The sequence below is a fragment of the Streptomyces sp. NPDC058469 genome (genome assembly GCF_042721125.1).
Lineage (GTDB): Bacteria > Actinomycetota > Actinomycetes > Streptomycetales > Streptomycetaceae > Streptomyces.
Genome location: NZ_JBHXME010000009.1, coordinates 57,672 through 112,570, shown reverse-complemented (window position 1 = coordinate 112,570; position 54,899 = coordinate 57,672). Strand labels below are relative to the sequence as shown.

General features: G+C 70.0%; 58 protein-coding genes and 1 pseudogene (2 of these 59 cut by a window edge). 27 read left to right on the top strand and 32 right to left on the bottom strand.

Annotated features, from left to right (window positions below; genetic code table 11):
• Positions 1-820: the 5' end (the start) of a D-alanyl-D-alanine carboxypeptidase/D-alanyl-D-alanine-endopeptidase gene (gene dacB, locus ACFWP5_RS07980; RefSeq protein ID WP_384151963.1), read on the bottom strand. 842 nt of this gene lie to the left of the window's left edge; the window shows 820 of its 1,662 coding nt (coding positions 1-820); its start codon is at positions 818-820; the stop codon falls past the left edge of the window.
• Between the two features lie 79 nt (positions 821-899).
• Between dacB and ACFWP5_RS07975 the strand changes: the two genes are divergently transcribed.
• Positions 900-1,391, top strand: coding sequence for an inorganic diphosphatase (locus ACFWP5_RS07975; protein WP_019070224.1), 492 nt, complete (start codon positions 900-902; stop codon positions 1,389-1,391).
• A gap of 103 nt (positions 1,392-1,494) precedes the next feature.
• Positions 1,495-3,150, top strand: a complete 1,656-nt coding sequence (locus ACFWP5_RS07970; RefSeq protein ID WP_384151960.1) for a threonine/serine exporter ThrE family protein — start codon at positions 1,495-1,497, stop codon at positions 3,148-3,150.
• 15 nt (positions 3,151-3,165) lie between these two features.
• On the opposite strand, the gene ACFWP5_RS07965 is transcribed toward ACFWP5_RS07970, so the two are convergent.
• Complete coding sequence (locus ACFWP5_RS07965; protein ID WP_384152005.1) at positions 3,166-4,116, bottom strand: DedA family protein; 951 nt, start codon at positions 4,114-4,116, stop codon at positions 3,166-3,168.
• Positions 4,117-4,260: 144 nt separating this feature from the next.
• Here ACFWP5_RS07965 and ACFWP5_RS07960 point away from each other — a divergent pair, with 144 nt between their 5' ends.
• Entirely contained in the window at positions 4,261-4,626 is a 366-nt protein-coding gene (locus ACFWP5_RS07960; protein WP_363101818.1) for a YbjQ family protein, read from the top strand.
• Between the two features lie 22 nt (positions 4,627-4,648).
• Here ACFWP5_RS07960 and ACFWP5_RS07955 read toward each other — a convergent pair.
• A pseudogene (locus tag ACFWP5_RS07955) lies at positions 4,649-5,411 on the bottom strand (MerR family transcriptional regulator).
• A gap of 119 nt (positions 5,412-5,530) precedes the next feature.
• Here ACFWP5_RS07955 and ACFWP5_RS07950 point away from each other — a divergent pair.
• Together ACFWP5_RS07950 and ACFWP5_RS07945 are read left to right on the top strand one after the other, a co-directional pair.
• Positions 5,531-6,814 (top strand): ion channel protein, encoded by a 1,284-nt coding sequence (locus ACFWP5_RS07950; protein WP_384151956.1) that lies wholly within the window; start codon positions 5,531-5,533, stop codon positions 6,812-6,814.
• Positions 6,815-6,852: 38 nt separating this feature from the next.
• Complete coding sequence (locus tag ACFWP5_RS07945; RefSeq protein ID WP_384151953.1) at positions 6,853-8,259, top strand: glutamate decarboxylase; 1,407 nt, start codon at positions 6,853-6,855, stop codon at positions 8,257-8,259.
• Positions 8,260-8,563: 304 nt separating this feature from the next.
• On the opposite strand, the gene ACFWP5_RS07940 is transcribed toward ACFWP5_RS07945, so the two are convergent.
• The 6 genes from ACFWP5_RS07940 to ACFWP5_RS07915 all read right to left on the bottom strand — a co-directional run bounded on the left by ACFWP5_RS07940 (position 8,564) and on the right by ACFWP5_RS07915 (position 14,143).
• Positions 8,564-9,325, bottom strand: a complete 762-nt coding sequence (locus ACFWP5_RS07940; RefSeq protein WP_384151950.1) for an ABC transporter permease — start codon at positions 9,323-9,325, stop codon at positions 8,564-8,566.
• Entirely contained in the window at positions 9,322-10,356 is a 1,035-nt protein-coding gene (locus tag ACFWP5_RS07935; protein WP_384151947.1) for an ATP-binding cassette domain-containing protein, read from the bottom strand. The genes ACFWP5_RS07940 and ACFWP5_RS07935 overlap by 4 nt, the downstream gene beginning before the upstream one ends.
• Before the next feature lie 74 nt (positions 10,357-10,430).
• On the bottom strand, positions 10,431-11,072 hold the full coding sequence (locus tag ACFWP5_RS07930) for a PadR family transcriptional regulator (RefSeq protein ID WP_384151944.1): 642 nt from the start codon (positions 11,070-11,072) through the stop codon (positions 10,431-10,433).
• 24 nt (positions 11,073-11,096) lie between these two features.
• The gene (locus ACFWP5_RS07925; RefSeq protein WP_384151941.1) at positions 11,097-11,645 is read right to left on the bottom strand and encodes a DinB family protein; all 549 of its coding nucleotides are present in this window, start codon (positions 11,643-11,645) and stop codon (positions 11,097-11,099) included.
• Between the two features lie 131 nt (positions 11,646-11,776).
• On the bottom strand, positions 11,777-13,237 hold the full coding sequence (locus tag ACFWP5_RS07920; RefSeq protein WP_384151938.1) for an aldehyde dehydrogenase family protein: 1,461 nt from the start codon (positions 13,235-13,237) through the stop codon (positions 11,777-11,779).
• An 81-nt stretch (positions 13,238-13,318) separates the two neighbouring features.
• Positions 13,319-14,143, bottom strand: a complete 825-nt coding sequence (locus tag ACFWP5_RS07915; RefSeq protein ID WP_384152002.1) for a helix-turn-helix domain-containing protein — start codon at positions 14,141-14,143, stop codon at positions 13,319-13,321.
• 374 nt (positions 14,144-14,517) lie between these two features.
• On the opposite strand from ACFWP5_RS07915, the gene ACFWP5_RS07910 reads away from it, so the two are divergent.
• On the top strand, positions 14,518-15,009 hold the full coding sequence (locus ACFWP5_RS07910; RefSeq protein WP_384151935.1) for an ATP-binding protein: 492 nt from the start codon (positions 14,518-14,520) through the stop codon (positions 15,007-15,009).
• A 66-nt stretch (positions 15,010-15,075) separates the two neighbouring features.
• On the opposite strand, the gene ACFWP5_RS07905 is transcribed toward ACFWP5_RS07910, so the two are convergent.
• The 5 genes from ACFWP5_RS07905 to rpmG form a co-directional block, all read right to left on the bottom strand.
• Positions 15,076-15,294, bottom strand: coding sequence for a DUF397 domain-containing protein (locus ACFWP5_RS07905; protein ID WP_384151999.1), 219 nt, complete (start codon positions 15,292-15,294; stop codon positions 15,076-15,078).
• 308 nt (positions 15,295-15,602) lie between these two features.
• Positions 15,603-15,836: a 30S ribosomal protein S18 gene (rpsR, locus tag ACFWP5_RS07900; protein ID WP_384151932.1), complete on the bottom strand. Its 234-nt coding sequence runs from the start codon at positions 15,834-15,836 to the stop codon at positions 15,603-15,605.
• Between the two features lie 2 nt (positions 15,837-15,838).
• Positions 15,839-17,002: a GTP-binding protein gene (locus ACFWP5_RS07895; RefSeq protein ID WP_384151929.1), complete on the bottom strand. Its 1,164-nt coding sequence runs from the start codon at positions 17,000-17,002 to the stop codon at positions 15,839-15,841.
• 2 nt (positions 17,003-17,004) lie between these two features.
• Positions 17,005-17,253 (bottom strand): type B 50S ribosomal protein L31, encoded by a 249-nt coding sequence (locus tag ACFWP5_RS07890; RefSeq protein ID WP_384151926.1) that lies wholly within the window; start codon positions 17,251-17,253, stop codon positions 17,005-17,007.
• 5 nt (positions 17,254-17,258) lie between these two features.
• On the bottom strand, positions 17,259-17,423 hold the full coding sequence (gene rpmG, locus ACFWP5_RS07885; protein ID WP_200691314.1) for a 50S ribosomal protein L33: 165 nt from the start codon (positions 17,421-17,423) through the stop codon (positions 17,259-17,261).
• A gap of 75 nt (positions 17,424-17,498) precedes the next feature.
• Between rpmG and rpmB the strand changes: the two genes are divergently transcribed.
• The 4 genes from rpmB to ACFWP5_RS07865 all read left to right on the top strand — a co-directional run bounded on the left by rpmB (position 17,499) and on the right by ACFWP5_RS07865 (position 19,637).
• Positions 17,499-17,735 carry a 50S ribosomal protein L28 gene (gene rpmB, locus ACFWP5_RS07880; protein ID WP_384151923.1) on the top strand — a complete coding sequence of 79 codons (237 nt, stop codon included), beginning with the start codon at positions 17,499-17,501 and terminating at the stop codon, positions 17,733-17,735.
• Positions 17,735-18,040 carry a 30S ribosomal protein S14 gene (gene rpsN, locus ACFWP5_RS07875; RefSeq protein WP_384151920.1) on the top strand — a complete coding sequence of 102 codons (306 nt, stop codon included), beginning with the start codon at positions 17,735-17,737 and terminating at the stop codon, positions 18,038-18,040. The genes rpmB and rpsN overlap by 1 nt, the downstream gene beginning before the upstream one ends.
• A 210-nt stretch (positions 18,041-18,250) precedes the next feature.
• Complete coding sequence (locus tag ACFWP5_RS07870) at positions 18,251-18,778, top strand: hypothetical protein (protein WP_384151996.1); 528 nt, start codon at positions 18,251-18,253, stop codon at positions 18,776-18,778.
• A 337-nt stretch (positions 18,779-19,115) separates the two neighbouring features.
• Entirely contained in the window at positions 19,116-19,637 is a 522-nt protein-coding gene (locus tag ACFWP5_RS07865; protein WP_384151917.1) for a DUF4232 domain-containing protein, read from the top strand.
• A gap of 39 nt (positions 19,638-19,676) precedes the next feature.
• On the opposite strand, the gene ACFWP5_RS07860 is transcribed toward ACFWP5_RS07865, so the two are convergent.
• On the bottom strand, positions 19,677-20,795 hold the full coding sequence (locus tag ACFWP5_RS07860) for a DUF2786 domain-containing protein (protein ID WP_384151914.1): 1,119 nt from the start codon (positions 20,793-20,795) through the stop codon (positions 19,677-19,679).
• Positions 20,796-21,157: 362 nt separating this feature from the next.
• Here ACFWP5_RS07860 and ACFWP5_RS07855 point away from each other — a divergent pair, with 362 nt between their 5' ends.
• Positions 21,158-21,346: a hypothetical protein gene (locus ACFWP5_RS07855; RefSeq protein ID WP_384151911.1), complete on the top strand. Its 189-nt coding sequence runs from the start codon at positions 21,158-21,160 to the stop codon at positions 21,344-21,346.
• 279 nt (positions 21,347-21,625) lie between these two features.
• The gene (locus tag ACFWP5_RS07850; RefSeq protein WP_384151908.1) at positions 21,626-21,781 is read left to right on the top strand and encodes a hypothetical protein; all 156 of its coding nucleotides are present in this window, start codon (positions 21,626-21,628) and stop codon (positions 21,779-21,781) included.
• Positions 21,782-22,179: 398 nt separating this feature from the next.
• Here ACFWP5_RS07850 and ACFWP5_RS07845 read toward each other — a convergent pair whose 3' ends face one another.
• Positions 22,180-22,950, bottom strand: a complete 771-nt coding sequence (locus ACFWP5_RS07845) for a hypothetical protein (RefSeq protein WP_384151905.1) — start codon at positions 22,948-22,950, stop codon at positions 22,180-22,182.
• Positions 22,951-23,106: 156 nt separating this feature from the next.
• Here ACFWP5_RS07845 and ACFWP5_RS07840 point away from each other — a divergent pair, with 156 nt between their 5' ends.
• Both ACFWP5_RS07840 and ACFWP5_RS07835 read left to right on the top strand, forming a co-directional pair.
• On the top strand, positions 23,107-23,823 hold the full coding sequence (locus ACFWP5_RS07840; RefSeq protein ID WP_384151902.1) for a Clp protease N-terminal domain-containing protein: 717 nt from the start codon (positions 23,107-23,109) through the stop codon (positions 23,821-23,823).
• Between the two features lie 113 nt (positions 23,824-23,936).
• Positions 23,937-25,625: a bifunctional 3'-5' exonuclease/DNA polymerase gene (locus tag ACFWP5_RS07835; protein WP_384151900.1), complete on the top strand. Its 1,689-nt coding sequence runs from the start codon at positions 23,937-23,939 to the stop codon at positions 25,623-25,625.
• 18 nt (positions 25,626-25,643) lie between these two features.
• Here the strand turns inward: ACFWP5_RS07835 and ACFWP5_RS07830 are convergent, their stop codons facing one another.
• The 3 genes from ACFWP5_RS07830 to ACFWP5_RS07820 form a co-directional block, all read right to left on the bottom strand.
• On the bottom strand, positions 25,644-29,870 hold the full coding sequence (locus ACFWP5_RS07830) for a BTAD domain-containing putative transcriptional regulator (RefSeq protein ID WP_384151897.1): 4,227 nt from the start codon (positions 29,868-29,870) through the stop codon (positions 25,644-25,646).
• Positions 29,871-30,338: 468 nt separating this feature from the next.
• Complete coding sequence (locus tag ACFWP5_RS07825; protein ID WP_384151894.1) at positions 30,339-31,232, bottom strand: glycosyltransferase family 2 protein; 894 nt, start codon at positions 31,230-31,232, stop codon at positions 30,339-30,341.
• A gap of 127 nt (positions 31,233-31,359) precedes the next feature.
• The gene (locus tag ACFWP5_RS07820) at positions 31,360-31,812 is read right to left on the bottom strand and encodes a DUF3052 domain-containing protein (RefSeq protein WP_384151891.1); all 453 of its coding nucleotides are present in this window, start codon (positions 31,810-31,812) and stop codon (positions 31,360-31,362) included.
• Positions 31,813-32,078: 266 nt separating this feature from the next.
• Between ACFWP5_RS07820 and ACFWP5_RS07815 the strand changes: the two genes are divergently transcribed.
• A complete protein-coding gene (locus tag ACFWP5_RS07815; RefSeq protein ID WP_384151888.1) occupies positions 32,079-35,213 on the top strand; it encodes an FG-GAP-like repeat-containing protein in 3,135 nt (1,044 codons plus the stop codon).
• 120 nt (positions 35,214-35,333) lie between these two features.
• Here ACFWP5_RS07815 and ACFWP5_RS07810 read toward each other — a convergent pair whose 3' ends face one another.
• Positions 35,334-35,789, bottom strand: coding sequence for a DUF5707 domain-containing protein (locus ACFWP5_RS07810; protein WP_384151993.1), 456 nt, complete (start codon positions 35,787-35,789; stop codon positions 35,334-35,336).
• Between the two features lie 212 nt (positions 35,790-36,001).
• Here ACFWP5_RS07810 and ACFWP5_RS07805 point away from each other — a divergent pair, with 212 nt between their 5' ends.
• From ACFWP5_RS07805 to ACFWP5_RS07795, 3 genes are read left to right on the top strand one after another with little or no spacing between them, the layout of a single operon-like run.
• A complete protein-coding gene (locus ACFWP5_RS07805; RefSeq protein ID WP_384151885.1) occupies positions 36,002-38,341 on the top strand; it encodes a histidine kinase in 2,340 nt (779 codons plus the stop codon).
• Entirely contained in the window at positions 38,338-39,030 is a 693-nt protein-coding gene (locus ACFWP5_RS07800) for a response regulator (protein ID WP_384151882.1), read from the top strand. The genes ACFWP5_RS07805 and ACFWP5_RS07800 overlap by 4 nt, the downstream gene beginning before the upstream one ends.
• A 42-nt stretch (positions 39,031-39,072) precedes the next feature.
• Positions 39,073-39,405: an SCO4225 family membrane protein gene (locus ACFWP5_RS07795; protein WP_384151879.1), complete on the top strand. Its 333-nt coding sequence runs from the start codon at positions 39,073-39,075 to the stop codon at positions 39,403-39,405.
• A 106-nt stretch (positions 39,406-39,511) separates the two neighbouring features.
• On the opposite strand, the gene ACFWP5_RS07790 is transcribed toward ACFWP5_RS07795, so the two are convergent.
• The 3 genes from ACFWP5_RS07790 to ACFWP5_RS07780 form a co-directional block, all read right to left on the bottom strand.
• Positions 39,512-40,042, bottom strand: a complete 531-nt coding sequence (locus ACFWP5_RS07790) for a DUF5994 family protein (RefSeq protein WP_384151876.1) — start codon at positions 40,040-40,042, stop codon at positions 39,512-39,514.
• A gap of 146 nt (positions 40,043-40,188) precedes the next feature.
• The gene (locus ACFWP5_RS07785; protein ID WP_384151873.1) at positions 40,189-40,413 is read right to left on the bottom strand and encodes a hypothetical protein; all 225 of its coding nucleotides are present in this window, start codon (positions 40,411-40,413) and stop codon (positions 40,189-40,191) included.
• Between the two features lie 140 nt (positions 40,414-40,553).
• Positions 40,554-41,780 carry an MFS transporter gene (locus ACFWP5_RS07780; protein ID WP_384151870.1) on the bottom strand — a complete coding sequence of 409 codons (1,227 nt, stop codon included), beginning with the start codon at positions 41,778-41,780 and terminating at the stop codon, positions 40,554-40,556.
• Positions 41,781-41,922: 142 nt separating this feature from the next.
• Between ACFWP5_RS07780 and ACFWP5_RS07775 the strand changes: the two genes are divergently transcribed.
• Together ACFWP5_RS07775 and ACFWP5_RS07770 are read left to right on the top strand one after the other, a co-directional pair.
• Positions 41,923-42,300 (top strand): ArsR/SmtB family transcription factor, encoded by a 378-nt coding sequence (locus ACFWP5_RS07775; protein ID WP_384151868.1) that lies wholly within the window; start codon positions 41,923-41,925, stop codon positions 42,298-42,300.
• Positions 42,301-42,495: 195 nt separating this feature from the next.
• A complete protein-coding gene (locus tag ACFWP5_RS07770; RefSeq protein WP_384151865.1) occupies positions 42,496-42,834 on the top strand; it encodes a DUF4333 domain-containing protein in 339 nt (112 codons plus the stop codon).
• A gap of 15 nt (positions 42,835-42,849) precedes the next feature.
• On the opposite strand, the gene ACFWP5_RS07765 is transcribed toward ACFWP5_RS07770, so the two are convergent.
• The 4 genes from ACFWP5_RS07765 to ACFWP5_RS07750 form a co-directional block, all read right to left on the bottom strand.
• Positions 42,850-43,563 carry a response regulator gene (locus ACFWP5_RS07765; protein ID WP_384151862.1) on the bottom strand — a complete coding sequence of 238 codons (714 nt, stop codon included), beginning with the start codon at positions 43,561-43,563 and terminating at the stop codon, positions 42,850-42,852.
• Positions 43,560-44,807: a sensor histidine kinase gene (locus tag ACFWP5_RS07760; RefSeq protein WP_384151859.1), complete on the bottom strand. Its 1,248-nt coding sequence runs from the start codon at positions 44,805-44,807 to the stop codon at positions 43,560-43,562. Before ACFWP5_RS07760 ends, ACFWP5_RS07765 begins: the two co-directional genes overlap by 4 nt.
• A gap of 316 nt (positions 44,808-45,123) precedes the next feature.
• Positions 45,124-45,585 carry a hypothetical protein gene (locus tag ACFWP5_RS07755; RefSeq protein WP_384151856.1) on the bottom strand — a complete coding sequence of 154 codons (462 nt, stop codon included), beginning with the start codon at positions 45,583-45,585 and terminating at the stop codon, positions 45,124-45,126.
• A gap of 38 nt (positions 45,586-45,623) precedes the next feature.
• Entirely contained in the window at positions 45,624-46,529 is a 906-nt protein-coding gene (locus tag ACFWP5_RS07750; protein WP_384151853.1) for a helix-turn-helix domain-containing protein, read from the bottom strand.
• Between the two features lie 158 nt (positions 46,530-46,687).
• Here ACFWP5_RS07750 and ACFWP5_RS07745 point away from each other — a divergent pair, with 158 nt between their 5' ends.
• From ACFWP5_RS07745 to ACFWP5_RS07735, 3 genes are read left to right on the top strand one after another with little or no spacing between them, the layout of a single operon-like run.
• Positions 46,688-47,479 (top strand): SDR family oxidoreductase, encoded by a 792-nt coding sequence (locus ACFWP5_RS07745; protein WP_384151850.1) that lies wholly within the window; start codon positions 46,688-46,690, stop codon positions 47,477-47,479.
• 42 nt (positions 47,480-47,521) lie between these two features.
• A complete protein-coding gene (locus tag ACFWP5_RS07740) occupies positions 47,522-48,433 on the top strand; it encodes an SDR family oxidoreductase (RefSeq protein ID WP_384151847.1) in 912 nt (303 codons plus the stop codon).
• Between the two features lie 38 nt (positions 48,434-48,471).
• Entirely contained in the window at positions 48,472-48,705 is a 234-nt protein-coding gene (locus tag ACFWP5_RS07735) for a tautomerase family protein (protein WP_384151845.1), read from the top strand.
• A 113-nt stretch (positions 48,706-48,818) separates the two neighbouring features.
• Here ACFWP5_RS07735 and ACFWP5_RS07730 read toward each other — a convergent pair whose 3' ends face one another.
• The 4 genes from ACFWP5_RS07730 to ACFWP5_RS07715 all read right to left on the bottom strand — a co-directional run bounded on the left by ACFWP5_RS07730 (position 48,819) and on the right by ACFWP5_RS07715 (position 50,902).
• A complete protein-coding gene (locus tag ACFWP5_RS07730) occupies positions 48,819-49,169 on the bottom strand; it encodes a hypothetical protein (RefSeq protein WP_384151842.1) in 351 nt (116 codons plus the stop codon).
• Positions 49,170-49,239: 70 nt separating this feature from the next.
• A complete protein-coding gene (locus ACFWP5_RS07725; protein ID WP_384151839.1) occupies positions 49,240-49,476 on the bottom strand; it encodes an LPP leucine zipper domain-containing protein in 237 nt (78 codons plus the stop codon).
• A 629-nt stretch (positions 49,477-50,105) separates the two neighbouring features.
• Positions 50,106-50,309 carry a cold-shock protein gene (locus tag ACFWP5_RS07720; RefSeq protein WP_008735947.1) on the bottom strand — a complete coding sequence of 68 codons (204 nt, stop codon included), beginning with the start codon at positions 50,307-50,309 and terminating at the stop codon, positions 50,106-50,108.
• A gap of 254 nt (positions 50,310-50,563) precedes the next feature.
• Entirely contained in the window at positions 50,564-50,902 is a 339-nt protein-coding gene (locus tag ACFWP5_RS07715) for a MerR family transcriptional regulator (protein ID WP_384151836.1), read from the bottom strand.
• Positions 50,903-51,803: 901 nt separating this feature from the next.
• On the opposite strand from ACFWP5_RS07715, the gene ACFWP5_RS07710 reads away from it, so the two are divergent.
• Positions 51,804-52,193: an ATP-binding protein gene (locus tag ACFWP5_RS07710; RefSeq protein WP_384151833.1), complete on the top strand. Its 390-nt coding sequence runs from the start codon at positions 51,804-51,806 to the stop codon at positions 52,191-52,193.
• A 301-nt stretch (positions 52,194-52,494) separates the two neighbouring features.
• Here ACFWP5_RS07710 and ACFWP5_RS07705 read toward each other — a convergent pair whose 3' ends face one another.
• Positions 52,495-52,671, bottom strand: coding sequence for a CsbD family protein (locus ACFWP5_RS07705; protein WP_384151830.1), 177 nt, complete (start codon positions 52,669-52,671; stop codon positions 52,495-52,497).
• A gap of 180 nt (positions 52,672-52,851) precedes the next feature.
• Here ACFWP5_RS07705 and ACFWP5_RS07700 point away from each other — a divergent pair, with 180 nt between their 5' ends.
• From ACFWP5_RS07700 to ACFWP5_RS07690, 3 genes are all read left to right on the top strand, one after another.
• Positions 52,852-53,022, top strand: a complete 171-nt coding sequence (locus ACFWP5_RS07700) for a hydrophobic protein (protein WP_164369086.1) — start codon at positions 52,852-52,854, stop codon at positions 53,020-53,022.
• Positions 53,023-53,372: 350 nt separating this feature from the next.
• Complete coding sequence (locus ACFWP5_RS07695; protein WP_384151827.1) at positions 53,373-53,726, top strand: PRC-barrel domain-containing protein; 354 nt, start codon at positions 53,373-53,375, stop codon at positions 53,724-53,726.
• A gap of 426 nt (positions 53,727-54,152) precedes the next feature.
• On the top strand, positions 54,153-54,899 hold the 5' portion of the coding sequence (locus ACFWP5_RS07690) for an RNA polymerase sigma factor SigF (RefSeq protein WP_384151824.1). It continues 93 nt past the right edge of the window; only the first 747 of its 840 coding nucleotides appear in the window; the start codon lies at positions 54,153-54,155; its stop codon lies off the right edge, out of view.

Below are 54,899 nucleotides of genomic sequence, written 5' to 3'. Positions count from 1 at the left end.
TGCTGTCGGCGAGGGTGCGCAGGCTGGCCCAGCCCTCGGCGTCCTGGTGGGCCGTCAGGGTGGGGTCACCGCCGCCGACCAGGACGAGTTCCTTGGTGTCGGGCTCCAGGGCGGCGCGGGTGGTGAGGCGGTGGTCGGCGCCCAGGGCGGAGAGGGCGGCCACCGCTGTGGCGATCTTCGTCGTGGAGGCCGGGGTCAGCGCGTCCTCGGCGCCGACGCCGTAGAGACGCTTGCCGGTCGAGACGTCGACCACGGTGGCCGTGTGGCGGGTGCCGAGCGCCGCGTTGCCCAGGAGGGGCGTGAGGACGTCCGCGAGGGCCGTGCCGGTCGGGGCCGACTTCACGGTGCTGGCGGCGCCGCCGAGGCCGACGAGGACGGATGCGGCGCTGGGGGCGGGGCGGGGTGCCTTGGCGGACGTATCGGAATTACGGCCGTGATCTACGCCACCTGAACGTTCCTGTGCGGCTGCGTAGTCCCGCTCGGCCGTACGCTGACCCGAGGAGTCCCAGGGACCGGCGGCGGTCACCACACCGGCGGCCAGCGCCATTCCGGCGGTGGCGGCGACGGCGGTGAACTGCCAGGTCCTGTTCGGCCGCGGCAACTTCGCGACCTGCGGTGACACGGATGCGACGAGCCGGGCGACCTTCGGTGACACGGCTTCGGTGAGCCGCGTGACCTGTGGTTTCACGGCTTGGTTGAGCCGTGTGACCTGCGGTTTCACGGACTGTGCGGCCCGCTCGAGACGGGGCCGGACGGCTCGCGCGACCCGCGTCACATGCGGTCTCGCGGCCCGCCAAGGCCTCAGCTCCGGCACGACCACCAGCCCCTTTCGCGATCACACACCTGCGTGAGGGACACTTAACCACCAGAACTATGTGCTGATCATGGAGGAGCCACCGGTGGAGTTCGACGTCACGATCGAGATCCCGAAGGGTTCGCGGAACAAGTACGAGGTGGACCACGAGACCGGTCGGATCCGCTTGGACCGTCGACTCTTCACCTCGACCAGTTACCCGGCCGACTACGGCTTCGTCGAGAACACTCTCGGCGAGGACGGCGACCCGCTCGACGCGTTGGTCATCCTGGAGGAGCCGACTTTCCCCGGCTGCCTCATCAAGTGCCGTGCGATCGGCATGTTCCGGATGACCGACGAGGCCGGCGGCGACGACAAGCTGCTGTGCGTCCCGGCGTCCGACCCGCGTGTGGAGCACCTGCGTGACATCCACCACGTGTCGGAGTTCGACCGCCTGGAGATCCAGCACTTCTTCGAGGTCTACAAGGACCTGGAGCCCGGCAAGTCGGTCGAGGGTGCCAACTGGGTGGGCCGTACGGACGCCGAGGCGGAGATCGAGCGCTCGTACAAGCGACTGAAGGAGCAGGGCGGCCACTGAGCCCCCTGCGACTGACGGGCCGCACGCACACGCGTGCGGCCCGTTTCCATGTCTGTGCGCATACTGAGGATCACCGGAGGTGTCGTACAGGGAGTGCTACGGAGTGACGGAAGCCGAGGACCGCAAACCGCAGTCGGACGAGGCCAGGAGTGCCTTCACAGCTCCGGCAGGCGTCGAGGCGGCGGTCGTGGCCGCAGCCGACGGGGAGTCGTCCACGACGTCAGAGTTCGCCGTTCCGAGCGGGCTCGACGTGACGCCCGCACCGGCCGTCGAGGACTCCGAGGGGTCGGCGTTCAGTCCGCCCAGCCTCTACAGCGCGCGCAAGGCGCCGCCCGCCTTCACGCCGCCGACCGGGATTCCCGTCGTCAGCCTCACCAAGGACGTGCCCTGGCAGGACCGGATGCGCACGATGCTGCGGATGCCGGTGGCCGAGCGGCCCGCGCCGGAGCCGGTGCAGAAGCCGGACGACAGCGGCCCCGCCGTGCCGCGCGTGCTCGATCTGACGCTCCGCATCGGCGAGTTGCTGCTCGCGGGCGGCGAGGGCGCCGAGGACGTCGAGGCGGCGATGTTCGCCGTCTGCCGCTCCTACGGCCTCGACCGCTGCGAGCCGACCGTCACCTTCACCCTGCTGTCGATCTCGTATCAGCCCTCCCTGGTGGACGATCCGGTGACCGCGTCCCGGACCGTACGGCGCCGGGGCACCGACTACACGCGGCTCGCGTCCGTGTTCCGGCTGGTGCAGGACCTCAGCGATCCGGAGACGGCGCTCTCCCTGGAGGACGCCTACCGGCGGCTCGCGGAGATGCGGCGCAACCGGCACCCGTATCCCGGCTGGGTGCTGACCTCCGCCAGCGGGCTGCTCGCGGGTGCCGCCTCCGTGCTCGTCGGCGGTGACGTCATCGTGTTCTTCGCCGCCGCGCTCGGGGCGATGCTCGGGGACCGGCTGGCGTGGCTGTGTGCGGGGCGTGGGCTGCCGGAGTTCTACCAGTTCACGGTCGCCGCGATGCCGCCGGCCGCGATAGGGGTCGCGCTCACCGTCGCCAACGTCGATGTGAAGGCCTCCGCGGTCATCACCGGTGGGTTGTTCGCTCTGCTGCCCGGGCGGGCGCTGGTGGCGGGCGTGCAGGACGGATTGACCGGCTTCTACATCACCGCGGCGGCGCGGCTCCTCGAAGTCATGTACTTCTTCGTCGGCATCGTGGCCGGCGTCCTGATCGTCCTGTACTTCGGCGTGAAGCTCGGCGCGCAGCTCAATCCGGACGTGGCCCTTGGCAACTCCGACCGGCCGTTGTGGCAGATCGGGGCGTCCGTGCTGCTGTCGCTGACCTTTGCCGTCCTGCTCCAGCAGGAACGGTCAACTGTGCTGCTCGTGTCCCTCAACGGGGGTGTCGCCTGGTCTGTGTACGGGGCGATGCACTTCGTCGCGAAGATCTCGCCGGTTGCGTCCACGGCCGTTGCGGCGGGGTTGGTCGGGTTGTTCGGGCAGTTGCTGTCGCGGTATCGGTTCGCGTCGGCGTTGCCCTACACGACTGCGGCGATCGGGCCTCTGTTGCCTGGTTCCGCTACGTATTTCGGGCTGTTGGCGACCGCGCAGAACGAGGTCGACCGGGGGTTGGTGTCGTTGGCCACGGCGGCTTCTCTCGCCATGGCCATCGCCATCGGGGTCAATCTGGGGTCGGAGATCTCGCGGTTGTTCCTGCGGATTCCGGGGGCTTCTGCCGGTGCCCGGCGGGCTGCCAAGCGGACTCGGGGGTTCTGACCTCCGCCCGAGAATTCAGCCCTGGGGATAGCCGCCGTTCTGTGAATACCCCTGTCCCTGGCCCTGGTTGTCGTACGGCGGGTACTGCTGGTTGCCGTACTGGTCGTTCCCGTACGGCTGTTGCTGCTGCGGCTGGTACGTCTGCTCGGGGTACTGCTGCTGTTGGGGCTGGGCGTAGTACTGGTCGTAGCCGTTGTTCTGCTGGGGCTGCTGCTGAGGTTGCTGCTGGGGCTGCTGCTGGGGCTCGTCCACGCGGCGGAGTTGGGTCGTCGAGTCGTCCATGATCACGGGGAACGGCTGGGTCGCGGCCGGGTCGCCGGGCTGCTCCTGGGGCTCCTGGGGGTGCTTCTTGGCCTTGGAGCGGGCGCGGAGGAACTCGATGATGATCGGGACCACCGAGATCAGGACGATCAGGATCAGGATCGCTTCGATGTTCTTGTTGACGAAGCCGATGTTGCCGAGCCAGGAGCCCAGCAGGGTCACGCCCGCGCCCCACAGGACGCCGCCGATGATGTTGAACGTGAGGAACGAGCGGTATTTCATGCCGCTGACGCCGGCGACGATCGGCGTGAACGTGCGCACGATCGGCACGAAGCGGGCCAGGACCAGGGACTTGGGGCCGTACTTCTCGAAGAACTCGTGCGCCTTGACCACGTTCTCCTGTTTGAAGAGGCGTGAGTCCGGGCGATTGAAGAGCGAGGGGCCGACCTTCTTGCCGAAGAGGTAGCCCGCCTGGTCGCCGAGGATCGCGGCGACGCAGATCAGCGCGACGGCCGCCCACAGCGGGAAGTCGAGCGTGCCCGCGGTGATCAGCAGGCCGCAGGTGAAGAGCAGGGAGTCACCCGGCAGGAAGAACCCGATGAGCAGGCCGGACTCCGCGAATACCACGAGCAGAAGGCCCCAGATACCGAACCGGTCGAGCATGGTGTTCGGATCGAGCCAGCTCGGGCCGAGGGCGAGCGTCATCACGGTTCCGGGCTCCTGAGGGGTGGAGGGAGGTGCCAGCGTCCAGGTACAGCCGCACAAAGCTATCAACGCGATGTGTCCGTCCCAGGTTCCACCGGTGACTCCAGGATGCACTGTGCACCCCATAGGACAAAGCTGTGAGCCATGGGTATCGACGAATACGGCGGCGGCCAGGGGCCGCAGGCCGATGTACTGGTCGTGACGACGAACGACATCCCCGGGTACCGGGTCGAGCAGGTGATCGGCGAGGTCTTCGGGCTGACCGTGCGCTCACGGCATCTCGGCAGCCAGATCGGCGCCGGTCTGAAGTCGATGGTCGGCGGTGAGCTCAAGGGGCTCACCAAGACCCTCGTGCAGACCCGCAACCAGGCCATGGAGCGGCTCATCGAGCAGGCACGCGCGCGTGGGGCCAACGGCGTCCTGGCGTTCCGCTTCGACGTGACCGAGGCGGCGGACGTGGGCACCGAGGTGTGCGCCTACGGGACGGCGGTGGTCCTGGCCCGGGAGTAGCGCGTACGCCCGGGCCGGGTCCCTAGGAGGCGTGCCGGGACGCGTTCGCCAGGATCGCGTCCCTGAGGTGCTCGGCCAGGCCCGGGGCCATGGCGTCGTAGAACGCCTTGAAGCGCTCGTCGGAGATGTACATCTCGGCAAGGCAGCCGTGCATCTCGTACGAGCACGGATAGAACCAGCGGTCGATGTGCAGGCGGTGTTCCTCGGCGAGGTCCATCGCCGCGTCGGCGGTGGGGGGGTTCGCCGGTGGTCACCAGGGTGGCGTAGCGCTCGCTCCAGGCGTCGACCTCGGCCTGGAGGCGCTTCCAGTCGGCCTTGGTGTAGCGGGCGGCGCGGCGCTGCGACTCGGCGTAGGACTCGGTGCCGCCCCAGCGTTGTTCGGCCTCTTCGGCGTACTGCTCGGGGTCCTTGTCACCGAAGACCTCGAAGCGTTCCTCGGGGGTGAGGTTGATGCCCATCGTGCGTGCCTCCATGGCGTGCTCCACGGCCTCGGCCATCTTCTGCAGCTTCTCGATCCGGGCGGTCAGCAGGTCGTGCTGGCGGCGCAGATGCGCGCGCGGGTCCGTCTCCGGGTCGTCGAGCAGGGCCGCGACCTCGTCGAGCGGGAAGCCGAGTTCCCGGTAGAACAGGATCTGTTGCAGCCGGTCGAGGTCGGCGTCGTTGTAGCGCCGGTGGCCCGCGTGGCTGCGCTCGCTGGGGGCGAGCAGGCCGATGTCGTCGTAGTGGTGCAGCGTGCGCACGGTGACCCCGGCGAATCGGGCGACCTGTCCTACGGAGTAGCTCACTTCCGCTCCCTTCTTGTGTCCGCGCTCCACGCTGAGGCCTCACGTCACGTGAGGTGCAAGCCCCGTAGGCTTCACTTTTTCAAGATGTTCGGTCCGTTTTGCCCGCTTATGGTGAGCCCGTGGCCCAGGACAGCGCGCAACAGGCACCCGCCGCCCCTACGACCCCGGCGCGCACCCTGCTGCCGTTGATCGTCCCCGCTCTGGTCGTGGGCGTGCTCGCGAGTCTGCTCTTCATCGCGGTGAGCGAGGTGGCCGAACAGCTCCAGCACGTGCTCTGGAAGAACCTGCCCGACGCCCTGGGCATCGGCCGGTACTCGGTCCTCTGGATGCTCGTCATGCTGACGGCCACCGGCATCGTGGTCGGGCTCGTGGTGTGGAAGGTGCCCGGGCACGCCGGTCCCGATCCCGCGACCACTGGACTGGAGGCCGTGGCGCTGCCGCCCCTGGTGCTGCCGGGGCTCGTGCTGGCGACCGCGCTGATGCTCGCGGGCGGGCCGAGTCTCGGGCCGGAGAACCCGATCATCGCCGTGAACGTGGGTCTCGCGCTGTGGGCGGGGCGCAGGCTGGCGCCGCGGGTGCCGGGCGGGGTGTGGGGGGCGCTGGCCGAGTCGGCGACGATCGGCGCGCTGTTCGGGACGCCGGTCGCGGCGGCGCTGCTCATCTCCGAGGCGCTGGCCGCGCGGCAGACCAAGGGCGCCCTGTGGGACAACGTGTTCGCGCCGCTCGCGGCGGCCGGGGCGGGCGCCATGACGACCACCCTGGTGGCCCATCCGACCTTCGACCTGCATCTGCCCGCGTTCGACCGGCCCGGCTGGGGCGATCTGCTGGCGGTCCTGGTGCTGGCGCCGCTGGCCGAGCTGCTCGGGATGACCGTGGTCTACCTCTTCCCGTACGTCCATGGCGCGTTCTCCCGGCTCGGGCACCCCTTGCTGGCGCTTCCGGCCGGTGGGCTCGTGCTGGGCCTGCTGGCGGCGCTGGGCGGCCATCTGACGCTCTTCAAGGGCCTGGACGAGGTCGGGGCGCTGGCGGCCGATCCCGAGGGCTGGTCGGCGGGGCAGTTCGCGACGATGACGGTGGTGAAGCTGGCGGCGCTGCTGGTCGCCGCGTCCTGCGGCTTCCGGGGCGGGCGGATCTTCCCTTCGGTGTTCATCGGCGTCGCCTTCGGCCTGTTCGCCCACGCGGTCGTGCCCGCGGTGGATCCGGCTCTGGGGATCGCCGCGGGTGTCCTGGGCATGCTGCTCGCGATCACCCGGCAGGGGTGGGTGAGCCTGTTCACGGCCGCGATCCTGGTGGCCTCGCCGGCGATCCTCGCCCTGCTGTGCATCGGCTCGCTGCCGGCCTGGCTGCTGGTGACCGGGAGGCCGCAGATGCAGTTGCGCGCGGACGGAACTCCGGTTCGCTAGTACCCGTTGGTTCTTTTGATCCTTATCGGAGGCACGCCATGCCGTTGCACCAAGGTCCCGACCAGCCCGCCGAGCGCCCCATGTCCGTGAACCCCTTCTACGGGGAGGCCAATCCGGTCGGCGGCATGACCGAGGCCCCGCCCAAGCACCGGCTCCCGGACGCGCCGTTGCCCCCGATGACGGCGGCCCAGCTCGTGCACGACGAGCTGATGCTGGACGGCAACTCCCGCCTGAACCTGGCGACGTTCGTCACCACCTGGATGGAGCCGGAAGCCGGCGTCCTGATGGCGGAGTGCCGGGACAAGAACATGATCGACAAGGACGAGTACCCGCGCACCGCAGAGCTGGAGAAGCGCTGCGTGGCGATGCTCGCCGACCTGTGGAACGCGCCGGATCCCTCAGCGGCGGTGGGCTGTTCGACGACCGGTTCCAGCGAGGCCTGCATGCTCGCCGGGATGGCCCTGAAGCGCCGCTGGACACAGCGCAACAAGGACCGCTATCCGGCCGCCCGCCCGAACCTGGTGATGGGGGTCAACGTCCAGGTCTGCTGGGACAAGTTCTGCAACTTCTGGGAGGTCGAGGCACGCCAAGTCCCCATGGAGGGCGACCGGTTCCACCTCGACCCGCAGGCCGCAGCCGAGCTGTGCGACGAGAACACGATCGGCGTCGTCGGCATCCTCGGCTCCACCTTCGACGGTTCCTACGAGCCGATCGCCGACCTCTGCGCCGCCCTCGACGCACTCCAGGAGCGCACCGGCCTCGACATCCCGGTCCACGTGGACGGCGCGTCCGGCGCCATGGTCGCGCCCTTCCTGGACCCGGACCTGGTCTGGGACTTCCGCCTCCCGCGCGTGGCCTCGATCAACACCTCGGGGCACAAGTACGGCCTGGTCTACCCGGGCGTCGGCTGGGCCCTGTGGCGCGACAAGGAGGCCCTCCCCGAGGAACTCGTCTTCCGGGTCAACTACTTGGGCGGCGACATGCCCACCTTCGCCCTCAACTTCTCCCGCCCCGGCGCCCAAGTAGTAGCCCAGTACTACACATTCCTACGCCTGGGCCGCGAGGGCTACCGCGCCGTACAACAGTCCACCCGGGACGTAGCCCAAGGCCTGGCGCAACGCATCGAGGCCCTCGGCGACTTCAAACTCCTCACCCGGGGCGACGAGTTGCCGGTCTTCGCCTTCACCACCGCCCCCGGTGTCGAGAACTACGACGTGTTCGACGTCTCCCGCCGCCTGCGCGAACACGGCTGGCTGGTCCCGGCGTACACCTTCCCGGCGAACCGCGAGGACCTCTCGGTCCTCCGGATCGTATGCCGCAACGGCTTCTCGGCAGACCTGGCGGAACTGTTCCTGGACGACCTGACCCGCCTCCTCCCCGAGCTGCGCCGCCAGCCCCACCCGTTCACCCGCGACAAGGGAGCGGCGACAGGCTTCCACCACTGATCCACGAGGGCGCAGGGGCCGTACCGCTCACCGCTCGGGCGACACGGCCCGCCACCCGCGTACGGCGCGAAGGTGACGCGTCGGGGGGTGTCCGCCCGCAGCGGTTGGCGCGTCAACACGGGTGAGTTGGTGAGCGACCGATTCCGCGCCAATCCGAGGACGGATACCCCCCGGCGCGGCGCCGCCCCCCAACGACGCCCCGGCGAACCACCACGCACCCGCACCCAGACACAAAGCCGCACCCCCACAACCCAGGGGCGCGAGGAACTGCGCGACCAGCCCCAGACAACCCGCACCCGACGACTCAGCCCCCAAGCCCCCGAAACCGCCGTACCGCCAGCGGAAAGAACACAACCAGCAAGCCCAACGGCCAGACCACAGCGGCCCAGACGTGCCCCGACTCACCCCCGGGCCCACCAAAAAGCTCGCGTACGGCAGTCGCGGTCTGAGACATCGGGTTCCACTGAACGACCGCGCCCAGCCAGTCGGGCATCGCAGCCGGGGTAGCCAGCGCGTTGGACAGAAACCCGACCGGCCACACCAGAATCTGCACGGCCTGCACCATCTCGGGCCGCCCCGCCACCAGCGCCAGATGGATACCGACCCAGAGCATGGCGAACCGGAAAAGAAGCAACAGCCCCACAGCGCCCAGGAATTGCCCGGGCCCGGCATGCGGCCGCCAGCCGAGCCCGAGTCCGACGACGATCAGCACGACCAGCCCGATCGCCGACTGCAGCATGTCGGCGGCCGAACGCCCCACCAGGACCGCCCCGTCGGCCATCGGCATCGACCGGAAGCGGTCGATCACACCCTTGTTGAGGTCCTGCGTGACGGCGAGCATCGTGCCCTCCAGGCCGAAGGCCATGGTCAGCGCGAGCATCCCGGGGACCAGGTAGTCGACGTAGGCACCCTCGACCGCACGGCCACCGCCGATCAGATAGCCGAACATCAGCAGCAGCATCACCGGAAAGACCAGACTCACCACGACCTGCACGGGCTGCCGTGCCCAGTGGGCGAGTTCGCGCCGGGTCATGGTCCAGGAATCGGTCAGGGCGTAGACACTCACACGGCCTCCTTCACGTTGGTACGGTCGTCCGCGCCCGTACCGTCACCGTGTCCCGTCAGGTGCAGGAACACCTCGTCCAGGGTCGGGCGGCGCAGCGCCACGTCCTCGGCGTCGATCCCGGCCTCTTCCAGGGCCCGTACGACTCCGGAGAGCGCCGTCATCCGGTCGGCGACCGGGGCGCTGAGCAGCCGGCGGTAGGCGTCGACCCGGACGTCGGCAGCAGGCAACGGCAACAGAGCGACAGCGGCCCCCAGTTGACCCGCGTCACGCAGGACGACGTCGATACGGTCGCCGCCCGTGCGGGACTTCAGCCCGTCCGGGGTGCCGTCGGCGATGACCCGGCCCTGGTCGACGACCGAGATGCGGTGGGCGAGCTGGTCGGCCTCCTCCAGGTACTGGGTGGTGAGCAGGACCGTCGTACCGCCGCCGACCAGGGAGCGGACCGCCGACCACACCTCGGCGCGGCCACGCGGATCGAGGCCGGTCGTCGGCTCGTCCAGGAAGAGGATCTCCGGTGCGGTGACCAGCGAGGCGGCGAGGTCCAGGCGGCGGCGCATGCCTCCGCTGTAGGCGCGGACGGGCTTGCGGCCGGTGTCGGCGAGGTCGAAGCGGTCCAGGAGTTCGTCGGCGCGCACGCGCGCGTGGCGGGCGCCGAGGTGGTGGAGGCGGCCGAACATCTCCAGGTTCTGCCGGCCGCCCAACTCCTCGTCGAGCGCCGCGTGCTGGCCGAGCAGGCCGATACGGAAGCGGACCGCGCGGGCCTCGGTCAGCACGTCGTGCCCGGCGACCTCGACGCGGCCGGAGTCGGGTCGCAGCAGGGTGGACAGGATGCGGACGAGCGTGGTCTTGCCCGCACCGTTGGGCCCGAGCACACCGTGCACGGTGCCGCGCGCGACATGGAGGTCGAGCCCGTCCAGTGCCTTCTTGACCCCCTTGATGCCCTCAACTCCCTTGGCACCCTTGGAGTTCTTGGCCTTCTTGTCGCCGTATGTCTTGTGTGCGTCCTCGACGGTGATCGCCGTGTCAGCCACTGAGCACCCCTTCGCTAGTCAAACTTGACTACGCGCTCGAAAGTAACGCCGTGAGGCTCGTTAGTAAAACTTGATTAGCTGGCGTCCCCGGGGTGCCGCTCCCCCGTCGCGTACGGATTCTCCTCACCGTCAGTGAGGATGCCGACGAACGGTTCGCCCTCCCCCGCGAAGGTGTACGCCCCGCCCTCGATGCGCTCGATCAGCCCCTGGGTCCACGCGGCCTCGGCGTCGGCCGTGTGGATCCAGAGGTTCATGATCTCGCCGATGTGGCCCAGCTGTTCGGGGCCGTCCTCGGGGATGTAGTGCTCGGTGACCGAGGCCCGCCACTGGGCGATGCCCCGGGTGCGCTCCTTCAGCAGCGCCACCGCCTCCGCCCTCGGCAGGTCGACGACGAAGCCGATGGCGGCGGACTTGACGTCCATCTGCTGGTCGTAGGACGTCAGCGCCTCGCGCAGCAGCCGGAAGTACTCCTCGTTGCCCCAGTCGGTGATCTCGTACTCCGTGCGCGGCGGGCCCCCGACAGTGGACGGCGCGACCTCATGGGCGTGCAGCAGGCCCTGCTTGGCCAGCTGCTTGAGGGCGTGGTAGATCGAGCCGGGCTTGGCGTTGGACCACTCGTGCGCGCCCCAGTATTCGAGGTCGTTGCGCACCTGGTAGCCGTGGGCCCGCCCGTGCTGGCGCACCGCGCCGAGCACGAGGAGACGGATCGCTGACATGGGGCCAGCGTAGGACCCGGCAGGTCAGCCCCAGGTCGTGCCCCGCTCCTTCGCGACCAGTTCGAAGGCGGTGGCGCCGTCGAGGGACTCGCGGATGATGTCGGCGTGGCCGGCGTGCCGGGCGGTCTCGCGGATCAGGTGCAGGCAGAGCCAGCGCATGGAGACACTGCCCTCCGGCGGGAACCAGGGGTCGTTCGGGAGCGGGAAGGTGTCGTCGAGACTCGGCACCGAGCGGACGTAGGCCTCGGTCTCGGCGGCGACCTTCTCCCAGTACGCGAGCTGCGACTCGACGGTCTCACCGTCGACCAGCTGGAACGTCTCGTGCCAGTTGGTCTGGTCCCGCTGGACGGCCGGCGGCTCCTGCTTCGCCCGGGCGATCCAGCTCTGCTCGACCTCGGCGGCGTGCTTGAGCAGCCCGGAGAGGGAGAGTTCGCTCGCGCTGGGCTTGCTCGCGGCCTGCTCCTCGGTCAGCCCGAGCAGCGCCCTGCGGATACCACCCCGCTGCTCCTCGATGAACGCGAGCAGCGCCCCGCGCTCATCGCCCTGCGTCTCTGCGGGTACGTGCGTGACCATGGCCTTCGCCTTTCGTCGGCGCCGGCAGGGGAGCCTGTCCCCCTGCCCGACATCAACGAAGCTACGGGCCATTGAGGTCAGGTTCTGTCCTCAACGGCCCGGCTCACGGAGACGTACTCAGGAAAGTGGAATCAGAACGGGAACCCGCTCCGGCCGTGCTGCACCGAGATCCACTTCAGGCTGGTGAACGCGTCGAGCATCGTGTCGCCGTTGAGGCGGCCCAGGCCCGAGGCCTTCTCGCCGCCGAAGGGGACGATCGGCTCGTCGTGGACGGTGCCGTCGTTGACGTGGAACATGCCCGTGTCGATCTGCTTGGCGAAGTTCACGCCGCGCTCGATGTCGGCCGTGTGGACGGCGCCGCTCAGGCCGTACGGCGTGTCGTTGACGATGCTCACGGCCTCCTCCTCGCCGTCGAACGGGATGAGGAAGGCGACCGGGCCGAAGACCTCCTGGCGGAGCAGGTCCGAGCCGGCGGGGAGGTCGGTGAGGACCGAGGGCGCGACCAGGTTGTCGGTGGTCGTGCCGTGGACCAGTGCCGTCGCACCTTCCGCGATCGCCTGCTCGACGACACCCGAAAGGGCGTCCGCCTGCGAGGAGTTGATGACCGGGCCGATGACCGTCTGCGGGTCGCGCGGGTCGCCGACCTTGAGGGACTTGACCTTGGCGACGAACTTCTCGGTGAACTCGTCCCGGATCGACCGGTCGACCAGCACCCGGTTCGCGGCCATGCAGACCTGGCCCTGGTGGACGTAGCGGCTGAAGACCGCCGCGTCGACCGCGTAGTCGATGTCGGCGTCGTCGAGGACCACGATCGCGCTGTTGCCGCCGAGTTCGAGCACCGTGCGCTTGAACTGCCCGGCGCAGACGGTCGCGACGTGGCGGCCGACCTTGTCGGAGCCGGTGAAGGAGATGACCTTCGGGATCGGGTGCTCGATGAAGGCGTCGCCGATCTCCGCGATGTCCGTGATGACGACGTTGAGGAGGCCGCCCGGCAGGCCCGCGTCCTCGAAGATCTTCGCGACCAGGGAGCCGCCGACGATCGGGGTGTTCTGGTGCGGCTTGAGGACCACTCCGTTGCCCAACGCCAGTGCGGGGGCTACCGACTTGAGGGACAGCAGGAACGGGAAGTTGAAGGGGCTGATCACGCCGACCACGCCCACCGGGACGCTGTAGACGCGGTTCTCCTTGCCGTCGACCGGCGAGGGGATGATCTTGCCCTGGGGGCGCAGCGCCAGGTGGATCGCCTCGCGCAGGAACTCCTTGGCGAGGTGCAGTTCGAAGCCGGCCTTCAGGTGCGTGCCGCCGAGTTCGGCGATGATCACCTCGGCTATCTCCTGCTCGCGGTCCTCGATGAGCCGCAGGGCCTTCTCGAACACGGCACGGCGGGCGTAGGGGTTGGTCGCGCCCCACGTCTTCTGGGCGCGGGCGGCCGCCTGGTACGCCTCGTCGACCTCGTCGACCGTGGCTATGGTGATCGACGCGAGCTTCTCGCCGTCGTACGGGTTGAAGTCGATGATGTCCCAGGAGCCGGTGCCCGGGCGCCACTCACCGTCGATGTACTGCTGAGCCAGGTCGGTGAAGTAGGACGACATGTGATCCCTCAATCGCTAGCAGACACGATCAACAGCAGACACGATCATCACGGTCTGATCACACGTCATCGTACTTGTGTTTCAAGAGAGTTGGAGCAGCCCCCGAAGAAGATCCCGGCTCTCGTCCGGGCCCGGGCTGTCCTGCTGGAGCTCCTTCAGCGCCTTCTCGTACTGGGCCACGTCCTCGGACTTGTCCAAGTAGAGCGCGCTGGTGAGCTGTTCGAGGTAGACGACGTCCGAGAGGTCGGACTCGGGGAACGACAGGATCGTGAAGGCGCCGGACTCGCCGGCGTGACCGCCGAAGCCGAACGGCATGACCTGCAGCCGGACGTTGGAGTGCTCGGAGACCTCGATCAGATGCTGCAACTGACCGCGCATCACCTCGCGGTCGCCGTACGGGCGGCGCAGGGCGGCCTCGTCCAGGACGATGTGGAAGTCCGGCGCGTTCTCGTTCACCAGGTACTTCTGCCGCTCCAGGCGCAGCGCCACACGCCGTTCCACGTCGGCCTCGCTCGCACCCTTCATGCCGCGCCGGACGACCGCGCGGGCGTAGGCCTCGGTCTGCAGCAGTCCGTGCACGAACTGCACCTCGTAGACGCGGATGAGGGAGGCCGCGCCCTCCAGGCCCACATAGGTGGGGAACCAACTGGGCAGGACGTCCGAGTAACTGTGCCACCAGCCCGCTACGTTGGCTTCCTTCGCGAGGGAGAGGAGTGAGATGCGCTCCGCCTCGTCCGTGATGCCGTACAGCGTCAACAGGTCCTCTACGTCCCGGGTCTTGAAGCTCACTCGCCCCAGCTCCATGCGACTGATCTTGGATTCGGAAGCGCGGATCGAGTACCCCGCGGCCTCCCGGGTGATCCCGCGTGCTTCCCGCAGTCGCCTGAGTTGCGAGCCGAGCAGCATCCGCCGCACCACCGATCCGGGCTCTCCCGCGCTCACGTTCGCCAGCCTCCCCAACCGTCTTCAGGGGCCGCAGTCTGCCACTAAAACACTTCGAGCAGTACTCGTTCGATTACAGAAATGGAAAGAAGAGACGCCGGTTCACAGGAAGTCGTCAGGAAAACGTCAGGAAGAAGCAAGGCCGGAGGGCGAGAACGGCGTGAAGTTGGCGGAAAAAATGGCCAACAAGCGGTACGGGAGGGTCCAATTCGGTCAGCTGCACGTGCATCTGCCCTTGCATCTGCTGTACGCATCCGAAACCATGGTCTCGCGCCACCGCTGCATCGCAACGACCGCGAATTCCGGGAGTGCCTCGCATGGGGACGAATGGATCGACCATGCTCGAGCCGTTACGGCAGGGCCTTCCGCCGCTGGACCCCTCGGCCGTGTCCAGCGCCGCGTCGTGCGCTCTGGCCGCCCGCTACGAAGCGGTGCGCGAGGCACGGCAGTTCACCCGCCGCACGCTCGACCAGTGGGACATAGGCGACCGCTTCGACGACGTCTGCCTGGTCGTCTCCGAACTGGTCACCAACGCGCTGCGGCACGCCCTGCCGGCCAACACCCCCCGCGTCCCGGAGCAGAACCCGCCCGTGCGGCTGCATCTGATGCGCTGGACCGAGCGGCTCGTGTGCGCGGTGCGCGACCCCAGTCACGACAGTCCCGTCGCCCGCGAGTCGGAGGACTTCTCGGCGGAGTCGGGCCGCGGCCTGTTCCTCGTCGACTCGTTCAGCGACGGCTGGGGCTGGCACCCGCTGGCGGGCACGCTCAGCGGCAAGGTGGTCTGGGCGCTGTTCCGACTGCAGGACGAGGCGGCGCAGCACAACGCGTGAGGAACCGCGGTCTTTTTTGGGGCCGCGGTTCTACGCGCGTTGCCGCCGTCTTCGCAGGTCGGCCCGCTACCCCGCTATCAGGTGGTCGAACTCGCCGTCCTTGATGCCCAGGAGCATCGCCTCGATCTCGGCGCGGGTGTAGACGAGCGCCGGACCGTCGGGGAAGCGCGAGTTGCGCACCGCGACGTCTCCGCCGGGCAGCCGCGCGAACTCCACGCAGGATCCTTGAGAGTTGCTGTGCCGGCTCTTCTGCCAGGCCACTCCGTCCAGCTGCTCGGCAGCCATGCCGTTGTACACGTCGTACCCCAAGTACACGCTGTCAACGCGGTGGTCCACAGGTCGCTCCCGGTTGTGCACTGGCTGGTGTGGCCATTGATGCAGTGGTCAACTGTTCCGGATCATAGCCCTGTTCATGTGCAGATGCATGGGCAGATGCACGTGCACGGGGGGTGGTCCTCCGGTTACAGCTTTGACGACTGCTTTACCGATGCCGTTCCAGCGTCTGCCCCGGTCTTTGCAGGACATGTACTTCCTCACAGGACATGCACCAGTGAAGACGCGTACCGGGGCGCTCGTGTTCCGTGGGCGAGCGGCTATCGGGTCGAGTACGGCAACAATGCCATCTCCCGGGCGTTCTTGATCGCAGCCGCCAACTGCCGCTGCTGCTGGGCGGATACGCCCGTGACCCGGCGGCCGCGGATCCTGCCGCGGTCGGAGACGAACCTCCGCAGCAGGTCGGTGTCCTTGTAGTCGATGTACGTCACTCCGGCCGCATCCAGCGGATTACCGCGGGACTTGGTCGGCCTGCGCTCGGGCTTGCGGGCCACGGTCAGGTCTCCAGGAAGGCGTCGAAGGCGGACGGGAGCCGTTTCCAGGCGGCGCGTCCGGCGGCGTACTCGGTGTCGGTCAACAGGCAGGACTCCAGGAGCAGTTCGAGTCCGTCGCGGTCGAGGCCGGGGGACGTGAAGACGAGGTGCTGGCAGCAGTCGCCGTGCTCCGGGTGCCAGTCGAGCGCGGCGGCGGCCCGGCGTACCGGCGGCACCAACTCCCAGGCCGCGTCGGGCAATGAGGCAAGCCACGGGCCAGCGCTCTCCACGCACAGGGCACCGCCGGCCGCGTCCCAGTGGAGCAACGAGTCGGGCTTGTCGGCGAGCCAGAACCGCCCCCGGCTGCGGGCCGCGGCGCAGGTCAGGTCCTCCAGCGCCGCGTACAACCGCTCCGAGTGGAAGGGCCTGCACCGGTGCCAGACGAGGGTGGTCACCCCGTACGCGTCGGCATCGACGGGGAGGAGGGCGCAGGCGGGGTGCTGGGCGGCGGCAGCGGCTTCCACGTCGAAACCGGCGAGGGCGGCACGCGCCAGGTCACCGTGCCCGGGCCGGACGGAGCCAGCCAAGTCACCCTGTGCAATCGGTACTTGGCGGGCCATGGGGTGCAACTGGCCCAGCAGCTCGCGGTCTTCGTCGTCGGCCTCCTCCGAATCCAGAACGGCGAGGACCGGGGCGTACTCCAACTGCCGGGCGAAGGTGTCCGCGACGGTCCGCCGGTCCGTGGCCGCCGCCGCGAGGCCGGTCGCGGCGAGGTCGTCGCCGTTGCCGAGGTACGGCAGGAGCAGGGCCGGGTCCACGGCCGTGATGACGCCGGTGACCGTGAGGCCGCCGGACGTGATCACCTCGGCCATCGCCTTGGGTTCAACGGAGTCCCACAACTCGACGACGGCGAGCCGGACTTGACCGGCCGCGGCGAGCCGGCGCAGTTCCGGGACCAGGTCCTCCCGCAGCGCGCAGCACGCGCAGTCGTCGACGAGGGGGGTCTCACCGGCGGAGAGGATGCCGTCGGCGTCCCTGATCGTGCGAACGACCGTGCCGGCAGCGGCCGTAGCGAGGTCGTGGTGGAGTACGACGCTGCCGGGGACGTCGGACAGGAGGCGGGCGACGGTCGCTCTGCGGGCGTCGGCGTGCAGGCCGGCGACGATCGCGACGGAGAGGTCGGGCACCGTCAGGCCTGCTTCCCGTACCGGCGCTCGAAGCGCTCCACGCGGCCGGCCGTGTCCAGGACGCGGGCCGTGCCGGTGTAGAAGGGGTGGCTGACGTTCGAGGTCTCGACGTCGACGACGGGGTAGGTGTGGCCGTCCTCCCACTCGATCGTCTTCGCACTCGTCATCGTCGAGCGGGTGAGGAAGGCGTGGTCGGCGGCGCGGTCCCGGAAGACGACGGGGCCGTAGGGCGGGTGGGTGTTCTCGCGCATCGCGGTCAGCGCTCCTCTCGGAAGTCGACGTGGCGGCCGGCGGCCGGGTCGTACTTGCGCAGGGTCAGGCGGTCGGGGTCGTTGCGGCGGTTCTTGCGGGTCACGTAGGTGTAGCCGGTGCCGGCGGTGGACCGGAGCTTGATGACCGGGCGGAGTTCGTTGCGAGCCATGCCTGATACCTTACTGAAAATGAATTCCATTAGCAGCACTGGCTACGGCCCCGATCGAGGAGAGGTACGTCACTCGTGTCCGCCCACTGCATGCTGACCGGCGCCCGGCCCGGTTTCGGCAACCGCATCTCCCACTCCCACCGGCGCACGTCGCGCCGCTTCGACCCGAACATCCAGTCCAAGCGCTACTGGCTGCCCGGCGAGGGCCGGTACGTACGGCTGCGGCTGAGCGTGAAGGGGATCAAGACCGTCGACGCGATCGGCGTCGAGGCGGCCGTGGCCAGGATTCGCGAGCGCGGGGTGAGGATCTGATGGCGAAGAAGAGCAAGATCGCGGCCAACGAACGGCGGCGGGAGGTCGTCGCGCGGTACGCGGCGCGGCGGGCCGAGTTGAAGGAGATCGTCCGGCGGCCCGGTTCGACGGAGGCCGAACGAGCCGCCGCCCAGCGGGAGTTGCGGAGCCAGCCACGCGACGCGAGCGCCACCCGCGTTCGCAACCGCGACCAGGTCGACGGGCGGCCCCGCGGCTACTTCCGTGCCTTCGGGCTGTCCCGGGTGAACCTGCGCGGGCAGGCTCACAGCGGATACCTACCCGGCGTCCGCAAGTCCTCCTGGTAACCACTGGTAGCTTGCTGCGGTCGTTCCGGCCGAGGTCGAGGCCAAGGTCGAGGTTGAGGTTGAGATCGAGGCCAAGGCCAAGGTCAAGGCCGATCGGGCGGCCGTCCGCGTCCGGCTACAGCTTGGGAGCTACCAGTGACTACGGCGAATTCGACGGTGTCGGGGGTTTCGACGGTGTCAGGGGCTTCGGCGGTGTCGGCGAGACCTGCGGTGTCGAGGGTGCCGAGGGTGCCGAGGGTTTCGGCGGTACGGGTCGTGGCCGTTGCCGCCGGTCTGGCGGGGGCGCTCGCATTGACCGCGTGCAGCGGCGGGGATTCCAAGGACGACTCCTCGTCCACGCCGAGTGCATCTGCGACGGGTACGGGTACGGGTACGGCATCCGCGGACTCCGGGGGTGCCAGCAGCAGTCCGTCGGCCGCGTCGGACGGGCTGCAGGGGAGTTGGCTCGCGACGACGGACGGCAAGGCGGTGGCGCTAGTGGTCACCGGCAAGCAGGCCGCGCTGTTCAGCACCGGCGGGAGCGTGTGCAGCGGGACCGCCGGTGAGGAGGCGGGCATGCAGATGATCCACCTCAAGTGCACGGACGGCAGCAAGACCCGGGCGACCGGAATGGTCGACTCCGTCAGCAAATCGGGTCTCGCGGTCACCTGGTCGGGGAGTCTCGGCAAGGAGACGTATACGCGCTCGGAGGGCGGGCAGTTGCCGTCGGGGTTGCCTACGGCGAGCTTGGGGTCGTAGGCGGGGGGGTAGGTCTGGGGTACGCCTGGGGTAGTTCCCGGGGCGTACGGCTTGGGCGTGCGTGGGCCTGGGGTGTCTCTGGGGGCGAGCGTCTTGGGTTGTAGACCTGGCGTGGCTCTGGGGGCGGGTGCCTTGAGTCGTAGACCTGGCGTAGCTCTTGGGGCGTAGATCTGTCGTGGCCCTGGGGTTGTAGGCCTTGAGGCGAGGACCTGGCGCAGCCCCGGAGTCGTAGACCTGCCATGGCTCTGGGGCTGCAGGCCTTGGAGTGGGGGCCTGGCGTGGCTCCTGGGGCGTAGGCCTGTCAGCGGAGTGGGGTTCGGTGCGGGATGATCCCCTCATGCGCACCATTCCCCTCGCCGTCGCCGCACTCGCGTCGGCTCTGCTTCTGACCGCCTGCGACAGTGGCAGCGGCGGTGGTTCCTCCGACAGCAAGAACGGGTCGGCCTGCTCCTTCGACGGGGTCGCCGTCCAGGTCGGTCCGGCCAGTACCGCTCCGGCCGCCGGTGACACGGGCGAGGTGCCCGTCTCGCTCACCAATCAGAGCAAGCCGTGCGACCTGAACGGTTTCCCGGGTGCCACGCTGGAGAGCGGCGGCACCAAGGTCGTCCTCTCCACGCAGAAGGGCGCCAAGGCACAGAAGCTGAAGCTCGCCAAGGGCGACGCGGCGTCCTTCACCGTCACCTACGTGCGCGGCAAGGCGGGCGACAAGCTGAGCCTGGCCGCGACGAAACTGGTCATCACCCTGCCGGGCCGCAGCGACAGCGCGAGCTACAAGTGGTCGTACGGCCCCGTCCAGGGCAAGAGCGACGCGAGCGACTCGGATGCCTCGGTGAGCGCCTTCACGCAGGCCGGCGACTGACACCCCTCAGGATCCCCCGGCTCCCGTTCGGGCTCCCCTTCAGTCCAGCCGCGGTCGGGCCCTGACCTGGGCCCGGTCCGCCGCCTCGGCGCCCTCCGTCCAGCCCGCCTCGTCGGTGACGCCGCGCAGGCGGGTCGTGGTCGTCTCCGGGAACATCGCGTCGACGCGGTCGGTGACGGCGACCTCGCGGGTGGCGAGCACCGGGAGCAGGTCGTCAGTTACCTGCGTCTCGGCGGCCTCCGCCAGCCGGGTCCCGATGCGGTGGGCGTAGGCCGCGAGGAAGGACTGCCGGAAGGTCTTGGTCCGCCGACGGCCACCCGCGCGCTGGGCCGCCTCCGCCCGCGTCATCGCGGTCGTGGCCTGCACGAGGAGCGAGGTGTAGAGCAGCTCGACCACCTCCAGATCGCCCTCGAAACCGACGACGGTCGAGAAACCGAAGGCCTCGTTCCATACGGCCCGGCAGTGGTTCGCCCCGGCGACCGCGTCCAGCAGTACCGCCTTCGCCTGCTCGTACGGCGCCTCGACCCCGATCCGGCACGCGCCGGGCGCGTCCTTCGCCGGGGCCTGCGCGTCGAGCAGCGCCTCGTCGATACTGTGCCGCGCCATCAACTCCTGCGCCTTGGCACTCAGCGCCTCCGCCTCCTCCGGGAACCCGGTCGCCTCCGCCTTCGCGAGCAGCGCGCGGATGCGGGTGAGCATGCGGGACGCGGGCCGACGGTTCTCGTGCCGTTTCGGTTCGTGTCCGTCGTCCAGAGGTTCGAGGCTCGGGAGCCGCAGCAGCAGCCGGTACAGCTCCAGCACAGTGGTGGCGTGCGTGAAACGGTCGGTGCGGGACGGTTCTTCGGCGGTCAGCTCGTCGAGCTGGGCCGTCCAACGGGGGCCGCGCGCCCGGTCGTCCGGTGCCTGCGCACGGATCAGCGCCGAGACAAGCCGTACATGTACGTCGTCCAACTCCCGCCGAACCAGCCGTACGACGTCTGCGGGCTGCCAGCCGCGCCGCCATGCCGCCGCTACGAACTCCCGGCCCCGGCGGGCGAGTTCGGGGTCCGCGGCGGGGTCGGCGGCGAGGATCGAGGCGCCCGCGTCGAGGGCGTCGTGGGTGTCGCTGTAGAGGGCGGCCTCGAAGGCGCGCTCGACGGTGGTGGTCTTGCTGCTCACGCCTTGATCGTGTCATGGGGTGGTGGGGGGAGGGGGTGGGGAGAGGGGGTGGGGAGAGGGGGCAGGTGGATCTGGGGGTCGGTGGCGGGGGGCGCGGGGGTTACGTGTGTGGGCAGGGAGGTCGACGTTGTTGTGGGGTGGGCGTGGGGTGGGCGTGGGGTGGGCGTGGGGTGGGGTGGGCGTGGCTGAAGCGGGTGGGGCGGGTGGGGCTGGCGGAGCGGTCAGGTGCCGTCCGTCGCGGTTGTGGGGCGGGCAGCAGTAGCGGATGGCGCTCGTGCGGGTGTTGATCACGCGCTCGGCTGTGCCGTTCGGGGACGGGTCGGCAGGCGGCGCTGGACTCGACCGCTAGCCGTCAAGTGCTCATGCCGCTAGGGAAGTTAGCGGCCCGGGAGGGCTGGACGGGCGTCTTCGTCACGCACGATCCGGTGGCCTCGTCGTACGCCTATCGGGTCGTCTCCCTCGTCGGCGGACGGGTGAGCGGGAAGTTGTGCGCGCCGTTCGCGGCTGAGGTGGTGGCGCGCCTGACGGGCATGGCGGGAGTGCCGTGCTGATCCTGTCTTCGTTGCGCACGTGTTGGGGCTCACCGTTCGGTTCCTTCGTCGCTGTGGCGCTCGGGGTTGCCGGCCTCGCTTCTGCGATGGGCGCACCGGTCCGGGTACCGCGTGGGTGCCGAAGCACATCGCTCATCCACACCCTGTGGATAACCAACTCCCGGCGAGACTCGGGGTGTTGGGCCAGGCGCGGATGACCGGTGGCGGTGGACGGGCACGCGGGGCGCGGTCGGGATCGACGCGCCGGTCGCCGCGGTGCGGGCGGTGGTGGGTGATCGGGTGCACGTCCTGACGGGAGATGGGCGCCGGCTCGCCGACCAGGCTGCGGCACTCGGCGGCGGGCAACTGGTCCCCGTCGTCGTGCTGTTCGGCACGGTCGCCGGAGTCATGTCCTTCGTCTCTGGGCTCGTCCCCGTGTGCCGTATGTGCTGCTGACGGCGATGATCGGCAAGGGCCCCGGCTCGGTGAACTCGTCTCAGCCCGGGACTGGCCGGCCGGGCCTCGCCGCCCGTGCGCTGCGGCCCACTCGGGCGGCAGGAACGGGTGGGCGCCTCAAGGGTGTTGACTCTGCGTCGGCCTCGTCTCGCGCCGATCGCGCGGCGTGCTGCCCTCGCATCGCTGATCAACTCGAGAAGCGCCACCACGAAGTACGTCCGGACGCAGATCGGCGCCGGCAAGCTCCCCCATCTCGCCGACGCCGGTTTGGCTTCTCCGAGCTGCTCTACGACGACGATCCCGAGGCGAGCTTCGAGCGCGGGCTCGACTGGCTGCTGAACGGCGCCGCCGGGTCGCTCAGGCGGTAGCGAACCTCAGAACCTCACCACCACAAGCCCTCAGAAGGCGCTCGCGGCCGCCGCTTCCGCTTCCGGCAGCAAGTCCTTGCTCTGCTGGATCATTCTCTCGTAGGTGTGGTCGTGGTCCGAATTGTCGAGAGCGAATCGCAGGAGAGAGCCCGACCAGTCGTCGAAAAGCGCGAAGGTGCGGTCCACCATGCGTTTTGATTCCTCGCGCTGGGCGTCACCGAGGGACGGCAGGCTTGTTTCTTCCACTTCCGGTGACTTGATGCTGTGCGACGCCTCCGCCATATAGTGCTTTGTGCCGAAGAATTCGCATTCACGGCCGTCCCGCAAGGCTATTCCCCGGCAGTGGGTGAAGATCGTGATGGAGACCGCCTCGATGGACTCGACCATGGCGAAGACGGCGTACGTGGGTGCGTCGGCGGCGAGCGCGGCCAGTTCCAGGCAGAGGCGTCGGGAGTGCTGGAAGTCCGCGCTCCACAGGACGCGGGTGGCGTCCGACAACGGCATGTCGCGGTCTGCGCCCAGTTTCTCCAGGTCGGTCAGCATCCACTGCCAGTGGAAGTCCTCCTCGTACGTGTGGGCGTTCAGCAGCGCCTGCAACTGGTCGAGTTCGACCTCTTCCTCGCCTTTGCGGAAAACGTACTTGTTCAGGTCGGAGTAGCCCATGATGAACGGGATCACACTGGGTCCCCACGCCAGGCGCTTTTCGCCGGGGAGCGACTCGTCGGCCAGTAAGCGGGTGAAGAAGTCATGCTCCTCGTACGTCTTCCGACGTTCTTCGATGTAATCGATGACCTTCTGCACGGTCGAATCCATTCGAGAGGGGGGCGGGGGGTGACCTGCAATATTTACCATTCGCGAAATCGGCGCAGGTCGGCTTTTACTTGATCACGCCCTCACCTTTAGGGCAAGTGTCAACCCGGGGTTGACGGTCTCGCACTGTCAACCTAAGGTTGACACATGACGACCAACCCGAATGTCACCTCATCCGTGCGTCTCGACGACCTCATCGCGGCCATCAAGCAGGTCCACCCCGCACCGCTCGACCAGCTCCAGGACGCGGTCATCGCCGCCGACCACCTGGGCGATGTCGCCGACCACCTGATCGGCCACTTCGTCGACCAGGCCCGGCGTTCCGGTGCCTCCTGGACGGACATCGGCAAGAGCATGGGCGTCACCCGGCAGGCCGCGCAGAAGCGCTTCGTGGCGAAGGAGTCGGCCGACCTGGATCCCAGTCAGGGGTTCGGCCGGTACACGCCGCGCGCCCGCAACGTGGTGATGAGCGCCCACAACGAGGCCATCGCCGCCCGCAACCCCGAGGGCCGCCCCGAGCACCTCGTCCTCGGCCTGCTCGCCGAACCGGACAGCCTGGCGGCCAAGGCGATCGTCGCGCAGGGCGTCCTCCTGGACGCCGTACGCCAGGCGGCCACCGCAGCCCTCCCGCCGGCCGGCGACGAGGTCCCGGACCTCGTCCCCTACGGCCCCGACGCCAAGAAGGTCCTGGAACTCACCTTCCGCGAGGCCCTGCGCCTGGGCCACAACTACATCGGCACCGAACACATCCTGCTCGCCCTGCTGGAGCACGAGAACGGCGAGGGCGTCCTCAACGGCCTCGGCATCGACAAGCCCACGACCGAACAGCACATCGCCGAGATGCTCAACCGGCTCAAGGGCTGAGGTGCCCGGTACGGGGCTGATTCATCTGGATTCACTCGGTGGCATCGCATCGCCCGCGAGCCGGTTCACGCAGGTCGGGGGTGTTGTCAGACCTGCGTGCCACACTCGCCAACATGACCGATCGCTGGGCGCTCGCTCCGGCCGAGGGTGGTGGTGTGGAGGTCGCCGCCCTCGGTCCGGACGGGCTGCCCGTGGGGGCGGTGGGGCGGGAGCCGGATCTTGTCGAGGCCGTGCGCGGTCGTCCTGAAGTGGGCCGGTGGGTGTGGCGGTCCACGGCCGAGGTGTATCCGATGCTGCTCGCCGCGGGGGTGCGGGTGGAGCGGTGCTACGACGTCGAGGACGCCGAGACGCTGTTGCTCGGGCACGAGGGGCGGCACGGTGAGCCGCGGTCGGCCGGCGCCGCGCTGGCCCGGTTGCGTGGTGGGGCCGTACCGCCGGACCCGCCGCAGCGGGCCGCCGAACCCGGCGCACAGCCCTCGCTCTTCGAGCCGCAGAGCGTCCATCTCCCCCTGGCCGATCTGCTCGCCGTGTACGCCGAGCAGCAGCGGCGGCACGACGCCACCACGCACCCCGACCGGATGCGGCTGCTCACCGCGTCCGAGTCGGCGGGGATGCTGGTCGCCGCCGAGATGAACCGGGCCGGGCTGCCGTGGAGCGCCGACGTGCATCGGGAGATGCTGCACGAGTTGCTGGGCGACCGGTACGCGGGCGGTGGTGAGCCGCGGCGGCTCGCCGAGTTGGCGGACGAGGTGTCCGTCGCCTTCGGGAGACGGGTGCGGCCGGATCTGCCCGCCGATGTGGTCAAGGCCTTCGCCGAGGCCGGGATCAAGGTCAGGTCGACCCGGCGGTGGGAGCTCCAGTCCCTCGACCATCCGGCCGTCAAGCCGCTGCTGGAGTACAAGAAGCTGTACCGGATCTGGGTGGCGCACGGGTGGTCCTGGCTGCAGGACTGGGTGCGGGACGGGCGGTTCCGGCCGGAGTTCCTGGCCGGCGGGACCGTCACCGGACGCTGGGTCACCAACGGCGGGGGCGGGCTGCAGATCCCCAAGGTCATCCGGCGTGCCGTGGTCGCGGACCCGGGCTGGCGGCTCGTCGTCGCCGACGCCGACCAGATGGAGCCGCGGGTGCTCGCCGCGATCTCCCGCGACCCCGGGCTGATGGAGGTGGCCGGCCGGGCCACCGACCTCTACCAGTCCGTGTCCGACCGCGCCTTCTCCGGCGACCGCGACCAGGCCAAGATCGCCGTGCTCGGCGCGGTCTACGGCCAGACCTCCGGCGACGGCCTCAAGAACCTCGCCGCGCTCAGACGCCGGTTCCCCAAGGCGGTGGCGTACGTCGACGATGCCGCGCGGGCGGGCGAGGAGGGGCGGCTCGTACGGACCTGGCTGGGGCGGACCTGCCCGCCGGTGGCCGGGGGCGAGGACGCGGCGGAGGAGGCGGGCATCCCCCAGGACGATCCCGTCACTGCCCCCGCCGACCAGGGCTGGGTGCCCGGTTACGCCTCCACCAACTCCCGCGCCCGGGGCCGTTTCGCCCGTAACTTCGTCGTCCAGGGCAGTGCCGCGGACTGGGCCCTGCTGATGCTCGCGGCGCTCCGGCGGTCCTGTGCGGAGCTGGCGGCCGAGCTGGTCTTCTTCCAGCACGACGAGGTGATCGTGCACTGCCCCGAGGAGGAGGCCCAGGCCGTGGCCGCCGCGATACAGGAGGCGGCCGACCTCGCCGGGCTGCTGACGTTCGGGGAGACACCGGTGCGTTTTCCCTTCACGGTGGCGGTGGTTGAGTGCTATGCCGATGCCAAGTAGGGACAGCGGGTCGGGTGGTCAACGCGCGTCACGCTGCGACAACAGCTCGCCCAGCTCCTGGACCACGGCCTTCTCGTCCGTACCGTCGAGCGCGTCGAGGGCCGCCCGCCACTCCTCGTACGCCTCCTGCGCGCGGCCCTGTTCCCGTAGCAGCAGGCCGTGTTGGTGCCTGGCCAGGCCGCCCATGTAGCGGTCGGCGCGGGCGTCCGCGCGGCGGAGCAGTTCGGCGCACTCGGTGTCGGCACGTTCGGTGTGGCCGAGGGGGCGGAGGGCGCGGACCAGTCCGAGGCGGGTCTGCGACTCGCCGTGCCAGTCGCCGTGACCGCCGAGGATGCGCAGGCTCTCCTCGAAGTGCGGTACGGCTGCGGCCGGTTCGCCTAGGGTGAGGTGGGCGTAGCCGATGTTGCAGTGCGCGGAGTGCTGCACGATGACGGCGCCGATCTCGTCGCCGATGGCCAGTGAGCGGCGGTGCTGTTCGATGGCGGCGCGGGGGTCGGTGTGCTCGTACAGGTTGCCGAGGTGGCTGTAGGTCACGGCCTCGCCGTACGGGTCGTTCAACTGCCTTGAGTGGGCCAGGCTTTGGCGCAGGGTGACCCCGGACTCGGCGTAGCGGCCCAGGCCTTCGAGGAGCAGACCGCGGTTGTTGAGGCAACGGCGGATCCAGGAGACCGCGTCGAGCCGCCACCAGATAGCGAGCGCTTGGTCGTTGAGACCCAGGGCCTCGTTCTGGCGGCCGGTCAGGAAGTGCAGCCCGGCGAGATCCCCCAGCGCGTACGCCTCCGCCGCCGCGTCCCCGAGCCGCCGCGCCACGCCCAGGGCGGCCCGGCCGAGCACCTCCATCTCGGCGACACGGCCACTGCGCAGGACGTAGGGGAAGAGGAGCCGGACCAGGGTCGAGACGTGGGCGGCCCGGCGGAGATCGGGGGTGTCGCGGTACCGGATCACGAGCCTCACCACGTTCTCCAACTCCAAGTCACCCCAGGCGAAGGCGTCTTCGGAACGGGGGAAGGGGGTGGTTGCCACCACCTCCCTTGCGTGACCGGGGAGTTGGGCGGCGGTCGGCCGGCGACGATCGTCCTGGTCCAGGCCCGGTTCGACGATCGCGGTGAGGGTGCGTTCGGCGTGGGCGGCGTACCAGGCGAGGGCGGTTTCGATGAGGTCGGCTTCGGCGGGGTTGGTTTCGGCGAGGGCGGCTTCGGTGAAGTCGGCTTCGGCGGGGTCGGTTTCGGTGAGGGCGGTTTCGGTGAGGGCGGCTTCGGCGGAGTCGGTTTCGGTGAAGTCGGCTTCGGTGAGGGCGCCGGGCGGCTGGCCCCCAGCGGTGCCGCCGGGTGGCTCGGTGTCCGTGATGCCCCCAGGCGGCTCGGTTTCCGCGGTGGCGCTGCGGGGCCCGGTGTCCTTGGTGGCACTGCGCGGCTCGGGCTCAGCAGGGCCACCGGTCGGCTCGGTCTCCGCGAGGCCACTATGCCGGTCCGCCCTCGCAGTGGCAGTGCGCGGCTCGGGCCCCGCGACATCGCTGCTCTGCCCGGCCTCCCCGAGGCCACCGGTCAGCCCAGCCTCCCCCAGCCCACTACACCGCTCGGCCCTCGCAGTGGCAGTGCGCGGCTCGGGCTCCGCGATGGAACCAGTCGACTCGGGCTCCGCGAGGCCACAGGTCGGCTTGGCCTCCCCGAGGCCACCACGCCGGTCGGCCTCCGCAACATTGCTGCGCGACTCGGGCCCCGCGATGACACGGCGCCGCTCGCGCCCCCCGAGGCCACTACGCCGCTCAGCCCGCGCAGCGTCATCGCGCGGCTCGCCCTCCGCCAGTTCGCGGGCGAAGTCACGGATCAGGTCGTGGGGGGTGTAGCGGCCGTATGCCGTTTCCTCCAGGAGGGCTACGTCGACGAGGCGGTCGAGGGCGGCAGCGGCTCGGCGTTCGTCGGTGTTGGCGAGGCGGGCGAGCAGGGGGGCGCCGTAGGACGGTAGGTCGAGGGCGCCGATGTGGTGCAGGGCGAGGGCCGCGTCGCGGTCGGTCTCGCGGTCGGAGGCGGCCAGCGCGTCGTGGGCTACGGCCAGGGAACGGCGGACGCTGAGGTCGTCGTACTCCAGGTGATGCAACCGGCCTTCCGTGGCGGCGAGTTGACCGGCCAGAACGTCCGGGGTGAGGGCGCGGCGGGCGGCCAGTCGGGCGGCGACGACGCGCAGGGCCAGCGGGAGGCGGCCGGTGAGTTCGACGAGCGGGTGGGCCGCGTCGAGGCTGTCGCGGCCGGAGACCGCGCGCAGCAGTGCGGCGCTGTCCTCGCCGGACAGTGGTGTGAGCGGGAAGCGACGGGCGCCGTCGAGGGCGGTCAGCGGCGAACGGCTGGTGACGATCACCGCGCAGCCGGTGCCGGCCGGCAGCAACGGCCGTACCTGGGCGGCGTTCTCGGCGTCGTCCAGCACCAGCAGCGTGCGGGTGGGGGCGAGCAGCGAGCGGAGCAACGCCGTTGCCGCGTCCGGGTGTTCGGGGATGTGGCGTGGTTCTGCGCCGAGGTCGCGGAGCAGGGCGTGGAGCGCCTGGCCGGAGGTGAGGGGGGTCATGCCGGGGGTGGCGCCGTGCAGGTTCACGTACAACTGCCCGTCGGGGAAACGGTTCCGCAGCGCGTGGGCCGTGTGCAGCGCGAGGGCGCTCTTGCCGACGCCGGCCATGCCGCTGATGACGGCGAGGGGATGGGCTCCGGGGTCGGTGGTGGGGGGCGCGAGGGTGTCGTGCAGGGCGTGGAGGGTTTCGGCGCGGCCGGTGAAGTGGGCCGGTGGGGGCGGGAGTTGGGCGGGATGGGGGGACGGGGGTGAGTGGGGGGTGGGGTGGTCTCGGGGGCCGGGGTCGGAGGGGTCGAGGGCGGAGGGGTGGGACGCAGTGAGGTTGGGGGCAGTAGGGCTGGAGGCAGCGGACACGTCGGGTGCACCGGGTGCGCCAGGTGCGCCGGACCCGCCGGACCCGCCGGACCCGCCGGACCCGCCGGACGCGCCGGACGCGCCGGCCGCGTTCATCGGCTCGGCCACGTCAGTGGCCTCGGCGGCTCGGACGTGACCCGGAGCCTCGACCTGAGCTGCGTCCCCGACGTGCCCCGGCGCCCCGATCCGACCTGCGTCCCCGACGTGACCCGGAGCCTCGGTCTGGCCTGCGTCCCCGACGTGACCGGCGTCCGCCGCCCGTTGTGTGACCGCTTCCCGCGCCGCTGCCGCCCCTCGCGGCAGATCCCACGGCTCCCGCACCTCCGTGCCCTGCGGCATCGTCACGTACGTCTCCCGGGCCGCCTCCCCTGACGGCACCTCCGCACGCGCCTCCGACGCCTCCAACGCCCCCGAGCCCGCCGACCCCTGTGCCGCCGCGCCATACGCCTCCCGCACCGGCGCCCCCTGTCCCCCTTTCGTACGGGCTTCCTCACGCGCTTCCCCGCGGGCATCCCCCCGCGCACCCTCCCCACGCCCCTCCCGCACCCCCACCCCCCGCAACACCTCCGCATGCGCCCCCCGGACCCCCGCCCCCGGCTCGATACCGAGCTCCTCGATCAGGCGGTTGCGGAGATCCCGGTGGACGGCGAGCGCCTCGGCCTGACGGCCGGTGTGGTGGAGGGCGAGCATCAACTGGCGGTGGTAGGACTCGCGGAGAGGGTGGTCGGCGACCAGCGCGGCCAACTCCGGGACGAGAGCGCCGAGTCGGGCGCCACCCAGGGCCAACTCCGCGTCGTAGCACCATTCGAGGGCAAGGAGGCGGGCCTCCGCCAGACGCTGCGCGAGGGCGTAGCCGCCGAGTTCGGCGGGGAGGCCGCTGAGCGGGGTGCCGCGCCAGAGGGCGAGGGCCGCCGTGCAGGTGCGGACCGTGACGGGCCAGTCCTTCGCCGCGTGCGCGGTGCGGGCCATAGCGACGTGGGACTCGAAGACGTGGACGTCCAACTCCCCCTCGTCCACGCGGAGTACATAGCCGGGCGGTACCGCGCGCAGCCGGTCGGGGTCGTCGAGGAGGCGGCGCAGGCGGGTCACGTGGTTGTGCAGGGAGGCGTGCGCGGACGCCGGCGGTGAGCCGCCCCACAGGGCGTCCTTGAGGGCGTCGACGGAGACCACCCGGCCGGGTTCCAGGAGCAGCGCGGCGAGCAGGACCCGCACCTTCGGGCTGCCGATGGGGTGCACGGGATCGCCGTAGCCGATGGCATTGGCATTCGCGTTGGCGCTGGCGTTGAAGAGGACGGGTGTGCCCAGCAGTCCGAACCGCAGCTCGTACCGCATCACACCGAACCCGTTACCCTTCCGCGCGACCTCTCGTGGCCGTGCTCCGCGGCGGAGGTTCCGCCGTCCTTGGCGGATATCCGCCCTGTTCACGGCGGTTTCCCGCCACCTTGTCCCGGCCGTGGCGGGCACGAATCCGTTGCTGTACCGGCCGGTCTCCCGTCGCCGCCCGGCGACTTCAGGCCACGCGACCCAGGAACATCGTGCGCACCACTGGCCACATGTTAGCGATTCGTTGGTGCGACCTGATGTGATCACATCATCGGATCTGGCCCGACGGTGCGCGCGTACGACGCGCAACTCGGGGGAGTGTCGCCGTCGTGGCCGGGTCCGGGGGCGCGAGAGGGCCCCGGTCGTCGGAGGTGAACGACCGGGGCCCTCGTCCCAATATCTCCGCTGTCTCCGCTGCCTCCGCTGTCTCCGCTGTCTCTGCTGTCTCTGCGTTCTGCGGATCAGATGACGGGCGGCTCAGATGACGGGCGGGCGGCCCAGCCGCGTCAGGCGCCACACCGTCCGCCAGCGCATCGGGCGCCGCTCCCCCGCCGGTTCACGCACGCCCTCCACGAATCCGCCGAACCAGGCCCGCAGCCCGGCGAGCGACCTCGTCCGTACGAGGGTGAGCAGCGTCCAGATGCCCAGGTGGACCGGGATCAGCGCGAGCGGGAGCCGGCGGCGGACCAGCCAGACGCGGTTGCGGGCGGTCACGCGGTAGTAGATGGCGTGCCGGGCGGGCGAGGTCTTGGGGTGCTGGAGGAGCAGCTCGGGGGCGTACAGGATGCTCCACCCGGCGTCGGCGGCCCGCCAGGCGAGGTCCGTCTCCTCGTGCGCGAAGAAGAACTCGGCCGGCCAGTCCCCCGTCTCGGCCAGCATCGCCATGCTCAGCGCGTGCCCGCCGCCGAGGAACCCGGTGACGTACCCGCCCTCCATCGGATCCCCCGCGCCGACCCGCGGCACATGGCGCCGCTGGGTCTCCCCGTTCTCGTCGGCGATCCGGAAACCGACGATGCCGAGGCGGGGTTCGGCCACGTAGAGATCGCGTACGCGGCGCAGCACGTCGGCGTCGACGAGCAGTCCGTCGTCGTCGAGTTCCACTACGACGTCCACGTCGCCGAACGCGCGGAGCTTGGCCAGGCCCACGTTGCGGCCGCCGGGGCAGCCGAGGTTCTCGTCGAGGTCGATGGTGGTGACCTCACCGGGGAGGGAGAGCCGGCCGGCGAACTCGGGGAGCCGGCAGCCGTTTCCGACGATCACGATGCGGGTGGGCGGGAGGTCCTGCTTGGCCACGGACTCCAGGAGCGCGTCGACCTCGGCGGGCCGGTTTCCCATGGTCACCACGGCGACGGCGATCCTCGGCTCCACCACGTCTTTCGCTCCACCCGGCACGTCTCTCACTCCATCCGGCCATCCGGCGATGCCCGCGCCCTGACCGCGCAGCACTCGCCGTTCACCAAAATGTTGCCTCACGTCGGCCGGTTGCACCGACCCAAGTTCATTTTGCGGGACCTTTGTTGCGGCTTTGCCGGTTTTCCCTCCGACGCACGAACTTCAGCCCCGACCAGTCGTCCCCCAGCGCGGCGACCTTCACATCGACGACACCGAGCGGGAGGAAGAGGTCACGCAGGTCGTTCTCGGCGATGTCACTAACATGCCCGGCGGCCTTGCGGGGCCAGGCGATCCAGAGCATGGCGGCGTCGGCGAGGCCGAGCACCAGGTCCGGGGCCTCCGCGTCCAGGTGCTGCCGTTCGCGGTAGAAGGCGAGGGTGACGTCCGCACCGGACGGGCCTCCGGCGGTGACTTCGCAGTCGGCGGGGAGTCCGGGGATGGTCCAGTGGTCGGGGGCAGGGGCGTGGAGCAGGTGGACCTGGTGGCCGGGCTTGACGCCGATCTTCTTGGCGAGCGGGGTGGCGGAGTAACCTCCGGCTGCCGTGGGGGAGTTGCTCATGCCCTGACCCTTGTCCCGTAGTCCCGTAGTCCCGTGCACCGTGCACCGTTATAAGGAAGTGACCCCCGGTACACCTGATGATCCAGGAGCCGCTGTTAATCTCCGCTGCATCTTGCATGGGGGGACAGCCGGGGGGCTGTAGAAACGTCACGGTACTCGCCGAAGCACACGCGCACACCGCACACCGCACACCGCACACGCGCGCTCCGCACCCGCACTCGGCCACCGCCGTCCCGCCACGCCCTGTCCTCGTCCAGGAGGCCGCGTTGGCCCGCCGTAGTACCGCCCGCCGCACCACCGCTCGGCGTACGACCGCCCGCCGTACGACCGCCCGTGGCATCGTCGCCGCGTCCGCAGTCCTCTTCGTGACCGTCGGCCCCGGCCCGCTGTCCGTCCCGGCCGGCGCGACCGGTGCCGCCGGAAGTACCCCCGTAGCCGCGGAAAAGGTCTTCCAGTCGGACCGCTACCTCCCCCGCGCGGACCGGGTCTACTCTGCCGGTCCGAACGGCTATCTGCACGCGCAGGAGGGCACTTCGGGGTACCTCTGGACGTCGTACGACTCCGGTACCACGACCCAACTCGGCGCCCTCGCCCGGGTGGAGACGTCCGCGTACCTCGGGGCCTCGTCCGATCTCGTGACCGATGTCGTCTCGGCCACCGCGAAGGTCGTTCTCAGGGACCCGGTCTCCGGTACCGCCACGGATGTCGCTCTCACCCACGGGACGTACGCGGCGACATACGGCACCCATGTGCTGACCCAGGCGCGGACCACCGACGGGAGCCGCGTGCTGTATCTGTACGGCGACGGCGCGCCCGCCGACGGCGCCCTCGTCGACGGATGGCCGGCCGGTGTCACCGCCAACTTCCAGGTCCTGGGCGGCGACAGCGGTACCGCCGTCATCAGTTACGCCCTGGGCAGCGAGCGTCATCTGGCGCTGGTGGACCTGGCCGCCGCGAAGGTCACCGCCGACGTGACGGTGTCCGCCGCCCCGGCGGCCGTCGCGCTGAGCGCGGACCGGCTGGTCTGGTACGCGACCGGCTCCAGCACCGCGCACGTCCTGGACCGCGCCGACCTGTCCGCCGCCGGGACGACGGTGACGCTGCCCGGCACAGAGGGCACGCCGTACGTGGGGATCGCCGGGCGCTGGCTGGTCGTCGCCCGTTCCGTGCCGACGGACCCGCACAACCTGGTCGACACGTCCGGCGAACCGCTCATGGCCGTCCCCCTCGCGGGCGGCGACGCCGTCACCCTGCTCCGGCACGCGAACACCTCGGTCACCCCGACGCCGGACGGCGGCCTGCTGGTCGCGGGCGGCGCCGACTCCGCGCACTGGGCGGTCCGCAAGGTCACCGACACGGGGACGGACGCGCCGGCGTCGACCGAGGTGACCGCCGTGGCGCCGGTGGCCGCGACGGTCGACCGGCTGTCGTTGCAGAACGGCGTCCTGGCCACCAACGAGCGCAACTCCAGCTTCCTGGGCGCCTATTACACCCGCCGGATCTCGACCACGGGCACGTCCTACGCGCCGAGCGCACCGACCTGGCAGTCGTGGGACAACTACACGACCGGCCCCTACGCCACCGGCGACGGCCGCGCGGTCGCGTTCCTGGCCGACACCGCCACCAACTCCGCGGGGGCGTTCGTCCAGTCCGTCGACAACGGTGACGAGGAGGCCTTCAACATGCCCTCCACCTCCGGAACCGTCCTCGACATCTCCGGCCGCTACGCCGTCGTCAACGGCTCCACCCCCACCAAGCAGTACGTCGGTGACCTCGGCACCTACAGCGACCTCAAGCCCATCGTCACCCGTACCGTCACCGCCGCCTCCGTCTGGGGTACCAAGCTGTGGACCCCGGGTTCCGGCAACGGCGTAGTCACCGCGAAGGACCTGAAGACCGGCAAGACGACCGACACCGTCAGCACCGGCGCCCCCTGCGTCGCCAAGGAGTTGCAGGTCGTAGGCCGGTGGATCTACTGGTCCTGTGGTCCGACCGCCAAGGCCGGCGTCTGGGACCGTACGGCGAAGAAGAACATCACCGTCCCGTCCGGCGAGGCGCTGCTCGGCGACGGTTATCTCGTCCGGCACGACACGGCGGCCGGAGCGCTCCAGCTGACCGCCTTCGCCGACGGCACCGCGACCACCCGCACGATCGGCGCGCTCGCGGCGGGCAGCACCAACTCCAGCCTGCGCGGGACGAGTTGGACCGTGGACAAGTTCGGCGGACCGGCGGCCTATGTCGACGCCGACCACCGTATCCACCTGGTGCCCAGCGGAGTCGCCCCGCAGCCGCTCGCCGTCACCGAGTCCGACGCGACCGACAACACCTCGGGGAGCGGTGCGATCAGCAGCCCCTGGTGGCAGTACCGCGCGGTGCTCTCCCGGCCCGCCGCCTCCTGGACGGCCACGCTCACCAGCAAGGCCACCGGCAAGGTGGTGCGTACGCTCACCGGCGGCGAGGTGGACGGCACACTGACCTCACGCTGGGACCTCCGCGACACCGCGGGCGCGCTCGTCCCCAACGGGGCGTACACCTTCAGGCTGACGGCCACGCCCACCGACGGATCGGGGGCGGCGCTGACGATGTCGCGGACGGTGGCCGTGTCCACCGGGGCCGCCGTGCGCCGCGACTTCACCAACCGCGCCTCCTGGGGACCCGACGGCATCGGCGACGTCCTCACCCTCTCCTCCAACGGCGTGATCAACTACCGTCCCGGCAACGGGACCGGCGGTCTCTCCGGCGCCATGTCGGCCTCCGGATGGCCCTCGACGGTGACCCTGGTCCCGTTCGGCGACCTGAACGGCGACCGCCAGAACGACGTCCTCGTCCGCTTCGCCAGCGGTGAGCTGCGCGTCTACCGCACCTACCGCGGCCAGGCGTTCATCACCAACACCCCGCACACCTCGCTCGGCACCGGCTGGAACCAGTACAACCTGCTGACCTCCCCCGGCGACCTCACCGGCGACGGCCTCCCCGACCTGATCGCCCGCAAGGCGTCCACCGGCGAGGCGTTCCTCTACAAGGGGACCAGCGCGGGCAAGCTGTCGGCGCGGGTGCGCATCGCGACCGGCTGGTCCGGCTACAAGAAGATCGTCGGCATCGGCGACTTCAACGGCGACGGCCGCGGCGACCTCCTCGCCCAGGACAAGTCCAACACCCTGTGGCGCTACGACGGCACCGGCACCGGCGCCTTCAAGCCCCGCGTGAAGCTCGCCGCCGACTGGGGCTCGAACTACAACACCGTCATCGGCGTCGGCGACCTCACCGGCGACGGCAAGCCGGACATCGTCTCCCGCGACACGGCGGGCACGATGTGGCGCAACTCCGGTAACGGCAAAGGGTCGTTCGGCCCGCGCACGAAGATCGCCACGGGCTGGCAGACGTACAAGAACCTGTACTGACACCTTCTGAAACTTTCTGAGACCGACGCCCACTCTTCTACGACAACGGCCGGCGCCCCGTCTCGATCGAGACGGGGCGCCGTGTTACCGCGTACGTGCTTCCGCGTGTGTGCCTTCGGGTCAGCCGGCGATGTCGAAGGTGGCCGCCTTGGACACGAACGTCGTGTCGCCGTCCTTGGCGGTCGCGAGCGCCGAGACGTACCAGGTGCCCTTGGCAGCGTCGGCCGCCTCCTTCTTCGAGATCTTCAGCGTGTAGGTGCAGCGGGAGGTGTCGTCCGAAGTGCTCCTGCACGTGGCGGACTCGACGTCGCGCAGGTCAGCCGCGGTCGGGTCCAGCTTCGAACTCGCGGGCCACGCAACGACCTTGAGGCCGCGGATGCCCGAGTCGTCACTGACGTCCACGGTGTAGGTGAAGGAGCCGGCGCCGCTCGCGGACGGGGCGGTGTAGTGGGCCGAACCGTTCTCCAGGGTCGGCTTCTCGGGGGCCGAGGCGGCCGACGCGGCGAGACCGCCGGCGACGACTCCGCCGACAGCGGCGACACCGGCGAGAGAGAGGAGGAGAGCGCGCTTGGACATGGACATGGGAGATCCCCCTGGGTGGTGTGGATGGTGTGGGAAGCGGTGGTCGACCGCTTCCCTCGATGTGATCGAGCCTATGAGCGGGACGGGGCCCGGTCCTCGGGCCCAAGGACGGTTGCCGCGTTGAACCAGAGATAGAGAGGGCGGGACCGGAATCCCCCCTCAGCCCGAGCCGGGCCGTTCACCTGCGCCCATAGCCTTTGAGTGTCATGAAACGAACCGACGACCGGCTGCTCCCGGTCCTGCTGATCTGTGCCCAGGCCCTGGTGTGGCCGGGGGCTCCGCTGCTGCGCGGCACCGTGCCGACCGCGGCCGACCTGCTCGTGGCCGCCCTGGTCGCCGGATCCGTGACGGCCGCGCTCGCCCTGCGCCGTACGCGTCCGGTGATCACGCTCATCGTGGTCGCCGCCGCCTGCGCGGTGGGTGCCGGCCCGCTGCCCACCGGGGCGATGGCCGTCTTCGGCACCGCGGGCGTCGCGCTCGCCCTCTTCACGGTGGCCGCCGAGCGCGACACCTTCACCACGGTCCTGTGCGTGGTCACGCTCGCGCTCTGGCAGTTCCTGCAGAACATCACCCTGCACGGGCTCAGCGACAACAACGGCCTCGACCTGGTCCTGATCACCCTGCTCTACGCCACCGCGTGCGGCGCGGGCTTCTACGTACGGCGGACCCGTCGCGCCCGGCAAGCGGCCGAACTCCTCCTGAACCGCGCCGAGACCGAGCGCCACCGGCTCCCGGCGGCCGAACGGCGCCGTATGGAACGGGAGTTGCACGACGTCAGCGCCCACCATCTGACCGCCGTGGTCGTCACCGCCGGCGCCGCGCTCGGCCTGCGCGAACGCCGTCCCGAACTCGCCGCCGAGGCACTGGAGTTCGCGACCGAGACCGGCCGCGAGGTCGCCCGGGCACTCGGCGCGGTCCGCGCACCGGCCCCCTCACGCGAGGAACTCCCCTCCCCCGAGGAGCGGTTGCGCTCCCTGATCGCCGGCTTCCGCCGCCTCAACCAACCCGTCGACTACGAGATCGACCCCCTCCCCGACGGCGCCGTCGCGGACGCGGCCTACGGCATCGTCCGCGAGGCCCTCACCAACGTGGCCCGCCACGCCCCGGGCGCCCACACGACGGTCACCTGCCGCTACGGCGACACCCGCACCGACATCGTGGTCACCAGCGCGGCACCCCCGTCCGGCACGACGGCCCACGGCGCGGGCCTGGGCGGCGGCCGCGGCCAGGGCTTCCTCCGCTCCCGGGCCCGCGAAACAGGCGGCACCCTGACCACCGGCCCCACACCGGACGGCGGCTGGGAAGTACGCGCGACCCTCCCCGGCCGCACCGCGGCCCCGGTGGAACACTCCGTCCCGCGGAGCTACCGCGTCGCCCAGGTGATCACCGCGATCGGTCTGGTCGTGCAGCCCCTGCTCCCGGTCCTCATCGTCCACGCAGAAACAACGTCGAGTGGTTCACATGTATCGGCGGGAGTCCTCTTCACCTTGCTGGCAGCGGCCCAGGCGGTAGCCCTGCTATGGCTGCGCCGAGCACCGAGAACCGTCCAACTCGCCTTGCTGGGGCTGGCGTTGCTATGGCCGATGGCAATGTCGGTGGGTCACTACACCGGCCCGGTGCTGCTCCCACCAACACTGAGCATGCTGGCAACATGCGCCTCGCTCGTGGCCTTTAAGGGGCGCGGGGAACTGCGCGCCCAGCCCCCACAGACCCGCACCCACCCACGACCTCAAGTCCCCCTCTCTGTCTTCCTTTTCCCGATCGCAGCCGCAACCGCACACACCACGGCCCTCACCATGGCCGTACTGAACCGAGGCACAACACTCCCCACCTGGACCGTGATCACAGCGGCAACCGCCTTCACCGCCCCGGTGGTTGCCGCCTCCTGGTACGGCGGAGCCCTACGCGGCAGGCGTGACAAAACAGCCCAGGACACGCAAACGCAACGCCTCGCCACCTGGACAGAGGAAGCCGTAAGAGACGCCTGGGCAGAACGGCGCCGCATCGCAGCAGGCCTGGAAACCACCGTGCTGGCCCGAACCGCAGACATGATCACAGAGGCGGAGGCAGGTCACCTGGACGCAACAGCCGACCGCGCCCGCGAGGCCCTCGCAGCGATGCGCGCCCTCCTCGACGCGGTCCGCGACGGCGGGACAACCCCCGCCCTACGCCCCCAACCCACCGTCCAGGCCCTCGACTTGCTCGCCCACCAGTGCCGAGCCACCGGCCGCGACGTACAGATACGCCTCACCGACCGCGTACCGGATCGGCTCCCCACCGAAGTGGACCTCGCCGCCTACCACGTCGTCGAAACCCTGCTGGCGACCGGCGACAACGAACCCGCCGTACTCGAACTCGACGCGGACGACAGTACGTTGACGATCACGGCCACCGGTGTGCCCCGCGCCACCGACACCGCCGTACAGGACCGCCTGACGGCAAGGATCGCGCCGCTCGGCGGCACCCTGACGGCCGGCCGCCCACCGGGCACGGTCAACCTCCGGCTGCCGCTCGCGGCACCGGACGACGAGGAGAGAGAACGATGAGCCTCAGGGTGCTGGTCGTCGACGACCAGGGCATCGTCCGGGCGGGCTTCGCCGCCGTGATCGACGCCGAGGACGACATGACGGTCGTGGGCGAGGCCGCCGACGGCGCCACCGCGGTGGTCCTGGCCGCCGAACTCGCCCCCGACGTGGTCGTGATGGACGTACGGATGCCCGAACTGGACGGTATCGCCGCGACCCGGATCATCACCGCCCGGGAGAACGCGCCGCGCGTCCTCGTGCTGACCACCTTCGACCTCGACGCGTACGTCTTCGACGCCCTGCGCGCGGGAGCCTCCGGCTTCCTCCTCAAGGACGTGCACGCCTCCGAACTCCTGGCCGGCATCCGGGTGGTGGCGAGCGGCGAGAGCGTGCTCGCCCCGTCCGCGACCCGGCGGCTGATCGGCCACTACGCGTCGGGCGCGGGCACGGGTTTCCGTTCCGACGCCGAGAACGGCCCGCGTGAACTGGAGAGCCTCACCGGCAGCCAGCGCAACGTGCTCGCCCTGCTCGCCTCAGGCCTCAACAACGCGGAGATCGCCGCGGAGTTGGACATCACCGTCGGCACCGTCAAGTCCCACGTCAACGCCCTGCTCCGCAAACTCGGCCTGCGCGACCGCGTCCAGGCCACGATCCTCGCCTACGACCTCGGCATCACCCGCCCGAACCCACCGGGCACCGAGCACCTCTAACCACCAACGTCCCTTTAATTAACGGCACTTAGGAGTACAGCCATGCCCAGTACCGACGCCGACGCCGCCCGTTCCCCGCTCCACCGACTCGGCCAGAACCTCCGCAACCCCTTCGCCCTCGCCTACCTCGGGATCTGCGTGGCCATCGTCATCTGGATGGTCGTCGTGACCGTCATGGACGACTCGGGCGGTTCGATGGCGGCCGTCGTCCCCCTCCTGGCCACCGCCCCGGCCAGCCTCGTGGTCCTCGCGCTGCCGGGCGGCAAGGCGATGCTGATCGTCGCCGTCGTCCTCGGGGCACTGGTGAACGCCTCGATCATCGGCTGGTGCGCCCGCGCACTGAGCCGCGGCAACCAGTCGGACGCGACCCGCTGAGCCCCGGGCAGGACCAGGCTGAGGCCGCGGTGTTCGCCCTGCTTCGCATCGGGCACGACACCCTGCGCCCGCCTGCACGACCAGGTGATGGCCGAACCGCGCGCGTTCAGGAGGGCGTCGTAACGACGTCCGATATGGGGTACGCGTCCCGCACGCTCGCCGCCTCCGCGACCAGCTCACTCCCGGTCGACGTGCGCAGCGGATCACTCGCGGCGGTCATCAGCCAGGCCGCCGTGGTGGGGTCCGTCTCAGGGGGTACGACGAGCAGGTCCCAGCGGGAGGTGCGGTACGACAGGAGCAGCAGCTGGTGCGGGTCCTGCTCGCCCAGGAACCAGCCCACCTTCACGATGTGCCCGTCGACCGGCACCTTGCGCGGGAAGGCGGCCGGCCAGTGCGTGGGGTTCACCGTGACCCGCGTGATCCGCCCCCACAACGAGTCGAGCACGGCGACCAGCGCGGGAAGCTCCGCCCCCAGATCCCGGGACCGGGGCCACCAGGCACCGTCCAGCAGGGCGGGCTCCGAACCAAGGGGAGCCAGCGACATACGGAGCGCGGGAGCGGCCGCCTCGTCCTTGGGTACCTCGTCCTCAGGTATCCCGTCCTCGGGTGTCGGCGTGTACGAAACGGGCGCAGTCATGACGCGAACCCTGCTCTGGGCCGGTCGCAACCGGCCCGGCGTATTCAATCGCCGAAAACGACACGGGCGTGGAGGCCGGTGCGCGGAATACCCTCGGTGACTTCGAGCGTACTCCTCAGGCACTCACCGGCCGTTTCCCCGGCGGCTCAGGCGCCGCCCCAGCCGGTCGAGTGGTCGTCCGGGTACTCGGCGCGGAGCAGCGGGAGCACGGTCTCCAGGTCGGATTCGGCGCCGCGTCCGCTGATCGCCACGGTCACCTGATCCGGTGCCGTCCGCCACATCCGCACATGCGCGTACCCATGCCAGCCCTGGTGCGACTGCCAGGGATGCTCGTCGCGGATCAACTCGGGATGAACACCCTCAACTGCCATACGGGAACCTCTCTTTCGACCGGACCGGAGCCTGGCTCTCGCAACTGACCGTGGAGTACGGGCAGTTCAGCGGTGGTAGGCGAGGAGGACACGGGTCCCCGTTGCGGGCCTTCCTGTCATGGCCTTCCCCCCTACGACCTTCACGGCAGCCGGCGCTCGTGCGATCCGCGCCGGGCTCCCACGACCACCAGCCCGCCCACCACCGCGAGAGCCATGAGTACGCCCCCGAAGACCGTGGCGCCGCCGGTCAGCCCCACCGCGTCGCTGAGATACCCGGCGGACACGGGCAGGATGCCCGCGAGGACGTAACCCCCCACGTTGAGCGCGGCGTTGGCCTCCGCCAGCCGTTCCGGCGGCACGCTGGAGTTGAGCAGGGAGAGCCCGCCGAGCTGTCCCATCCCCTGTCCCGCACCGGCGAGCAGCGCGGCGGCGACGAGGACCGGTACCGCCGAGGTGTGCACGGCGACGATCAGGGCGGCCATGCTCAGCGAGGTGCTCACCGCGCCCGCCGCGAGGATCGCGGACCGGCTCAGCCGCCGTACGGCGAACTGCACCCCGGTGGCGGCGAGGAACATCGCGAACGCCATGGCACCCGCGACGATCCGGCTGGTGGTGCCGAGCAACCCGGACAGCAGTGAGGGTCCGAGCGAGAGCACGAACGACGTGGCGGTGATGCCGGGCGCGAACACGGCGATCCCCAGGGCGAGTTGACGCCCATTGCAGGGCGGCACCCCGGGCATCCGCACCCAGGCCCCCTTCGCGGGCGCCGTAGGACGCCGGACCGGCATGCGCAGGACGGCGAGCACCGCGCTGAGCAGCAGCACGGCCTCGACGACGAAGACGGTGACGGTCGGCGCGGGCGCCGTCTCGGAGAGCACACCGGCGAGCAGCGGACCGAGCCCGGCCCCGAAGACCATCGCGCAGGACGCGAGCAGCGCGGCGATCCGTTTGCGCCCGGGCCCGGCCACGTCGGTCACCGCGGCCATACCGGCCGAGACGACGGCCCCGACGGCGATGCCGCTGAACAGCCGGGCCACGATCAGCGCGGCCACGCTGGTGGCGGTCGCGAAGACGAGACAGGCCGCGAGGGCGAGCGCGAGGGCCGGCAGCAGGACGGGCTTGCGGCCGAGCCGGTCGGAGACCACGCCGGAGACGAGCAGCGAGCCGATGAGCCCGACGATGTAGCACGCGAACACCACGGTCAGGGTGCCCTTGGAGAACCCGATGTCCCGCTGCCACAGCACATAGAGCGGCGTAGCGGCGTTCGACAACACGAACACGGCGGTGACGGGCCACGCGGCCAGCCAGACCCACCACAGTGGGGCGACGACCTGGTTCGATTTCGATGCGGTCCGAGTTTCGGACATCACGGTGCCCTACCCCCAAGTACGCCTGGTATCCCCAGGCAGATCCAGTACGAGTCGAGTCGAACTTAGCATGCAGTACGATTTGAGTCGTACAAGGAAATCGAGCGCCGCATCAACCCGCATCGAGCCACGAGGAGCCGCCATGTCTCCGGTCACGGGCACCGCGCCCACCATCAGGTCGCTCCCGGAACCGCCGGGCCTGCCCGCCCCTCTCCCGGAGCCGGCGGTCGACGAACTCCGCCTGGAGACCGTCCTCGGCGCTCTCAGCGACCCGCTGCGGCTGACGATCGTCCGCAAACTCCTTCTGGAATCGGAGCAGTTCGACCACACCTGCGGCTGGTTCGGCCTCGACCGCCCCAAGTCCTCCCTCACCCACCACTTCAAGGCCCTACGGGAGGCAGGCCTGACCCGCCAACGCCAGTACGGCCTCGAACGCCGCAGCCAGGTACGCGCCGACGACCTCAACTCCCGCTTCCCGGGCCTGCTGGACCTGGTCGCGACCTGGACACCCGAGGCGTGAACGAACGCCGAACGGCCCCCGTACTGACGGACGTTGTACCGCCGGACCTTGCACCGCCGGACGGCCTCGTACTTCCGGCCGAGGCCCGGCCCCGCAACCGTCCGCCCGGCCGAGGCGACAGGCACCCGCGCGGGAGGAAGCTCTGAGGACAGCAGCCGGTGGGGACCGGCCGCACCGCGAATCGAGGAGCTCCGCATGAAGCGCATCGTCATCGCCCTGGCCGCGGCCGCCGTACTGGCCGGCGGCGTCGTGGTGGCATGGAACGTGTTCGACAACTCGTCGGTCGCCACCGCGAGCGGCGCGGACCACACGGTGCCGCGCGCCGAGGTGGAGAAGCAGGCCAAGGAGAACTACGCCATCCCCTTCTTCCAGGACGGCCCGCAGTCCGTGAGCTGCCCGAGCGGGCTGCGCGCGAAGATGGACTACACCGTGGAGTGCAGCGCCGTCTTCAAGGGCCAGACCAAGAAGATGCTGATCTCCGTCACCGGAGTGCACGGCGACCGCGTGAGCTTCGACTACGGCCTGACGAAGTAGGCGGGCCGAGGGCGATCAGCGGTCGCCGACCACGCCGCACCGCCATGCCCAGGCGGCGATCTCCACCCGGTTCCGCAGCTTCAACTTGCCCTGGACGCTGGCCATATGGGTCTTGACGGTCGACAGCGACACGAACAGCTCGGCGCAGATCTCCTGGTTGGTCCGCCCCTCGGCGACCAGCCGCACCACATCAAGCTCCCGTCCCGTCAGGGGACTTGAGGACACCGCGGCCCGCCGGGCGGCCTCCGCGGCCGGCCGCTGCTCACCGATCCGCTCCAACAGCCGTACGGTCACGGCCGGCGACACCAGCGCGTCACCGCGCGAAGCCGCGCGTACAGCCTCCACCAGCAGCCCGGGTCCTGCGTCCTTCAGCAGGAACCCGCAGGCGCCGCCGTGCAACGCCCCGTAGACATAGTCGTCCTGGTCGAAGGTCGTCACGACCACGACTCGCAACGGATCGACGGCCTTCGGACCCGCGAGCAGCCGGGTCACCTCCAGCCCGTCGAGTTTCGGCATCCGGATGTCGACGAGACACACGTCGGGCCGCAGTTTCCTGGCCAGCTCCACGCACTCCGCGCCGTCGGCCGCCTCGCCCACCACCTCGATGTCGGGCTGGAGTTGGAGGATCAGCCGGAATCCGGTGCGCACCATTTCCTGGTCGTCGGCGATCAGAACCCGGATGCGTCTTTCTGAACCACCCGCGCCCGCACCGGCACTCGCATCGGTCATGCGGGCGATCCTGTCACAGCCCCGCGCAACGGAAACTCCGCCGTCAGCCGCCACCCCCCGTCCTCGGCCCGGCTCGCGTGCAGCGTGCCACCGACCGCCTCGGTCCGTTCGGCCAGCCCGACGAGTCCCAAGCCGCCCCGCCCGCCGAGCGGTTCGGCGTTCGGCGCGGCCCGCCGCGAGGACGGCGCGTTGTGCACCTCGACCCGAAGCCGCCGGGCATCCCCGTCCCCCTCGCCCGCCAACGCGACCCGCACGGACACGGACGGCGATCCCGACGCATGACGTCGTACGTTCGTCAGCCCCTCCCGCACCACGTTCCGAACGGACGTCTCCACCTCGGGATCGGGCCGCGCCTGCCGCACCTCGGCCGCGACCTGGAGGGTGGCGGGGGCGTCGCGTTCGGCGAACGCCGCGACCAGTTCCCCCAGTTCGGCGAAGAGATCCCCCGGCCGCACCGCCCGCCCGTCGTCCTCGCGCAGCACCCGCACCAACTTCCGCATGGACTGCAGGGTTTCGGACCCGGCCCGCTCGATGTGCCCGAGCAACACGTCCACCTGCTCCGGCGCACTCTCCCGAATAGCCCGCGCGGCCTGCGCCTGCACGACGATCCCCGTGACGTGGTGAGCGACGAAGTCATGGAGTTCCCGGGCGAGTTCAAGCCGCTCGCTCTGCCGGACACCGGCGACCGCGCGCCTTCTACGGTCGTCGAGGCTCCGCAGATAGCAACCGAGCCCGACGGCAGCGCCCGTGGGAAAGGTCAGCAGGAAGGCGAAGACGACCCCGCTGCCGTCCAACCGCATCGGTGCCGCGATCACGGCAACACCGAGTGCGGCGCCCAGAGTTGCGGCCTGCCAGGGCGACGACACGTCCTTCGTAGTCCGCACCAACAGCAGCAGCAGACACAGCGTCTCCAACAGCCCCCAGCCGGCGAAGGTCGGCGTCACGGACGTGAGCAGCCCCAGCGTGACCGCCCAGGAGACGGCCACGGCCACCCCCGCGCCCCAGGTCAACGCGGGCGGCCTGCCCGGCGACAACAACGCCACGGCGGCCACAACACCGGGCACCACCCGCCACCACACGCCGTTCCCTTCGAGCCCGGCGGTGGTGACGACGGAGGCCACGTCGAGCACCCACAACAGCGCCATGACCAACGCCAACGCGGTGAGCGCGGTACGGCGGGACAGCCGGGAGAGGGGCGCCTGGTCGTCCAGGTTCTGATGGTTACCACGGTCCAGATCTCGCACAACTCGCAGCGTAGGGGCGCCCGTTACCACCCGGCCTCGGCCGAAAGGACGACGTGAGGAGCTCGAACCGGTCGCCCGGCCGAGGCGAAGTGCCGTATACGAGGCGGCGGCCGCCACGGCAACCTCGGCGTGGCCCTCTCCGTGACCGCCTCGGCCCTCTGCACCACGCTCCTGTTCCTGTGCGTGGCCGCCAACTTGGGCTTCGGCGAACGCGCGGCCCACACCGACTGGCGCACCCCCGCGAAGTCCGGCCTCTCACACGCGGTGGCGATACAGGCCGTAGCGACCACGTTCATCAACGGCGAACCGGTGACGGTCATCGACGTCGCCGCACTCCCGGGACAGCAAGCCAGTCCCCCGCCCCCCGGCATGCCACGTTTCCCGAAGCCGGGCGAGGTATGGACCTCACCGGCACTGGGCGAACTTCCGGGACTGCGAGGGTTGTTGGGGCTGCCAGGGTCCAAACCCGCCACAGGCACGCCGGCCCGGACGGGTCGTGCGAGTCCCTCAGCTCCCCGGTGAGGAACTCCAGCCCGGCATCGCCCGCCTTCAGTTCCCCGGCGAGCGGGGCGAGTTCGATGCCACGGCCGAGCCGCCTGTGTTCGTGGTCGACGAGGGGGACGGCGACGCCGGAGGAGCGGATCCCCCCGACGAGCTTCACGGCGGCCGCCGGCTCGGGCCGCTCTGTGGCGCGGGTGGAGATCTTCGCCGAGAAGCCGCGCGTCACCCCGGCCTCGGCGAGGGAGTCGAGCTGTGCGTCGAGGGACTTGGCCGCCACGCCTTGCCGGGAAGGCGGTCCTGCCTCTGCGGCGCGGGTCAGCGCTGCGATCCGGATTCCGCCGCGGACACCCCTTCCGGTGCCATGCCCTCCGTGACGCCCAGCTCCTGGGTCCCCACGACAGACAGCAGTTCCAGCTGCTCGGCTCCCGGGCTTCCGGGCGGGGCGGTGAACCACAGCAGGCGTTGCCGACCGTCCTCGCTGAGGAGGTTGTAGCAGTCGAGTTCGATGACGCCGAGCATGGGGTGGACGATCCTCTTGTGGTCCATGCGGCGCACCGCGACGTCGTGGGTGTCCCAGAGGGCTGCGAACTCCTGGCTGCCGCGGCGTAGCACGGCGACCATCTTCGTGACCCCCGCGTCCCGGCCGCGCCGGGCGGCCGCTGCCTGGAGGTCGGCCACGAACACCCGGGAGTGGTGCGGGTGATCCTCGGGCGGGTAAATCTCGCGCGCCCGCGGGTCGGTGAACCAGCGGTACACCAAGCTCGCCGCCGGGCCGCGGCGTGCCGGGGACCTGCCGAGCAGGGCCAGGGCCAGGTCGTTTTCCACCAGGGTTTCGTGCAGGTCGGTGATGACGCGGGCGGGGGTGTTGGACAGCCGGTCCAGGAGTCCGAGGAGCGCGGGCTGCACGTGTGCCGATGGTCCGTGTGCTGACGGGGGGATCGGCCGTTCGGCCAGGTGGAACAGGTGGTCGCGCTCGTCGCCGTTCAGGCGCAGGGCTCGGGCGAGGGCGGCCAGGGTCTGGGCCGAGGGCTGCACGCCGTTCTTCGCGCTGCCGCGTTCCAGCTCGGTGTAGTAGTCGGCCGACAGCCCTGCCAGCTGCGCGACTTCCTCGCGGCGCAGCCCGGGGACGCGCCGGCGCGGGCCTTGGGGGAGACCGACCTCGGCGGGGCGGATGCGGTCGCGGCGCGTCCTGAGGAAGGCGCCGAGTTCTGGAAGGTTCACCCCTCCATGGTCGCTCGTACGCCGGAGCGCAGCCAGGGGGTGGCATCCCCTGGGTAGACGCAGCCCTGGCTAGGGATGGGGAACCGGCAGATCGTGGAGGACGCAGCAGGGCAACGGCAAGGCCGTAGCCCGCCCCCCTTCCACCACAGGAGTCAGCCATGCCTGTCCCCACTTCCCCCGGCGGGACCGCTGCCTCGGCCCAGCCCTCCGCCTCACCCCGTGTCGCGATCGTCACCGGCGGCTCGCGCGGCATCGGCCGCCGGACCGTCGGCCGGCTGGCCGCCGACGGGTACGCCGTCGTGGTCGGCTACGCCGGCAACCAGGACGAGGCCGAAGCCGCCGTGAAGGAGGCCGTCACCGGCGGTGGCCGGGCGATCGCGGTGCGCGCGGACGTCGCCGACGAACACGCGGTCGCGGCCTTGTTCGACGCGGCCGAAGCAGAGTTCGGCGGCGGCGACGGCGTTGACGTAGTCGTGCACGCGGCCGGGCGGATGCAACTGGCTCCGATCGCCGAGCTGGACCTGGCCGTCCTGGACGACCTGCACCGCACCAACATCCGCGGCACGTTCGTCGTCCTCCAGCAGGCCGCCCGCCGTGTGCGCCCCGGCGGCTCGATCGTGACGTTCTCCACGTCCGTGGTGGGGCTGGCCTTCCCGGGCTACGGCGCATACGCCGCCAGCAAGGGGGCGGTCGAGGCGCTGACGCTGATCCTGGCCCGCGAGCTGCGGGGCCGGGACGTCACCGCCAACACCGTCGCGCCCGGCCCCACGGCCACCGACCTGTTCCTGGACGGCAAGGACGAGGAGACCATCGCCCGCCTGGCCGCCCAGCCCCCGCTGGAGCGCCTCGGTACCCCGACCGACATCGCCGAGGTCGTCGCGTTCCTGGCCTCCCCGTCCGGCCACTGGATCAACGGACAGGTCATCCGCGCCAACGGCGGAATCATCTAAAACCGCCCGCAACCACCCCATCGATCAACGAAAGGCCCTGTCATGACGAACGACGAAACAGGGAAGGTCATCCTCGTCACCGGGGCCTCCAGCGGCATCGGGGCACTGTCCGTGCGTGCCCTGGCCCTCGCCGGTCACACCGTGTACGCGGGCATCCGCCAGATCGCGACCCGCAACGCGACCGCGGCGGCCGACCTGACGCGCTACGGCACCGACCACCGGGTCGACGTCCACGCCGTCGAGCTGGACGTCACCTCCCAGGACTCCGCCGACGCCGCGGTCGACCGGATCCTCGCCGAGCGCGGCCGGCTGGACGTGGTCGTGCACAACGCCGGGCACATGGTCCTGGGTGCCGCCGAGGCGTTCACCACCGAGCAGTTCGCGGACCTGTACGACGTGAATGTTCTGGGCACCCAGCGCGTCAACCGCGCCGCCCTGCCGACGTTGCGTGAGCAGGGCTCGGGGCTGCTGCTGTGGATCGGCAGCTCCAGCACCCGCGGCGGCTGCCCCCCGTTCCTGGCCCCGTACTTCGCCGCCAAGGCCGCGATGGACGCCCTGGCCGTCAGCTACGCCGCCGAGGTGCTCCCGTTCGGCATCGACACCGCGATCGTGGTGCCCGGTGCGTTCACCACCGGCACCAACCACTTCGCCAACGCGAGTGCCCCCGCCGACGCCGACCGTGCGGAAGCCTACGACCAGCGTCACCAACCCCTCATGGGCGATCTGGGCAAGCGCCTGGCCGCGCTCATCCCCTCGGACGCCGATGTGGCCGAGGTCGCCGAAGCCGTCGCACGACTCGTCGCGATGAAGCACGGCACCCGGCCTCTGCGCACCCACATAGACCCCAGCCGAGACGGCAGCGAAGTTGTCTCCGCGGTCGCCGACCGCATCCGCGCCGACTTCTTCCACCGCATCGGACTGGACAGCCTGCTCACCGCGGGCAGCTCCCTGTAACACCCCACTGAGAACACTGAGAAAAGGAACAACCAGCCATGCCTTTCGCGAACTTCAAGGTCCTCGAGAAGACCCTCACCCCGAAGCAGAAGGAGGAGATCGTCACCCGCACCACCGAGCTGTATGTCGAGCTCTACGGCGAGCGCGCCCGCGCCACCACCATGGTTCTGATCGAAGAGGTCCCCGACGGCGGCTGGGGCATCTCCGGCAACGTGCTGACCCTCGCCATGCTCGGCGGCGAGGCGGCACCGACCGACACCAGCAGCGCCTGACCGCACCGGCCGTCATTCGGCCAGGACAGCACCCTTGAAACCGAGGGCCCCCGGGTCGAGCGTCCGCCACACGGCCTCGTTCATCCGGGGGCCGGTGAGATCGGCGAAGCCCTTCAATGTGTCCCCGTACTCGATCGGTCGGCGATGTCCACCGAGGTACGGGGACGGGGCACGGCAGCGGCCGGCCCCAGGTCGAGCCGCTCGTCCATGTCCAGGCCGAAGGTGCCGTACGGGCAGACGTTGACGTCGGACCAGAACAGCGCGGTCAGGCCGCGCCGGTCCTCGTCGCTCGGCTTCTCCGCCCCGGCCGGCGCCGGCCAGGTAGTCGCACGCGAAGACCGTACGCACCGTACGCCCGAGTTCTTCGAGGGCCTGGGACCGCCGCGGGTGAAGCGCCGCAGGGCCTGCTCGGCCTCCGCGGCGGTGCCCGTGATGCGGGTGAAGTTGTCCGGGTGCGCGGTCAACTTCAGCAGGCTCCGGTGAGGTGAGAACCCGTTCGTGAAACCTCGCGAGCCTTCCACGCCGTCGCGGTGACTACTCCTTGTAGGCGTGCGCCTGGTTGTCGAGCCGCTGGTTCGCCCTCGCGGCGTCGTCCTTGGCCGCCTGGACGTCACTTCTCATAGCGGAGACGTCACTGCTCAACTGATCGATCTTGGCCGTCGGGGAGCAGAAAAGGCAGTCGTCACCGGGAACGGCGCCGGCGGTACCTGCGGTGCCCAGCAGTGCTCCAAGGGTGAGGAAGGTGGCGGCAGCAGCGGTACGGGTACGCATGCGGAACTCCGAGCGTCAAAGGCGGGGAGAACTCCACTGCACCTCACGACGCCACCGAACCAGAGCATGCACCCACCCGGCGGCGTGGCCGTCCCGCAGCGGCCGTCCCGCCCGAGCCACCTGCCGGCGGTGTCGGAGGGCGCCAGGAGGCGGCCGGTATCCCAGGGGCGGCGATCTTCACAGATCGGGGCCGATTCGAGGCGCCTCGGTGATCCCAATTCGCGTCACCGTAGCCACCCCGGCCCGGTATCCCTACTCATCCGGCTCGTTGCTCCTGGGCCACTTCCGAGCAACACTCCGGTCGCCGGCGAACTGCGCGCGAGCGACCTGGGCCGTAGCGTCGCGGCCGGGGCCATCGGCAACGCGTACGGGGAGGCGACCGAGCCCGGGACGACGCTCGAACCCACCGGGCTCAGGAAGTCTGCGGCCGAGGTTGCGCCGGCCCCGGATTCACCTCAACAGGTCAGGACCGCCCAGCCATTGCTGCGCGGCCCTGATCCTGTGCACCACAAGTCCTGTCGACGCCCGGCACGAGAGCCGCTCCCCTTGTCAGGGTGAGCAGCACGGCACCCATGGGAGGCGTCGGTCACCGCCGCGGCGTGCGCGATCCCTCGGGCAGGGCTGCGAGGTCAGGCCGGGTTGATGTTTTCGGCCTGGGGGCCCTTCTGGCCCTGGGTGACGTCGAACGTCACGACCTGGCCCTCCTGGAGTTCGCGGAAGCCCGAGGAGTTGATCGCGGAGTAGTGCGCGAAGACGTCAGGGCCGCCGCCGTCCTGGGCGATGAAGCCGAAGCCCTTCTCCGCGTTGAACCACTTCACAGTTCCCGTAGCCATGTCTCGCGCCTTCCAGTCGATGAACGCCTTCCACTCCGTGTGGAAGGCGGAGGTGATCGCCCTGGTCCCTGCGGCACAGCACAGCAAAACGCCCACGCCAAGAGCGTGGGCTATAGGGAATTCCGAACCACGACAGCTGACACAAACGCTACATGCCCACACCCCGCGTCACCAGAGAAAGCGATCACTCCGAACACCGGGACCGGGACCGGGACCGGGAGTACGGTGCCCGCCGATGCCGACGGGCACCCGTCTCAGGATGTGGCCGTCGGGTTCGGTGTTTCGGCGGCGCGGCGGTATTCGGCGTTGATGCGCTGGGCTTCTTCGAGCTGGTCTTCGAGGACGATGATGCGGCAGGCGGCCTCGACGGAGGTTCCGTGGTCGACGAGTTCGCGGGCGCGGGCGGCGATGCGCAACTGGTAGCGGGAGTAGCGGCGGTGGCCGCCGGTGGAGCGGAGCGGGGTGATCAGGCGGGCTTCGCCGAGGGCGCGGAGGAAGCCCTGCGTGGTGCCGAGCAGTTCGGCGGCTCCGCCCATCGTGTAGGCGGGGTAGTCGTCGTCGTCGATACGGCCGAACGAGTCGTCTGCTGTCATCTGCACCTCTCTGTGGAACGCGTCGAGGGGCCTTGGTGCCAATGGCACCAAGGCCCCGAAGGAACTGCTACACCATCTGCCGACCCTGATACTGCGCCGGCCCTCTGTTTCCGCAGACCCGACCGAGATGCCGTCGGGGCTGCTGGGATCGCGGTTGCTTGACCGGAGACCACCTCACTATCGATGTCCTGCGGTACCCGGGTTCAAAATGTCGGCCCGGGCGATCCTGATGGCGCTCGGCTCCTCCGTTCTTCCCTCTGGGATCAACTGCTTACAAGTGGGGTACTGCGCACTGCTGGTACTGCTGGTGATGCGTACTGCTCAGCGGCCTGTGACAGCACCGCTCTTCGGCAGCCAGCCCCGTCGCCCGTCCTGCGTCTGCCCTGGCTTGGAACCCCACTGCCGAACCTCCCGGTGCGCGCGTCCGCAGCCGACGCCTTCACCGAGGTGCTGCTCACTGACTTCACTGCTGGGTCCTGCGAACTGCACTTACAGGTACTGCCACCGCGTCAATCGCGGTCCTGCTCATGGCAGCCCCTGATCACTGCGGGCCACCCGGTCCGGTCGTCAGTCCCGTCGCCGTCCTGCAACAACCCTGGCTTCGCAACTCCACCACCGCACCGTCCTGCGAACTGCACCTGCGGATACTGCTCTGCCCGGCAGTTCGTGTCTGCCAGGCCCTGCTGTCTCTCTGAGCTACGAGAGAACCATAACCACGCCCCAGGGCCAATGTCTACTCCAACAAACACAGATTTCCGCGCGTTCGACAGTGAGGTAGTCGGCCTCGAACAGCGGCGGAGCAGGAGCATGGGGCTGTCACCGCCTGGTTAACGGGTCGCAGGCGGGGGCACAATGCCCGGCAGGCAAAACCGGACAACGATCCAGAGACCGGGGTGACCTGTTGAACACGATGAGCGTCAACGTCGCAGCTGCCCGCTCCGCGACATCCGTCGCCGGCACACGTGAAAGCGCCCGGGACTTCCTCGAAGGTCTCGACCATCCGATCGCAGCCGAGGCCGCCGACACCGTGATCCTGGTCGTCTCGGAGCTCGTCACCAACGCCCTGCGCCACGGCGGCGGCACCTGCACCCTGGAGCTGACCGCGCACCCGGACGGCATCGAGGTGGCCGTGTACGACCACAGCCCACAGACGCCGCGCATGCGCACTCCCGACCTGAACGGTGGCACCGGGGGCTTCGGCTGGCCCATGGTCAACCGCCTCGCCCAGGCCACCTCCGTGACCAGCCAGGCGGCCGGCGGCAAGACCGTAAGTGCTCTCCTCGCCCGGTAACGCCGGGACCTGGAAACGGTGCGGGTTACGGAAGCCGACCTTCAGCGACGCCGCGCGAGGCTCTTCCGCCCACGACTCCTCCCTGCTGGAGTGGCCGACCCCGGGCACCGCCCCCGCCGTCCCCGCGCTCTGTGGCCGCTCACGGCCGATACGGGCACAAGACGCCGACCAGCCGTAGCCGAGTTCCTCACGCACGCCACGCGTGTTGGCTTGTCCGGCTGCCGATGGAGCGCCGCGGGTGCCGGACAGCACGAGTCCCGGCAGCCAACGTGCTGCCGGGACCGGGATCAGGAGTGGCGCTCTACTTGGGCTTGATGGCGTCCTTGGCCTTCTCCTTGGCCGCGCGCAGGTTGCCCTTGGTCTCCTCGGCACGCCCCTTCGCCTTGAGGGACTCGTTGCCCACCGCTCCGCCGACGACCTTCTTGACCTTGCCCTTGGCCTGCTCGCCCTTGGCCTTAGCTTTCTCGTTCGCAGCCACAATCACTCACCCCTGCCTGTCTCGAATTGGGTTCGCCACCCCTCTTGCCGCAGATTCCACCTTCAAACCGGGCAGTTGCTGTACGGACTTTCAGTAGCGCCGGGCCGCCTAGAAACACATAAGATCCGCAGGAATGCAGATAGCTCCGCTGGGCACATGAAGGTTCGGAGGTTGATAACAATGGTTCCTGTTCTTCTTGTTCTTTTGCTTGCCCTGATCCTCTTCGGTGCCGGTTTCGCACTCAAGGCCCTGTGGTGGATAGCCGTCATCGTGCTGATCGTGTGGGTCCTCGGCTTCGTGATCCGCCCCACGGCAAGCGGTGGCAAGCGCGGCCGCTGGTACCGCTGGTAGGCGGCCACCAATCACGTTCTGACAGCTGACAGGTGTGGGCCCGGCGCCGAGGTGTCGGGCCCACACCTGTTCGTCCCCCTGTTACGGCCGGGACGAGAATGGCGATTCTGTCGAATCGGGGTACCTGCAGGTCATCGCCGGAGGTGCCTGTGACGCCAGAAACCATGGCCTCCAGCACAACACCTCCGGCCATCCATGCTTCTTTCCGATGCGAATGTGTGGGACCAGTCGGCCGGGGTAATCGGATTTCCAAAGATTTGAAGAGTCGTCACTGAACTCGATGACACCTGCACGACTCCGCTGTTCAACTGCGGGAGCAACAAAGAATCTCGATGAGGGAGCCGTTCTTTATGAGTGACAACATCTGGGGCTACCAGCCGACCACCGGCCACACCGCGGGCACCGACCTGATCGGATACACGGTCGAGGCCACCGACGGCAGCATCGGCAAGGTCGACAAGCACTCGGACGACGTCGCCTCCGCGTACCTCGTCGTCGACACCGGCGTGTGGATCTTCGGCAAGCACGTCCTGCTGCCCGCCGGAACCGTGAAGACGGTCGACCAGGCCGAGCGCAAGATCTACGTCGGCCTCACGAAGGACCAGATCAGGGAGTCCCCCGAGTTCGACAAGGACAAGCACGTCGGTGACGCCGGCTACCACGAGCAGGTCGCCAGCTACTACCAGACCCAGCGATGCGTCTGACGTCAGCATCAGCCCGGATGCGGGGCCGGCCGGAGATAGTCCGGCCGGCCCCGCTTCGGTCGTCCGGACCGTCGGCAAGGCCCCGCTCTCCCTTTCCTCATCGACGCGCGGCACACCACGCGCTTCCCTCGACAGCGAGGGATCACTCCTGGGGATCACCACCGACCCGCACCTGGCCACCTGGTATCTCCGCCTCCGCCCGCCGGGACCCCTGAGGCTCTGCACCGACGGCATCGCCGAAGTCCACGTCCACGAGAGAGCGTCAGGGACGCGACACAGGCGGATCGGAGGACCCGGTCCGACGGCAGCCGTCGGACCCGCTCTGAAATCACCTGGCATGCATCCTTGGAACCCGGGTAGGCCGATTGTTGTCGGCGGACAAGAAACCGGCGGCACGGAGTCTGGATCACACGGGAGGGGCCTGACATGACAGTGACGAAGACGGCAGAGGCACAGACCGGGGTGCTGCCGGAGATCGCGGACCCCTCACAGGTCGCACCCAAAGACGCCCGCCAGCTGACCAGGCTCTTCTTCGACCAGCTCGCCATCCTCGAAGAGGGCACGCACGAGTACCAGTACGCGCGCAACACCCTCATCGAAATGAACATCACGCTCGTCCGGTACGCGGCTTCGCGGTTCCGCAGCCGCGGCCAGGACGAGATGGAGGACATCGTCCAGGTCGGCACGATCGGGCTGATCAAGGCCATCGACCGGTTCGAACTCACCCGCGAAGTCGAGTTCACCTCCTTCGCCGTCCCCTACATCGTCGGCGAGATCAAGCGCTTCTTCCGCGACACCTCCTGGGCCGTCCACGTCCCCCGCCGCCTTCAGGAAGCCCGCATCCAGCTCGCCAAAGCCACCGAAGAGCTCCGCAGCCGGCTCGGCCGGACGCCCACCGTCAAGGAACTCTCCCAGCTGATGTGCCTCAGCGAGGAAGAGGTCAACGAAGCACGTCTCGCCTCCAACGGCTACAACTCGGCTTCCCTCGACGCCGCCATCAACTCCAGTGACGAGGGCGAAGCCGCACTGGCCGACTTCATCGGCCTCGACGACAACGCCCTCGAACTCGTCGAGGACTTCAACGCCCTGGCCCCCCTGATCGCCGAACTCGACGACCGCGAACGGCGCATCATCCACATGCGGTTCGTCGACGAACTCACCCAGGCCCAGATC

What these genes read in the sequence shown, in the direction of transcription:
- ACFWP5_RS07805 (WP_384151885.1), top strand. Translation starts at nt 36,002, where the DNA reads ATGAAACGAACCGACGACCGGCTGCTCCCGGTCCTGCTGATCTGTGCC.
- ACFWP5_RS07930 (WP_384151944.1), bottom strand. Translation starts at nt 11,072, where the DNA reads ATGTCAGCGATCCGTCTCCTCGTGCTCGGCGCGGTGCGCCAGCACGGG.
- ACFWP5_RS07915 (WP_384152002.1), bottom strand. Translation starts at nt 14,143, where the DNA reads ATGCTGCTCGGCTCGCAACTCAGGCGACTGCGGGAAGCACGCGGGATC.
- ACFWP5_RS07720 (WP_008735947.1), bottom strand. Translation starts at nt 50,309, where the DNA reads ATGGCTACGGGAACTGTGAAGTGGTTCAACGCGGAGAAGGGCTTCGGC.
- ACFWP5_RS07890 (WP_384151926.1), bottom strand. Translation starts at nt 17,253, where the DNA reads ATGCGCGAGAACACCCACCCGCCCTACGGCCCCGTCGTCTTCCGGGAC.
- ACFWP5_RS07775 (WP_384151868.1), top strand. Translation starts at nt 41,923, where the DNA reads ATGTCTCCGGTCACGGGCACCGCGCCCACCATCAGGTCGCTCCCGGAA.
- ACFWP5_RS07965 (WP_384152005.1), bottom strand. Translation starts at nt 4,116, where the DNA reads ATGACGCTCGCCCTCGGCCCGAGCTGGCTCGATCCGAACACCATGCTC.
- ACFWP5_RS07695 (WP_384151827.1), top strand. Translation starts at nt 53,373, where the DNA reads ATGAGTGACAACATCTGGGGCTACCAGCCGACCACCGGCCACACCGCG.
- ACFWP5_RS07745 (WP_384151850.1), top strand. Translation starts at nt 46,688, where the DNA reads ATGCCTGTCCCCACTTCCCCCGGCGGGACCGCTGCCTCGGCCCAGCCC.
- ACFWP5_RS07910 (WP_384151935.1), top strand. Translation starts at nt 14,518, where the DNA reads ATGCTCGAGCCGTTACGGCAGGGCCTTCCGCCGCTGGACCCCTCGGCC.
- ACFWP5_RS07770 (WP_384151865.1), top strand. Translation starts at nt 42,496, where the DNA reads ATGAAGCGCATCGTCATCGCCCTGGCCGCGGCCGCCGTACTGGCCGGC.
- rpsN (WP_384151920.1), top strand. Translation starts at nt 17,735, where the DNA reads ATGGCGAAGAAGAGCAAGATCGCGGCCAACGAACGGCGGCGGGAGGTC.
- ACFWP5_RS07790 (WP_384151876.1), bottom strand. Translation starts at nt 40,042, where the DNA reads ATGACTGCGCCCGTTTCGTACACGCCGACACCCGAGGACGGGATACCT.
- ACFWP5_RS07725 (WP_384151839.1), bottom strand. Translation starts at nt 49,476, where the DNA reads ATGCGTACCCGTACCGCTGCTGCCGCCACCTTCCTCACCCTTGGAGCA.
- ACFWP5_RS07715 (WP_384151836.1), bottom strand. Translation starts at nt 50,902, where the DNA reads ATGACAGCAGACGACTCGTTCGGCCGTATCGACGACGACGACTACCCC.
- ACFWP5_RS07830 (WP_384151897.1), bottom strand. Translation starts at nt 29,870, where the DNA reads ATGCGGTACGAGCTGCGGTTCGGACTGCTGGGCACACCCGTCCTCTTC.
- ACFWP5_RS07785 (WP_384151873.1), bottom strand. Translation starts at nt 40,413, where the DNA reads ATGGCAGTTGAGGGTGTTCATCCCGAGTTGATCCGCGACGAGCATCCC.
- ACFWP5_RS07865 (WP_384151917.1), top strand. Translation starts at nt 19,116, where the DNA reads ATGCGCACCATTCCCCTCGCCGTCGCCGCACTCGCGTCGGCTCTGCTT.
- ACFWP5_RS07820 (WP_384151891.1), bottom strand. Translation starts at nt 31,812, where the DNA reads ATGAGCAACTCCCCCACGGCAGCCGGAGGTTACTCCGCCACCCCGCTC.
- ACFWP5_RS07740 (WP_384151847.1), top strand. Translation starts at nt 47,522, where the DNA reads ATGACGAACGACGAAACAGGGAAGGTCATCCTCGTCACCGGGGCCTCC.
- ACFWP5_RS07765 (WP_384151862.1), bottom strand. Translation starts at nt 43,563, where the DNA reads ATGACCGATGCGAGTGCCGGTGCGGGCGCGGGTGGTTCAGAAAGACGC.
- ACFWP5_RS07800 (WP_384151882.1), top strand. Translation starts at nt 38,338, where the DNA reads ATGAGCCTCAGGGTGCTGGTCGTCGACGACCAGGGCATCGTCCGGGCG.
- ACFWP5_RS07855 (WP_384151911.1), top strand. Translation starts at nt 21,158, where the DNA reads ATGCCGCTAGGGAAGTTAGCGGCCCGGGAGGGCTGGACGGGCGTCTTC.
- ACFWP5_RS07780 (WP_384151870.1), bottom strand. Translation starts at nt 41,780, where the DNA reads ATGTCCGAAACTCGGACCGCATCGAAATCGAACCAGGTCGTCGCCCCA.
- ACFWP5_RS07925 (WP_384151941.1), bottom strand. Translation starts at nt 11,645, where the DNA reads ATGGTCACGCACGTACCCGCAGAGACGCAGGGCGATGAGCGCGGGGCG.
- ACFWP5_RS07795 (WP_384151879.1), top strand. Translation starts at nt 39,073, where the DNA reads ATGCCCAGTACCGACGCCGACGCCGCCCGTTCCCCGCTCCACCGACTC.
- ACFWP5_RS07945 (WP_384151953.1), top strand. Translation starts at nt 6,853, where the DNA reads ATGCCGTTGCACCAAGGTCCCGACCAGCCCGCCGAGCGCCCCATGTCC.
- ACFWP5_RS07960 (WP_363101818.1), top strand. Translation starts at nt 4,261, where the DNA reads ATGGGTATCGACGAATACGGCGGCGGCCAGGGGCCGCAGGCCGATGTA.
- ACFWP5_RS07700 (WP_164369086.1), top strand. Translation starts at nt 52,852, where the DNA reads ATGGTTCCTGTTCTTCTTGTTCTTTTGCTTGCCCTGATCCTCTTCGGT.
- ACFWP5_RS07810 (WP_384151993.1), bottom strand. Translation starts at nt 35,789, where the DNA reads ATGTCCAAGCGCGCTCTCCTCCTCTCTCTCGCCGGTGTCGCCGCTGTC.
- rpmG (WP_200691314.1), bottom strand. Translation starts at nt 17,423, where the DNA reads ATGGCTCGCAACGAACTCCGCCCGGTCATCAAGCTCCGGTCCACCGCC.
- ACFWP5_RS07840 (WP_384151902.1), top strand. Translation starts at nt 23,107, where the DNA reads ATGACGACCAACCCGAATGTCACCTCATCCGTGCGTCTCGACGACCTC.
- ACFWP5_RS07735 (WP_384151845.1), top strand. Translation starts at nt 48,472, where the DNA reads ATGCCTTTCGCGAACTTCAAGGTCCTCGAGAAGACCCTCACCCCGAAG.
- ACFWP5_RS07920 (WP_384151938.1), bottom strand. Translation starts at nt 13,237, where the DNA reads ATGTCGTCCTACTTCACCGACCTGGCTCAGCAGTACATCGACGGTGAG.
- ACFWP5_RS07835 (WP_384151900.1), top strand. Translation starts at nt 23,937, where the DNA reads ATGACCGATCGCTGGGCGCTCGCTCCGGCCGAGGGTGGTGGTGTGGAG.
- ACFWP5_RS07905 (WP_384151999.1), bottom strand. Translation starts at nt 15,294, where the DNA reads ATGGCTGCCGAGCAGCTGGACGGAGTGGCCTGGCAGAAGAGCCGGCAC.